This window comes from Amycolatopsis sp. cmx-11-12 (assembly GCF_046269425.1).
Lineage (GTDB): Bacteria > Actinomycetota > Actinomycetes > Mycobacteriales > Pseudonocardiaceae > Amycolatopsis.
On sequence record NZ_JADNQM010000003.1, the window covers coordinates 56,624 to 113,787 of the forward strand.

The 57,164-nt window shown below is 69.1% G+C and carries 51 protein-coding genes (2 of these 51 running past the window's edge); 29 read left to right on the forward strand and 22 right to left on the reverse strand.

Annotated elements, in window-relative coordinates; genetic code table 11:
* Together ACLARN_RS04835 and ACLARN_RS04840 are read left to right on the forward strand one after the other, a co-directional pair.
* A protein-coding gene (locus tag ACLARN_RS04835; protein ID WP_409490067.1) for a toxin glutamine deamidase domain-containing protein crosses the window boundary here: on the forward strand, positions 1-8,354 show its 3' portion. 4,513 nt of this gene lie to the left of the window's left edge; 8,354 of the gene's 12,867 nt are visible here — the last part of the coding sequence; the start codon falls outside the window, past its left edge; it ends in the stop codon at positions 8,352-8,354.
* The gene (locus ACLARN_RS04840) at positions 8,351-10,546 is read left to right on the forward strand and encodes an ADP-ribosylglycohydrolase family protein (protein WP_409490068.1); all 2,196 of its coding nucleotides are present in this window, start codon (positions 8,351-8,353) and stop codon (positions 10,544-10,546) included. The genes ACLARN_RS04835 and ACLARN_RS04840 overlap by 4 nt, the downstream gene beginning before the upstream one ends.
* A gap of 100 nt (positions 10,547-10,646) precedes the next feature.
* Here the strand turns inward: ACLARN_RS04840 and ACLARN_RS04845 are convergent, their stop codons facing one another.
* From ACLARN_RS04845 to ACLARN_RS04860, 4 genes are read right to left on the reverse strand one after another with little or no spacing between them, the layout of a single operon-like run.
* Positions 10,647-11,570, reverse strand: coding sequence for a DUF6177 family protein (locus ACLARN_RS04845; protein WP_409490069.1), 924 nt, complete (start codon positions 11,568-11,570; stop codon positions 10,647-10,649).
* Positions 11,555-11,905, reverse strand: a complete 351-nt coding sequence (locus ACLARN_RS04850) for a hypothetical protein (RefSeq protein ID WP_409490070.1) — start codon at positions 11,903-11,905, stop codon at positions 11,555-11,557. Before ACLARN_RS04850 ends, ACLARN_RS04845 begins: the two co-directional genes overlap by 16 nt.
* 15 nt (positions 11,906-11,920) lie before the next feature.
* The gene (locus ACLARN_RS04855; protein WP_409490071.1) at positions 11,921-13,177 is read right to left on the reverse strand and encodes a sensor histidine kinase; all 1,257 of its coding nucleotides are present in this window, start codon (positions 13,175-13,177) and stop codon (positions 11,921-11,923) included.
* A complete protein-coding gene (locus tag ACLARN_RS04860) occupies positions 13,174-13,839 on the reverse strand; it encodes a response regulator transcription factor (protein ID WP_409490072.1) in 666 nt (221 codons plus the stop codon). The genes ACLARN_RS04855 and ACLARN_RS04860 overlap by 4 nt, the downstream gene beginning before the upstream one ends.
* A gap of 158 nt (positions 13,840-13,997) precedes the next feature.
* Here ACLARN_RS04860 and ACLARN_RS04865 point away from each other — a divergent pair, with 158 nt between their 5' ends.
* From ACLARN_RS04865 to ACLARN_RS04880, 4 genes are all read left to right on the forward strand, one after another.
* Positions 13,998-14,642, forward strand: a complete 645-nt coding sequence (locus tag ACLARN_RS04865) for a LuxR C-terminal-related transcriptional regulator (protein WP_409490073.1) — start codon at positions 13,998-14,000, stop codon at positions 14,640-14,642.
* Complete coding sequence (locus ACLARN_RS04870) at positions 14,642-16,291, forward strand: right-handed parallel beta-helix repeat-containing protein (RefSeq protein WP_409490074.1); 1,650 nt, start codon at positions 14,642-14,644, stop codon at positions 16,289-16,291. Before ACLARN_RS04865 ends, ACLARN_RS04870 begins: the two co-directional genes overlap by 1 nt.
* Positions 16,292-16,300: 9 nt before the next feature.
* Positions 16,301-16,978 carry a winged helix-turn-helix domain-containing protein gene (locus tag ACLARN_RS04875; protein ID WP_409490075.1) on the forward strand — a complete coding sequence of 226 codons (678 nt, stop codon included), beginning with the start codon at positions 16,301-16,303 and terminating at the stop codon, positions 16,976-16,978.
* A gap of 62 nt (positions 16,979-17,040) precedes the next feature.
* Positions 17,041-17,433, forward strand: coding sequence for a hypothetical protein (locus ACLARN_RS04880; protein WP_409490076.1), 393 nt, complete (start codon positions 17,041-17,043; stop codon positions 17,431-17,433).
* Positions 17,434-17,508: 75 nt separating this feature from the next.
* Here the strand turns inward: ACLARN_RS04880 and ACLARN_RS04885 are convergent, their stop codons facing one another.
* On the reverse strand, positions 17,509-18,210 hold the full coding sequence (locus ACLARN_RS04885) for an IclR family transcriptional regulator (protein WP_076162773.1): 702 nt from the start codon (positions 18,208-18,210) through the stop codon (positions 17,509-17,511).
* Between the two features lie 79 nt (positions 18,211-18,289).
* Here ACLARN_RS04885 and leuC point away from each other — a divergent pair, with 79 nt between their 5' ends.
* The 3 genes from leuC (at position 18,290) to ACLARN_RS04900 (ending at position 21,261) form a co-directional block, all read left to right on the forward strand.
* Positions 18,290-19,708 (forward strand): 3-isopropylmalate dehydratase large subunit, encoded by a 1,419-nt coding sequence (gene leuC, locus ACLARN_RS04890; RefSeq protein WP_409490077.1) that lies wholly within the window; start codon positions 18,290-18,292, stop codon positions 19,706-19,708.
* Positions 19,709-19,739: 31 nt separating this feature from the next.
* Positions 19,740-20,342 carry a 3-isopropylmalate dehydratase small subunit gene (leuD, locus tag ACLARN_RS04895; RefSeq protein WP_409490078.1) on the forward strand — a complete coding sequence of 201 codons (603 nt, stop codon included), beginning with the start codon at positions 19,740-19,742 and terminating at the stop codon, positions 20,340-20,342.
* A 253-nt stretch (positions 20,343-20,595) separates the two neighbouring features.
* Positions 20,596-21,261, forward strand: a complete 666-nt coding sequence (locus ACLARN_RS04900; RefSeq protein WP_409490079.1) for an HU family DNA-binding protein — start codon at positions 20,596-20,598, stop codon at positions 21,259-21,261.
* A 1,003-nt stretch (positions 21,262-22,264) separates the two neighbouring features.
* Here the strand turns inward: ACLARN_RS04900 and ACLARN_RS04905 are convergent.
* The 3 genes from ACLARN_RS04905 to cofC form a co-directional block, all read right to left on the reverse strand.
* Positions 22,265-23,200 carry an NUDIX hydrolase gene (locus ACLARN_RS04905; RefSeq protein ID WP_409490080.1) on the reverse strand — a complete coding sequence of 312 codons (936 nt, stop codon included), beginning with the start codon at positions 23,198-23,200 and terminating at the stop codon, positions 22,265-22,267.
* Positions 23,197-25,506: an RNA degradosome polyphosphate kinase gene (locus tag ACLARN_RS04910; protein WP_409490081.1), complete on the reverse strand. Its 2,310-nt coding sequence runs from the start codon at positions 25,504-25,506 to the stop codon at positions 23,197-23,199. Before ACLARN_RS04910 ends, ACLARN_RS04905 begins: the two co-directional genes overlap by 4 nt.
* A 66-nt stretch (positions 25,507-25,572) precedes the next feature.
* Positions 25,573-26,202, reverse strand: coding sequence for a 2-phospho-L-lactate guanylyltransferase (cofC, locus tag ACLARN_RS04915; RefSeq protein ID WP_409490369.1), 630 nt, complete (start codon positions 26,200-26,202; stop codon positions 25,573-25,575).
* 66 nt (positions 26,203-26,268) lie between these two features.
* Between cofC and ACLARN_RS04920 the strand changes: the two genes are divergently transcribed.
* The 3 genes from ACLARN_RS04920 (at position 26,269) to ACLARN_RS04930 (ending at position 28,778) form a co-directional block, all read left to right on the forward strand.
* Complete coding sequence (locus tag ACLARN_RS04920) at positions 26,269-27,012, forward strand: lysophospholipid acyltransferase family protein (RefSeq protein WP_409490082.1); 744 nt, start codon at positions 26,269-26,271, stop codon at positions 27,010-27,012.
* Positions 27,012-28,037, forward strand: coding sequence for an NAD(P)H-dependent glycerol-3-phosphate dehydrogenase (locus ACLARN_RS04925; protein ID WP_409490083.1), 1,026 nt, complete (start codon positions 27,012-27,014; stop codon positions 28,035-28,037). Before ACLARN_RS04920 ends, ACLARN_RS04925 begins: the two co-directional genes overlap by 1 nt.
* Positions 28,038-28,298: 261 nt before the next feature.
* Positions 28,299-28,778, forward strand: coding sequence for a cysteine dioxygenase (locus ACLARN_RS04930; RefSeq protein ID WP_409490084.1), 480 nt, complete (start codon positions 28,299-28,301; stop codon positions 28,776-28,778).
* Positions 28,779-28,859: 81 nt separating this feature from the next.
* On the opposite strand, the gene ACLARN_RS04935 is transcribed toward ACLARN_RS04930, so the two are convergent.
* From ACLARN_RS04935 to ACLARN_RS04960, 6 genes are all read right to left on the reverse strand, one after another.
* Positions 28,860-29,870, reverse strand: coding sequence for an asparaginase (locus ACLARN_RS04935; RefSeq protein WP_409490085.1), 1,011 nt, complete (start codon positions 29,868-29,870; stop codon positions 28,860-28,862).
* 113 nt (positions 29,871-29,983) lie between these two features.
* Positions 29,984-30,808, reverse strand: a complete 825-nt coding sequence (locus tag ACLARN_RS04940; protein ID WP_409490086.1) for a class I SAM-dependent methyltransferase — start codon at positions 30,806-30,808, stop codon at positions 29,984-29,986.
* The gene (locus ACLARN_RS04945; RefSeq protein WP_409490087.1) at positions 30,805-31,185 is read right to left on the reverse strand and encodes a VOC family protein; all 381 of its coding nucleotides are present in this window, start codon (positions 31,183-31,185) and stop codon (positions 30,805-30,807) included. Before ACLARN_RS04945 ends, ACLARN_RS04940 begins: the two co-directional genes overlap by 4 nt.
* A 42-nt stretch (positions 31,186-31,227) precedes the next feature.
* On the reverse strand, positions 31,228-31,908 hold the full coding sequence (locus ACLARN_RS04950; RefSeq protein ID WP_409490088.1) for an FAD:protein FMN transferase: 681 nt from the start codon (positions 31,906-31,908) through the stop codon (positions 31,228-31,230).
* Positions 31,905-32,321 carry an FMN-binding protein gene (locus ACLARN_RS04955; protein ID WP_409490089.1) on the reverse strand — a complete coding sequence of 139 codons (417 nt, stop codon included), beginning with the start codon at positions 32,319-32,321 and terminating at the stop codon, positions 31,905-31,907. The genes ACLARN_RS04950 and ACLARN_RS04955 overlap by 4 nt, the downstream gene beginning before the upstream one ends.
* A 17-nt stretch (positions 32,322-32,338) precedes the next feature.
* The gene (locus ACLARN_RS04960; protein WP_409490370.1) at positions 32,339-33,685 is read right to left on the reverse strand and encodes a ferric reductase-like transmembrane domain-containing protein; all 1,347 of its coding nucleotides are present in this window, start codon (positions 33,683-33,685) and stop codon (positions 32,339-32,341) included.
* 145 nt (positions 33,686-33,830) lie between these two features.
* On the opposite strand from ACLARN_RS04960, the gene ACLARN_RS04965 reads away from it, so the two are divergent.
* Together ACLARN_RS04965 and ACLARN_RS04970 are read left to right on the forward strand one after the other, a co-directional pair.
* The gene (locus tag ACLARN_RS04965) at positions 33,831-34,529 is read left to right on the forward strand and encodes a response regulator transcription factor (RefSeq protein WP_409490090.1); all 699 of its coding nucleotides are present in this window, start codon (positions 33,831-33,833) and stop codon (positions 34,527-34,529) included.
* Positions 34,526-35,965 carry a sensor histidine kinase gene (locus tag ACLARN_RS04970; protein WP_409490091.1) on the forward strand — a complete coding sequence of 480 codons (1,440 nt, stop codon included), beginning with the start codon at positions 34,526-34,528 and terminating at the stop codon, positions 35,963-35,965. Before ACLARN_RS04965 ends, ACLARN_RS04970 begins: the two co-directional genes overlap by 4 nt.
* Before the next feature lie 250 nt (positions 35,966-36,215).
* On the opposite strand, the gene ACLARN_RS04975 is transcribed toward ACLARN_RS04970, so the two are convergent.
* Positions 36,216-36,869 carry a pyridoxamine 5'-phosphate oxidase family protein gene (locus tag ACLARN_RS04975; protein WP_409490092.1) on the reverse strand — a complete coding sequence of 218 codons (654 nt, stop codon included), beginning with the start codon at positions 36,867-36,869 and terminating at the stop codon, positions 36,216-36,218.
* A 91-nt stretch (positions 36,870-36,960) separates the two neighbouring features.
* Between ACLARN_RS04975 and ACLARN_RS04980 the strand changes: the two genes are divergently transcribed.
* Together ACLARN_RS04980 and ACLARN_RS04985 are read left to right on the forward strand one after the other, a co-directional pair.
* On the forward strand, positions 36,961-38,322 hold the full coding sequence (locus ACLARN_RS04980) for a PLP-dependent aminotransferase family protein (RefSeq protein WP_409490093.1): 1,362 nt from the start codon (positions 36,961-36,963) through the stop codon (positions 38,320-38,322).
* Between the two features lie 33 nt (positions 38,323-38,355).
* On the forward strand, positions 38,356-39,306 hold the full coding sequence (locus tag ACLARN_RS04985) for a zinc-binding dehydrogenase (RefSeq protein WP_409490094.1): 951 nt from the start codon (positions 38,356-38,358) through the stop codon (positions 39,304-39,306).
* On the opposite strand, the gene ACLARN_RS04990 is transcribed toward ACLARN_RS04985, so the two are convergent.
* Together ACLARN_RS04990 and ACLARN_RS04995 are read right to left on the reverse strand one after the other, a co-directional pair.
* Positions 39,307-39,849: a DUF3515 domain-containing protein gene (locus ACLARN_RS04990; protein WP_409490095.1), complete on the reverse strand. Its 543-nt coding sequence runs from the start codon at positions 39,847-39,849 to the stop codon at positions 39,307-39,309. It lies immediately after the preceding gene.
* A gap of 19 nt (positions 39,850-39,868) precedes the next feature.
* Positions 39,869-40,102 carry an Lrp/AsnC family transcriptional regulator gene (locus ACLARN_RS04995; protein WP_409490096.1) on the reverse strand — a complete coding sequence of 78 codons (234 nt, stop codon included), beginning with the start codon at positions 40,100-40,102 and terminating at the stop codon, positions 39,869-39,871.
* 133 nt (positions 40,103-40,235) lie between these two features.
* Here ACLARN_RS04995 and ACLARN_RS05000 point away from each other — a divergent pair, with 133 nt between their 5' ends.
* Positions 40,236-41,192 carry a thiamine-phosphate kinase gene (locus tag ACLARN_RS05000; protein ID WP_409490097.1) on the forward strand — a complete coding sequence of 319 codons (957 nt, stop codon included), beginning with the start codon at positions 40,236-40,238 and terminating at the stop codon, positions 41,190-41,192.
* Here ACLARN_RS05000 and ACLARN_RS05005 read toward each other — a convergent pair.
* Entirely contained in the window at positions 41,189-41,926 is a 738-nt protein-coding gene (locus ACLARN_RS05005; RefSeq protein ID WP_409490098.1) for a GNAT family N-acetyltransferase, read from the reverse strand. The genes ACLARN_RS05000 and ACLARN_RS05005 overlap by 4 nt on opposite strands.
* Positions 41,927-42,036: 110 nt before the next feature.
* On the opposite strand from ACLARN_RS05005, the gene ACLARN_RS05010 reads away from it, so the two are divergent.
* On the forward strand, positions 42,037-42,507 hold the full coding sequence (locus tag ACLARN_RS05010) for a GNAT family N-acetyltransferase (protein WP_409490099.1): 471 nt from the start codon (positions 42,037-42,039) through the stop codon (positions 42,505-42,507).
* A 7-nt stretch (positions 42,508-42,514) separates the two neighbouring features.
* A complete protein-coding gene (locus tag ACLARN_RS05015) occupies positions 42,515-43,036 on the forward strand; it encodes a gamma carbonic anhydrase family protein (RefSeq protein WP_409490100.1) in 522 nt (173 codons plus the stop codon).
* Positions 43,037-43,125: 89 nt separating this feature from the next.
* Here ACLARN_RS05015 and ACLARN_RS05020 read toward each other — a convergent pair whose 3' ends face one another.
* Complete coding sequence (locus ACLARN_RS05020; RefSeq protein WP_409490101.1) at positions 43,126-43,347, reverse strand: hypothetical protein; 222 nt, start codon at positions 43,345-43,347, stop codon at positions 43,126-43,128.
* Between the two features lie 309 nt (positions 43,348-43,656).
* On the opposite strand from ACLARN_RS05020, the gene ACLARN_RS05025 reads away from it, so the two are divergent.
* A complete protein-coding gene (locus tag ACLARN_RS05025) occupies positions 43,657-44,334 on the forward strand; it encodes a uracil-DNA glycosylase (protein WP_409490102.1) in 678 nt (225 codons plus the stop codon).
* A 607-nt stretch (positions 44,335-44,941) separates the two neighbouring features.
* On the opposite strand, the gene rpmB is transcribed toward ACLARN_RS05025, so the two are convergent.
* Entirely contained in the window at positions 44,942-45,133 is a 192-nt protein-coding gene (rpmB, locus tag ACLARN_RS05030; RefSeq protein ID WP_007031450.1) for a 50S ribosomal protein L28, read from the reverse strand.
* Between the two features lie 133 nt (positions 45,134-45,266).
* Here rpmB and ACLARN_RS05035 point away from each other — a divergent pair, with 133 nt between their 5' ends.
* From ACLARN_RS05035 to ACLARN_RS05055, 5 genes are all read left to right on the forward strand, one after another.
* Positions 45,267-46,850 (forward strand): DAK2 domain-containing protein, encoded by a 1,584-nt coding sequence (locus tag ACLARN_RS05035; protein WP_409490103.1) that lies wholly within the window; start codon positions 45,267-45,269, stop codon positions 46,848-46,850.
* Positions 46,851-46,854: 4 nt separating this feature from the next.
* Entirely contained in the window at positions 46,855-49,008 is a 2,154-nt protein-coding gene (recG, locus tag ACLARN_RS05040; RefSeq protein WP_409490104.1) for an ATP-dependent DNA helicase RecG, read from the forward strand.
* Positions 49,009-49,106: 98 nt separating this feature from the next.
* A complete protein-coding gene (locus ACLARN_RS05045; RefSeq protein ID WP_409490105.1) occupies positions 49,107-49,487 on the forward strand; it encodes a hypothetical protein in 381 nt (126 codons plus the stop codon).
* Positions 49,484-51,556, forward strand: a complete 2,073-nt coding sequence (locus tag ACLARN_RS05050) for a caspase domain-containing protein (protein ID WP_409490106.1) — start codon at positions 49,484-49,486, stop codon at positions 51,554-51,556. The genes ACLARN_RS05045 and ACLARN_RS05050 overlap by 4 nt, the downstream gene beginning before the upstream one ends.
* A 2-nt stretch (positions 51,557-51,558) precedes the next feature.
* On the forward strand, positions 51,559-52,062 hold the full coding sequence (locus ACLARN_RS05055; protein ID WP_409490107.1) for an N-acetyltransferase family protein: 504 nt from the start codon (positions 51,559-51,561) through the stop codon (positions 52,060-52,062).
* Here ACLARN_RS05055 and ACLARN_RS05060 read toward each other — a convergent pair.
* Positions 52,052-52,459 carry a hypothetical protein gene (locus ACLARN_RS05060; RefSeq protein ID WP_409490108.1) on the reverse strand — a complete coding sequence of 136 codons (408 nt, stop codon included), beginning with the start codon at positions 52,457-52,459 and terminating at the stop codon, positions 52,052-52,054. The genes ACLARN_RS05055 and ACLARN_RS05060 overlap by 11 nt on opposite strands.
* A 194-nt stretch (positions 52,460-52,653) precedes the next feature.
* On the opposite strand from ACLARN_RS05060, the gene ACLARN_RS05065 reads away from it, so the two are divergent.
* Together ACLARN_RS05065 and ACLARN_RS05070 are read left to right on the forward strand one after the other, a co-directional pair.
* Positions 52,654-53,904, forward strand: a complete 1,251-nt coding sequence (locus ACLARN_RS05065; RefSeq protein WP_409490109.1) for a DUF222 domain-containing protein — start codon at positions 52,654-52,656, stop codon at positions 53,902-53,904.
* A 333-nt stretch (positions 53,905-54,237) separates the two neighbouring features.
* Entirely contained in the window at positions 54,238-54,432 is a 195-nt protein-coding gene (locus ACLARN_RS05070) for a hypothetical protein (RefSeq protein WP_409490110.1), read from the forward strand.
* A gap of 208 nt (positions 54,433-54,640) precedes the next feature.
* Here ACLARN_RS05070 and ACLARN_RS05075 read toward each other — a convergent pair whose 3' ends face one another.
* A complete protein-coding gene (locus ACLARN_RS05075; protein ID WP_409490111.1) occupies positions 54,641-55,252 on the reverse strand; it encodes a TetR/AcrR family transcriptional regulator in 612 nt (203 codons plus the stop codon).
* Between the two features lie 31 nt (positions 55,253-55,283).
* On the opposite strand from ACLARN_RS05075, the gene ACLARN_RS05080 reads away from it, so the two are divergent.
* Positions 55,284-56,477 carry an erythromycin esterase family protein gene (locus ACLARN_RS05080; RefSeq protein ID WP_409490112.1) on the forward strand — a complete coding sequence of 398 codons (1,194 nt, stop codon included), beginning with the start codon at positions 55,284-55,286 and terminating at the stop codon, positions 56,475-56,477.
* A gap of 33 nt (positions 56,478-56,510) precedes the next feature.
* Positions 56,511-57,164, forward strand: the 5' portion of a protein-coding gene (locus ACLARN_RS05085; protein ID WP_409490371.1) for a S8 family peptidase. The gene runs 246 nt beyond the window's last position; only the first 654 of its 900 coding nucleotides appear in the window; it begins with the start codon at positions 56,511-56,513; the stop codon falls past the right edge of the window.

Genomic DNA, 57,164 nt, shown 5'->3' on the forward strand with positions numbered 1-57,164 from the left:
TTCCCGAACCGCCGTCCACGAACCCGGTCCGGCCCGAGACCGACCCGGCGACGCCGGGTGCCCCGAAGGAACCGGACCGTCCACCGGAGTGGGCTCCCGAGCGGTCGCCGGAGATCGCCCCGCCCGAAATCGAGGCCCCGGTCCAGCCGCTCACCCCGTTCGGTCCCGCGCGCCCCGGTCCGGAAGATCCGGTGCGGCCGTTGGAGATCCCGCCGTTGCCGGGGTTCGTCGGCGCCCAGCCGGTGAACCCCGGCAGCAGGCCGCAGGCCCCGGTCAGGCCGCTGACGCCGGGCGGGCGCGAGCGTCCGGACCCGGAAATCCCCACCGACATCCCCCTCGAGCTCCGCGATCCCGATATCCCGCTGGAACTGTCCACACCGGACCCGGACGTGAGTGGCCGTCCGCCGTCCGCCGCCCCCGATCCCCGGTGGCCGTTCCCGCTGCCGCCGCGCGCGGCGGCAGACCCGGAACCTCCTGCCGAACCTGCCGATGAGTCGCGGGAAACCCATCTCGACAAGGTGGCCCTAGGGTTGGAGCCCGGCCGGGACCTCACCCCCGAGGAACGCGCGAAGCTGGCGGCGCAGGACGTCCAATCGCCGGAGTTACCCGCGCTTCGCCGCGCGCTCGGCGATCTCCTGGACAAGCTCCGGAACATGTTCCCCGACGACTACCCGGCGGTTTTCGGGGATCTCGCGAACGACAAGCACTCGATGGAGGAACGGGTCCTCCTCGCGGGTAAGTACCTCGACCTCGTGTCGCCGAACAGGCCGGGTTCGCATCCGCCGGACGAGCTTCCGAGGCAGGTCGAAGAGGCCGCCCCGAAGGCGCTCGCCCGGTTGGACCGCGAGCTCGCCGATGGCGTGCTTTCGAGTGAAGAGGTCCAGCGGCGAAAGGAGGCCTGGGCCGATTTCACCCGGCAGGCCGGGGAATTGCGGGACGTGATCGCCGAGGCGGAGCGAAGCCGGGATATCCGGCCGCTGCTGGACAAGCTCCGAGAGTTCGGTGATTCCCTGCGGGAGTACGCCAGGGAGCACGCGGATTCCGCCGTTCCCGCTTGGCCGGAGGTCGTCGCGTTCGATCTTCTCGATCCGCACCGCATGCGGTTCCTGCAGCCGTCGGTGACGGCGGGCGGCCGCTTCGACGTCGTGACCCAGGCGATCGTCCTGCATTGGCTCGAAACGATCTTCGGGAGGCCGGGCGCGGATTTCGTGCATCGCATGCTGGACTCCGTGGTGCCGTGGGACAAGGCGTCGATCGAAAGGCATCCGAAGCGACAGGAGATCCTGGACGCGCTCGCGGAAGCGGGTGTTCTGCAGCGTGACGGCGTGGCCTTACCCGAACTGGGACTCGGCCTGATCCAGCCGCGGATCGGGATGGGCGAGTTCCTCACCACCCTGCTGCACGAGTTCACCGTGCACCTGTTGCAGGAGCCGAAACCCACCGTCCCGTACGGAAACACCGACACGGCGTGGCTCGAAGCCCTGCTCCACGCGTCCCACGAGTTCCAGGGCCGAAGCGGGGAACTCCTGGCCATCGAGGCGTTACGAGCGGCCGCGGGGAACTCCGTCGTACCTCGGGAACTGCGTGGCGAGGTCGTTCCTCGTGGCCTGCGGATTCCGCTGGGCGACTGGAATTCCCACTGGATGAAGCGCCTTGTCGACATCGAGTTCAGTGGCCTTCCCGAAGCGCGCCGGGCGGTTCTTCTCGAGCAGCTGCGGGCGATCGGATTCGATCACGAAGGCGACATCGCGCAGATCCACCGGGCCGTCGCCGAAGACGGGCATCCGCCGATCCTGACTCCGGCGGTCCAGGAGTTCAAGGCCGATCCGGCGGGCTTCGCGGCCAAGTACCCTCCACCGCCGTTCCAACCGCCACGGCCGTATGGCGGCCAGGTGGACGTGATCTGGCCCGACCCCATGATCGATCCGGTCGGCCACGGCCACGGTTTCCCCTTCGAACAGGGCAACCGGCGGCCTCGGCATCCGCAACGGCAGGCACCGCATCCCCAGCGTGGTGGTGTGACTGCCCCTCGACCGGTGGAACCGCCAGGGTTGCCTGCCGAGCTGAAGCCCCTTTGGGAGGCATTGGCGGCGGAGGAACGACGTACGCTCGCGGATCTCACCGCCGAAGTGGGCCCCCGAGCCGGACTTCCCGTGCTGACGAACTTCACCACTTTGCTGGCACGGAAGAACGGCTTTCCCTCGGAAGCAGGAGCCTCCTTGGCCAGGTGGCTGGGACGGATCGCCCCGCCGACCGGTCTGCCCGCCGAATGGACGCTGGTCTGGCACGCGCTTCCGGCCGTCGCCCAGCGGGCCTTCACGGAGTTGATCGCCGCCGTCGGTGCGGCCGCGGCGACGACGGAGCTGGCCGAGCGGGTCGCCGGGCTGACCACGAGCGATGGCGGGATCCTCGAACAGATCGTTGACCTGCAAGGGCATCCGGAACGGTTCGACGTCCTCGGCGAGCAGCTGACCGCGTCGATCGTCCCATTGTCGGCAGGGGTGCCGACCGCGGTTTGGGCGGTGCTGACCGACCCCGAGCGAAGCGCGCTCACCGACATCGGCCGGGTCGACGGCTTGAACGCCCTCGGGACGCTGACGGCGCTGACCGCGGCGGTGGCAGGGGAGACAAAGCCTTCGGCCGTCGGCCAGCTGCCCGCGGTGCTGACGTCTTTCCCCGCCGATCTGCGTCGAGAACTCGCACACCGGTTGACGAACTTCCTCGGCGAGGGCGCGGCCGACCCCCGGCCACTCGAGCAGGCGGCACCGCCCGCCACCGCCGGACCGGTTCCCATCGAAACGGGGAAGCCGGTCACCGGGAAAACCGATCCCGCCGCGGTCGAGCAGGCGTTGTGGCGCGCGTTCCCCGACGCGGTATCCGCCGCCGGAATGACGATCGTCGGCTGGTACACCAGGTCGGCCGTGGTCGCCGATCCGGACGGCCGGACGTTCACCGTCCTCGTCGACGTCGTCGTCGCCGACCTCGGTGACGCGACCGGCCAGTGGTCTGTACCGCGACGTGACTCGATGGTCAAGCAGGCGGACACCGTCAGGATCACGGCGTCGAGCCGGATGCCGCTCGACGAGGCACTCCGGTTGCTCGTACACGGGCTCGCCGCCGGACACGCGAGCCTCAGCGGAGATCGCGCCGCGGACCCCGGCGCGAGGTTCCTGAGCCCGGAAGGGAATCTGGACGCGAAGCCGGCGCCGACCCCCGCCGACCGGGGCTATCTCGCTCAGCTCGTCGTCCTCGAACGCGCGCTCGACGGCGCCAGGTGGAACCTGCCGAAGCGATTCCGCCTCCAGAAGGAAATCCGCGAGGTGCTCGGCAAGCTCGGCCTCGATCCGAATCAGGCGAACCACGGTCACCGCCAGGCCGCCTTGGAGAACGAACCCGTCAGGTGGGTGGTCACGCGTCACCTCCCGCCCACGAAAACGGACGGCTATCCGCTGACGTCGACCCATGTCGCCACCGGCCTCATCACCGGTTTTCTGCCGGCGGGTGGTGCGGCGGCGGTCTTCGCGGCGTCGGGTTCGCCCGCCAGCGGCGTCGCCTGGGGCGTTTTCGGTTTGGTCAACGCCGTCTACAGTGGATTCCTCGCCCGCGACTGGGATATCAAGAAGGACGAGCAGGTCGCCGAAGGGCGGAAGTACGACCTCAAGGCCCGTGAGATCGACGCCGCCGCGGCTCCCGCCACCCGGGCGCGTTCGTTGCTGGAGGTTCTGGGCTGGTCTCCCCAGGACGGTCCCGACGTTCCGGCGGACAAACCGGTGGACGAGCAGACGATGGGGCCCAAGCCCGATCTCGCGCAAAGCCTGCGCAAGCACGTGGACCGGTTCAGCGTCCCGCCGCTGGCCGCGTTGGGGGCGGGGTCCGTGACCGCCGTGTCCTTCGAACTACTGACGGAGACCGGGGTCGGGCTGCCCTCCTGGCTCAGTCTCGGCGTGTACGCGGTCGGGGCCGCGCTCTGGCTGCCCTTCGCCGAACGTGCGCGAACGCGGGTCCAGAAGGGGGCCGAGCTCAAAGCGATCGACAAGCGGGCCAGGGGGCTGGACAAAGCCGAAGCGGACGTCTACGCGGCCATCGGGCAGCGACTCGGTTTGGAGCGGCCGCCCGAACCGAGTGAGGTGCCCGACCCGCGCGATGCCCACCTGTCCGTGCCCGAGCTGAGCGTCGCGGCCAATCTGCCGGATTTCTCCCAGTACCTCAGCGAGATCCTCCGGCGAGGACTGCGGCCGACCGCGGCGGGCACGATCGACAACACCGCGCTGCTGGCCCAGCACCTGACGCTGTTCCAGGGGCTGGCCGCCTATGGGGCCGGGAAGAGCCTGCTCATGCTGCCGATCGCGATCTGGCAGCTGAACAAACTGGATCAGAGCGAGCTCGGGTACACAGTGGACAGAAGGTCCTTCGACGAGCGGGATATCCGCCGTCTGATGCGGCCGGACGTCCTGGCGGAGCGCATGGCGCTGCTCGACCGGGTCGAGAAGATGGTCAACCCCGCCAAGCCCGGTCCGCTGCGGCGCTTGCTCGCGGCGCTTCCCTTCGTCGGACGGCCGAAACCGAAGCCGGAACCGGTGCGCCCGGTGGTACCGAGTGAGCCGTCGACGGAGACACGGCCGGGTTTCGCGCCGCGCGCCGAGTTCATGAAGACCTACACGCGGCTTTCGCTCGGTAGCTCCGGAGTGACCGTCGTCTTCGTGGAGGTGTTCGGCGCCAGCGAATCGTTGGCGATGGCCGCGCTGGTGGCCGGCCTGTTCGGGCCGGTGATCGGCTGGCGCAAGTGGTGGCACCGGCGACACGAGCTGGAACTCGGGGACAAGGACATCGCCGAGACCAACCAGGGGAAGGCGGCCGAGCGCGCCGCGGTGCTGACGGCCGCGTCGGCTTTCGTGGACACCCAGGTGATGCTCTCCGCCGCGACGGTGGCGGCCGAGCTGGAGCGGGCCGATCGATCGCAAGCGCGTCAGGTCGCGTCGACAACGGCGGCCGTCCCCGAGTTCACCGCGATCAAGATCAACGTGCACGAGTATCCGTACGGGAACTGGGCGAGCCTTTATCAGGACGCGCTCCGGGAGCTGCGGCGCTCTCTCGACGCGGAGGCGGCCCGGTTGAACCCGGATCAGCCCCGACGGGACTGGGGTGACTACCGGACGCTCGGTGAGCGACGGGTGGCGATCGAGGAACTCCTCGTCCTCGCCAAGCGGGCGGCGACGTACCTCGACGACCACCACCGGACCGGGAACGGCCTGCCCGTCTGGGAAGCGAACGCCGATCTGAGCAACGCCATCGACGAATACCGCTGGCTGAACTCGCCGGAGTGGCCGAAGGCGCTGGACCCCGCACCCGACGCGCCCCGTCGCCCTGGCGACGATCCCGAGGTCAAGCAGGCCGAGGAAGCCGCCGTCAGGCATCTCCAGTACCGGGACCCGCCGGTACGGAGGAACTGGATCGACCACCGGGGCGGGTGGCAGGGTTCGTCCGAGCGGCCAGGCGGCCGTCCTGGCGACGCCGACCTGCCGTTCGGTCACGGAAGCGACGGCTACCTCGCCCGGCTGATCGGAACCACGGAACTGAACCACCTGCCGTCGATCCACGCCGGTATCCCGAGCGCGGGCAGGTACGGCATCGCGCGGTACATCCGGGAGCATCACCCCGAACTGCCCCGCACCAACCCGAAGTACCACTCGCCCAACGCGCGCCAGGACGGCTACCAGACCAACTGCACGCGCGACGTCGTCTATTACGTGCGACGGCTGCGCGGCGAGGACGTGACGGCTCCGCCCCTCCGGCCCGCGGACTCGGAGGTGCTGGGCAACCTGGCCTACATCTCGGACCGGCTCGGCGGGATCTGGGACGAGAGCCACGGCACGAGTTACGACAGTGTCATCGCCGCGATGATGGACCGGCCCTCCGGCGCGATGGCCGTGCTGGCCATGGAATACCGCGTGGCGGACGGGAGGATCAAACGGCACGTCGCGCTGGTGGCCAACGACAACGGCAGGATCGTGTTCCTCGACCCGCAGGACGGCTGGTTGCTGAGCCTGCCGGAGAGCCCGGTAAAGCTCGACCTGTTGCCTTTCACCGATGTGGACCTGCCGCCCGCCGTCACGCCGAAGGGTGTCCAGCCGCCGAGAGGAGATCTCCACCTGCCGGAGCCGGAACTCCGGCCACAGGATCGGGTCGTGGTGGTCTCGCCGGAGGGGCATGCCCAGTACCGTTCGTTCCTCGAACTGGGGCGGGAACAGGGATACAACGGCAAGGATGACGGCGTCCGGCTCGGCTCGGCCGAAGTGGAAGCCATCAGCGCCAGGGAAACGGGCCACGCCGCCTACCGGGAGAACGGGAATCCGGCGGTTTCCGGGCCACACGAAGTCTCCGCGTTGTTCCGGACGACGCGGCGCAACGCGCTGCCCGCGATGCACGCGAAGACCGTGGTCGGCCGTTGGGCGACCGCCGTTTCCTACCTCCTCGCGAACCACCGCCAGCTTCCCGCGACCAATCCGGACTACTACTCGCCGAACGCCCTCGACGACGGGTATCTGACCAACTGCACCCGTTCCGTCGTCTATTACGTGCGGCGCCTGCGCGGCGAGGACGTGACGGCACCGCCGGTACCGCTGGACCGGCTGCAGGAGATGTCCAGCCTGGAGTACATCTCGGATCGGCTCGGCGGGACCTGGGACCATGGTCACGGCACGAGTTACGACAGTGTCATCGCCGCGATGACGGACCGGCCGGTCGGGGCGCTGGCCGTCATCCACGTGACCTCCACCGAGCGCGGCGGATCGGTCCGGGACCATGTGGCGCTGGTGAGCCGGGACGCGAACGGCGTCGTTTTCCTGGAGCCGCACAACGGCTGGCTGATGCGGTTGCCGAGGCGGGTGACCGGGATCGGGCTGCTGACCTTCACCGACGCGGAGCTGCCACCGCGCGGACACGCCGCGATCTTCACGGCGGCGACCGCCGAAGTCGCGCGGCGCGGAGCCGAGGAGATCCTGCACGAGAGCGTGCTGGCGTCTCCTCCCGGTCCGATCGACTTGACCGATGCGCAGTGGGCGGCCGTCCGGGCCGTGCGCGAGCGTATCGACGGCATCCCGGACAGTCTCCCCGCCGCTGAGTTCCGGCCGGAGGACCTGGAGCGGGTGAACGAGCTCGCCGATTGGCTGGCGGAAGCCGCCGGAGGCACGTCGGGGCACGGTGACGCTGAGACAACCGCCGCGTTCGTCGTGTTCGACAAGGTGTCTTGGGCTTATCAGGCATTGGACGTCGTGCGGGAACATCTCGGCACCGATCCCATGGAGATCGTGGGCCTCGAAGACCGGTTCGTCCGGCCTCGGCACGACGGCTACCGCGATCTCCGGCTGGTCCTGCGGCTGCCGAATGGGCACCTCGCCGAACTCCAGTTGCGGCTCAAGGCCATCGAGGAGGTCGTGGAGACCGCGCGGGCGCTCGACGAAACCGTCGGCACGCTCATCGGCAAGGCCGAAGAACGGACGCGGCCGCTGTCGCGCGGCGAGGAGGCGCTCGAAGTGGCGATCCTGCGACGGCGGGCCGAGTTGTTCGACGAGGCGACGAAACGCGGCCTGCCCTCGCCTCCGCCGCCGGGGCCGGAAACGTTCGGGGACGAGGCGGAGACCGCCATGACCGCGGCCGAGCCGCTCGGCTGTGTCGAGTTCGGCGATGGGCGCCAGAGTGCCAACGCCACCTATCACCTGACCTACGCCGACCACCCGCGGACGATCTACAAACCGGCTTCGGGGGAGACTCGCGCGCTGGGGTCGCATCTTCCCTTGGCGGGACAGGGATATCGTGAGAACGCCATGTACCGGCTCGCGCGAGCCGTCGGCTCGGACGCCGTCCCGCCGACCGCGTACCTCGACGGCCCGCTGGGACCCGGTTCCAGCCAGGTGTGGAGAGGGGACGCCGGTCCCGCACTGGAGGTGTCGGCCTATCCGCGCGAACAGCAACAGCTGATCGCCTTCCTGGACTACGTCGCGGCCAGTTTGGACAGAAGCTCGAACGACTGCCTGACCGGTCCGGACGGGGAGGCGATCGTGATCGACAACGGCCAGTCCTTCCCGGACTACGCCGACCCGCTGATCGGGATCAGGTCAGGCTTCGTGGCCGCCTGGTTCGATGAACCGTTCGACGCGGAGGTGCTCGCGGCGATCCGGGCGATCGATCCGGCCTGGCTGGTGCGGATGCTCGTCGCGACCGGGATCGGGGACGAGGCGGCGGACGGGGCGCGTGACCGGCTGGAAGAGATCCAGCGGCTGGGCAGGATCGCCGGGCAGCGGTGGCCTGCCCGTATCTGGGACCACGAGTGGAAACTGGTGAGGGAGTTCAAGTGAGCGGGACGGGAGGACTGATCGTGCAGGCTTCCGAAGCGATCGCCAAGGTCGAACAATGGTTGCGAGCAGGCAATCCGGTCGACCTGACCAGTGGGGAGCACGCGGTGCGGGTCGACCACGAGAACCTGCTGCGGATCCCGGAAGGGTGGTTCGTGCCCTACGACGCGGTTCGCGCGCTGGACGGCGGCGAACGGCTCGCGGCGCTCGTGCCCAAACCCGCTTTGATCGTGCGCGAGGACGGGAGCCTGCGCCATCCGGATCCCGGCCCCGACGGCACCGGGCCGAGCGTCGCGGTGGCCGTCGCCGGTCAGGAAGACTGGCAGGAGATCCTGGAACCCGAGTTCGCGCGGAGCGGGGTGGCTCACCTCGGCGTCCCGGCCGTCGCCGTCATGGCCTGGCGCAAACGAGGCCCCCGAGGCGGGGAGATCCGGGTCAACCCGGACTACCGGCTCGGACCCGAACGACTCGGTCATCCGCCCATGGACACCACCTTGGAGCAGCTGCTCGGCTGCCTGGAGACGGGGCGGCTCGACCGGCCGCGGTATCTCGCGGGTTTGCTGGCGGCGGAGCTCTACTATCCCGTCGACCACCGGACCGAGCAGCCTGTTTCCACACTGTGGCAGCAGAACCCTCGCACGATGACGGTGTTCAGTTCCCGCAGGCGGCTGCCGCCCGGCACCGCGAAATGGGTGCGAGCGGACGCGCTGTCGTTCGCCTCGGAGTTCCCCGGAACCGGGCTGTCGATCAATCCGGGCTCGTTCCCGTCGGACGTGGTCACCGCTGCCGAACTCGCGCGAACCCGGGAGCAGTGGCCGAACTTCCGGGCGACCGTCCGGAGCGTGGAGGTTTCGCCCGAATATTCCCAGGAGGTCGCGAAGGCGGCGGAGGAGATCCGATCGGAACTAGGGCTCCCCGAGCCCGTCTCCGGGCTCCCGGAAGCGGCGGGCAAAGCCAGGGCCGCCGGGTTCGAATTGTCCCTTGAGGACTGCGAGCGGTTCGTTCTCGGCCGGGCGTGGGAACAGCGCAACGGGGTGACGACCGCCGGTGTCGACTCGCCGGACGACGATGTCTCCGGTCAGCGGTGGCCGTCCGACCTGCGGGCCAATGGCCTTACCGCGGGATACGACGCGGCAGGGCGGATCCGGCCGCACGCGGCGACCTCCGGCAAGTTCTTCCGCCAGGACGCCGACGGCACGGGTTTCGCCTGGCACCGAGTCGCCGGCGCGTTCGCCGGGTTCGCGCTCGGGGAGTCGCTGGGCTCGGCCGTGGACACGATGAGCCTGCCCGAGATCAGGGCGCGGTTCGGCGAGGACGGCGTCCTCGAACCCACCGGGGCGATCGGTCCGCTGACCCGGCAGTTGCTGTTCCACACCGAGGGGTTGCTGCGAGGCCTGCCCGCCCGGTTCAGTGGCGCGGCTCCCGGCGGGCTGATGGCGCTGGGCGCCCTGTCCCTGCAGCGCTGGCAAGACGCCCAACGGGGCGAGCGCGACGGCTGGCTCTCCCATGTCCCGGAGCTGTGCGCACCAGGAGGGACCCCGCCGTCTTCCGGAGACGACGTCGCCTTTCTCGTGCCGGGAATGGTCGCGGCACTCTGTGGCGGCGGCCCGGAGTCCGATGTGGACACGGCGGCGCAGGTAGGGCGCCTGCTGGCGACGGGCGGTGGTGCCGATGGCCCCACCGCCGAGGCAGCAGGGGTGGTGGCCGCGCTGTTCGGCCAGTTGTTCCGGCGCGGGGAACCGCTGCCGCCGCACACTCTTCTCCAGCAGATCATCCAGCGCGGTCCCGCGCGCAGGCCGGTGACGGACGTGCTGGCCAACGCGGTGCGCGCGCGAGTGGAACTGGTCCGCACCGATCCCGAAGAGCTGGACGGCGTGGGTGGCGGGGGCACCGCCGTCGACGCCCTGGGCCGGGCCATGATCGCGGTGACGCGACGGTTCTTCGACCCCCGGTGGGCGATGCAGGCCGCGGTCGACCATTCCGGCCGCAGCGCGATCACCGGGGCGATCGCCGGTGCGGTGGTCGGCTCGCGGGTCGGGATCCCCGGCCTGCCGACCGGGTGGCTCGATCGGATCGAACTGGCCGACCTGATCGAAACCGTCGCGGGGGACGCCTTTTGGCACTTCTCGGCGCGGTCCCCGTCGGCGGACGAGCGTTACGCCACGGAATGGGCACGGCGGTATCCGCGCACCTAACGTCGCGGTGGTCGCGTGAAGCGGGGGCTGAAGGGGACTTTCCCCGCATGTGATGCGGGGAAAGCGCCCTTCACCGCGTGAGACGAGGGGAAAGTCCCCTTCAGCTCTCTTCGCCGAAGTGGCGGAGGACGCCGTCGAGTTCTTCGAAGGGGGATCGGCGGCCGGAGTCGAGCCGGAACCAGGCGGCCTTGTGCCCTTCGGCGCCGAGCAGTTTCACCTCGGCGTCCGGAAGGGACCCCTTCCCGCCGACGGTTTCGTGCCCGATGAGGACGCCGTAAGGCACGGCGGGCAGGGTCGGCGTGCTGGAGCGCAGGCCGTCCTGCCTGCCGGGGTGGGCGGCGACCAGCATCAGCCTGGCGATCCCGGCGAGCGCCGCGGCCAGTGCCTCGATGGCCTCCTGCCGCACCGCTCCGGCGGCCGGACCGCTGAGTTCGATCTCCTCGAGCAAGCCGGTATCCACTGTGGACACGCGCAGCCTTCCGGTCAGGCCGGGGCCGACGACGACCAGTCCGCTCGCTTCGGGAGAGCGGTCCCGGCAGAACGCGGTGAGATCGGCCGCCGACCAGGGTTCGGTCGCGGGCTCGGCGACACCCCAGCCGGTCGGCGCACCGCCGGTGAGCACCGCCACGGCGGCCTCGATGATCTCGCCGAGCCGGAGCGGCTCTCCGGTCGGGTGCAGGGCGGTGATCCGCACCTCCAGATCGCCCGAACGCCGTGCGGTGTCGACCGCGATCGTCGGCGAGGCGCCAGGAGCACGCTCGAACCGGCCGCCGTTCCAGTCCAGCGGGATTCCGCTGGTCCCCTCGCGATGCCGCCCCTGGTCGTCCCGCACCACCCACTCGCCCTGAACCTCCGCGAGCAGCTTTTCGAGTGGGTAGGTGATCCTGCTGTGTCCGGCGGTGACCACCTGGAGTGTCCGCCCGGTACCGACGGCCGCCCAAGCGGCGTCGATCAACCTGGGTGAGGCGGGGACCACGGTGCGGAACTGCTCGAAGACCAACGCTTCCTTCACCGGTTCGACCACGACAGGCCTCCGGTCCCGGTGACCAGCGCCGTGGTGAACGCCCTGGCGACCGTCTCCGCTTCGGGATCATCGCCGGGCGCCCAGATTTCGACCCACCACACCGGATGCGGCACATCGGCGCCGACGCCGAGCAGCCGCCGCACCTCATCGGGGACCCGCACCAGCCGGACATCTTCGACGGTGGTCATGAGCCTGCCGTCGGGATGGAGAAGCCGGATGAGCGGCTGCTCGTCCTGGATGTCCGCCAGCAGCTCCTGGCCCGCCGCCGCCAACGCCGGGAGGACGGTCGCGGGGCCGGGTTCGTCGCGGCACAGGCCGATGATGTCGAAGGTCACCTTCTTCGCCTTCTCTCAGTTCGTGATGACCGGGAACCGCAGTTCGAAGATCGCGCCGCCCTCGTCGGCGTTGTACACCGCGAGCGTGCCGCCGTGCGCCTGCGCGACCCACCGCACGATGGACAGCCCGAGCCCGGAAGACCCGCCTGTGCTGGCGAACCGGTCGAAGGCGTCGCCCGCCATCGTGGTGTCGATGCCAGGGCCGTGGTCCGCGACGGTCACGGTGCCACCGGCGACGGTCAGGTGCACGAACGCCTTCGCCGCGCCCGGCTGGCGGCCGTAGCGGACGGCGTTGTCGAGGAGGTTGCCGATCGCCCGTTGCAGCAGCGCGGGATCGGCGTTGACCTTCGTCGGCGCGGCGGTGACGGTGACTTCGGCGCCTTCGGTCGCGGTGTCCTCGACCACGCCCACCACCAGCTGGTCGAGCCAGATCGGCTGGATGCTCAGCTGTTCCACACCCGCGGCGAGCCGGGCGCGCACGAGTAGGTCGTCGATGATCCCGCCCATTCTCGCGGCGAGGCGGACGGTGCGCGGCAGGAGTTCCGCCGACTGGGCGGGGTTGGCCATCGCGGTTTCGGCGAGCGCGCGCAGGGCGGCGACCGGGGTGCGGAGGTCGTGCGCGGTTTCGGCCAGCAGAACTTCCTGCTGCTGCAAGGCCGCGGCCGCGGGCCGGATCGAGCGGCCGGACAGCAGGTGGCCCGCGAAACCCATGATCGCGATCAGCAGCACGCCGCCGCCGATCACCAACAGCGTGAACTGGGTGTGCGCGTCGGCTTCGGCCTTGGTGGACTTCACCGCGACGACGGCCGCGAACGCCTTGCCGTCGGTGTCGCGCAACGGTTCGGCGCGGACCTTGACCACTTGGCCGTCAGTCGCCTTTTGATGGCCCTGGACCAGTTTGCCGGTCCGCACCGCTTCGGTGGCGAGGCCGTTCAACAATTGCGCGCTCATCGGGACGCACTCGGCCCGCGAAAGGTGCGCCTGGAACGCGGCTGCGCCGCCGGGCAGGATCGCGAACTGCGGGCAGCGGTCGTTCAGCACGTCGGTGTTGACGAAGCCGAAGTCGATGGTGCCGTCGAAGGCGACCAGCCTGCTGACCGACGACGTGACCTGGTTCAGCTCGGCGTCGATCCGCTGCTCTCCCTGTTCCCCGTCCTCGCCGATGAGCAGCCACGCGAAGACGACCAGCCCGAGTGTGTTCATCACGGTGAACAACGCGGTCAGCGTCCAGCGCAGCCTGCGCAGCCGGTCGGCCGAGGAATGGGTGTTCATCGGCTGCCCAGCCGGTAGCCGAGGCCTCGGACGGCGTGGATCAGTTCGGGCTCCTTCAACTTGCGGCGCAACCGCTTCACCACCACATCGACCACATTGGACATCGGATCGGCCTGCTCGTCCCAGCAGTGCTCGATCAGATCGGCCCGCCGCACCGGCAGTCCCGCCCTGGTCAGCAGGTATTCGAGCACGGCGTACTCCTTGTTGGTCAAGGTGAGCAGCACGCCCGCCCGGCGCACCTCGCGCCGCGCGCAGTCCATCACCAGGTCTTCGTGGTGCAGCACCGAGGGCCGGTCGAACGCGGACCGGCGGCACAGGTTGCTCACCCGCTCGGTCAGTTCGGCCATCACGAACGGCTTCACGAGGTAGTCGTCGCCGCCGTGCTCGAACCCGGCCACCCGGTCGGCGAGCGCGTCACGGGCGGTGAGGAACAGCACCGGCGCCCGCCAGCCCAGCTGCCGTCGCATGTGGACGTACTCGATGGCGTCGCCGTCCGGCAGCATCCGGTCCAGCACCACGCAGTCGTGGTGCGTTCCGCGCAGCAGCCGGTCCGCTGTCGCGATGTCGCCGGCTTCGTCGACGACGAAGCCGGCCGAACGCAGCTGCGTGACCAGCGCGAGCCGCAGATTCTCGTCGTCTTCGACGACCATCACCCGTGTCATCAAAACCTCATGTTCGGACAGCGAAAGTAGACGCATGCAGTTCGCGGTGCCCCTGAACGCTAACGCGTCGGGAGCCCGGGCCCGCCCGGGCGGGAGGAACTGGCATGAACAGGACGTCGTCGGCGGCACCGCGCCGGGGGAAGAGGGAGGTACCTGCGATGACCGTGCAGACCGGACAGCTCAGCCTGGTCATGGGAGCCCGTGACCGGACGGGGCTCGGCGAACTGCTGGCGGAAGCGACCGGCGAGGTGCTCGTGATGAGCACGGGGACGGACTCGACGTTCCAGCGGATCGCGCTCGCGAACGTGCGTCCCGGGGTACGTCACAAGGTGCTCTTCCCCGACTCCGCGCGGATGTCCGGTGCGCTCAACCGCATGTCGCGGGCCGGTGCCGAAGTACGGACCGACGCCGAGATCCCGATGGACGCGCTGGTGATCGACCGGACGTCGGTCGTCCTGCCCGCGGAAGGCAGGCAGGCCGGTTCCGCGGTGTTCCGGCTGCCCGGCGTGGTCACCGCCACGGTCGGCCTGTTCGAGCGGATCTGGCAGGCCGCCGCGCCGCTCGTCCCGCTGGATCTCCCGGAGCCCGAGGACGCTTCGATCCTGACCTGCCGCGAACAGGAACTACTGACGCTGCTCTTCTCGGGCACGACCGACGAATCCGCCGCCGCGCGGCTCGGTATCTCGGTGCGCACGGTGCGCCGGATGGTCGCCGACATCATGAACCGGCTCGGTGCCCGCAGCCGGTTCCAGGCGGGCGCCAAGGCCGTCGACCGCGGCTGGCTGATGGCCAAGGCGGGCTGATGACGACCTCGACCCCCGGCCGTGTCCTGCTGGTGGCGCGACGGCCCGGCGCGTATCCGACCATCGGCGACGCCTTGGCGGAAGCGTCCGACGGCGCCGTCATCACCATCACGGGCGGTGAATACGCGGAGACCGTCGAGCTGACCGGCCTGCGGGTGACCCTTGCCGCGGCGGACGGCGCCACCGTCGTCGTCGACGGCCGCGGCGCCGACCGGCCCGTTTTCCGCTCCACCGGCGGAGCGCTCGTCCTGAAAGGGATCGAACTCCTGGCTGGTGACGCGTCCGCGATACAGGCCGACGACACGGAATTGAGCGTCCAGCGCTGCACCGTCTCCGGCGGGCGCGGCCCGGCGATCGCGATCCGCGGCAGGACGGCGTTCACCGTGACCGGTTGCGTGATTTCGAGGGCGGAGCAGGGGATCCTCGTCGACGGCGCGCCCGGCGGGATCGAGGACACGACTGTCGAAGACGTGACGGGAGACGGGATCGTCCTCGGGCAGGGCGCCGATCCGGTCGTCCGAGGCTGCACGGTGACCGGCTGCGGGCTGCGCGGCATCTACGTCTATCAGTACGCCCGGCCGGTCATCGAAGGCTGCGTGGTCTCGCACACCGGTTACGAGGGCATCGCTGTGGCGCACCACGGGGTACCGGTGCTCAAGCGGTGCACGGTCACCGACACGCGAGGCGCGGGGATCGCGTTCGCGTCCGGCTGCGGCGGTGAGATCTCCGCTTGCCGGGTCAGCAACACTGCGGAACCGGGGATTTCGATCGCCGAGGGGGCGACCCCGACGCTCAACGAGACCGCGGATCCCGGCATCGTCGCCGACAACGCCTTGGACGAGATGCTCGCCGAACTCGACGGGATGATCGGCCTCCCCGGGGTGAAGGAAGAGGTCCGCGCGCTGGTCGACGAGTTGCAGGTCAACGAATGGCGACGCCGGGCCGGGCTGCCGATCGGCGCCACCGGCCACCACCTGATCTTCGCGGGCGCGCCCGGCACAGGGAAGACGACGGTCGCCCGGATCTACGGCAAACTGCTGAAGGCGCTGGGAGTCCTGCCGCACGGCCAGTTCCGCGAGGTGTCCCGCCGGGATCTCGTCGGGCAGTACATCGGGCACACCGCCGAGAAGACCGCGACCGTGTTCGAGGAGGCCAAAGGTGGCGTTCTGTTCATCGACGAGGCGTACACGCTTTCGCGGCTCGCCGGTTCCGGCGGCGACTTCGGCCAGGAGGCGATCGACACCCTGGTCCCGCTGATGGAGGAACATCGCGACGAGGTCGCGGTGATCGTGGCCGGCTACACCGGCGAGATGGTCGACTTCCTCGCCGCCAACCCCGGTCTCGCGTCCCGCTTCGGCAAGACGATCGAATTCGAGAACTACAGTCCCGGCGAACTGCTCGCCATCTTCGGGCGCATGGCGTCGGCGGGGGACTACGAACTCGATCCCGACGCCGCCCCGGTGCTGACCGACCACTTCCGGCTCATCTCCGGCGACGCCAACTTCGGCAACGCGCGGGACGCGCGCCGGTTGTTCGAGAAGGTGCGCAAGGCGCAGTCGCAACGATTACGGCTGCTGGGCCGGATGCCCGCCGTCGAGGAACTGCGCGGGCTGCACGTGGCCGACGTGGAGCTCGCCACCGCACGCTAACGTGCGAGTGTGCGGGTGCTGGTGACCGAGGACGACGAGAATCTACGGGTGGCGCTGGAATTCGCCCTGCGCGGCGACGGGTTCGCGGTGGACACCGCCGCCGACCTGCCCGGCGCCGACGAGGCGCTGATGGTGAACGCCTACGACTGCGCGGTGTTCGACCGGATGCTGCCCTCGGGTGACGCCCTGGCCTACGTGCGTAACCGGCGCAGCGCCGGATGGCCGATGCCGGTGCTGTTCCTGACCGCGCGCGACAGCGTCGCCGACCGGATCGACGGGCTGCGCGTCGGCGGCGGCGACTACCTGGTCAAGCCATTCGCCATGCCGGAACTGATCGCACGGGTGCGCAGCCTGTGCCGTCGTGACATGGCCGGGCAGGCGGTGGTGCTGCGCTGCGCCGACGTCGAACTCGACACCGGCAGGCACCAGATCTCGCGGGCGGGCGTCCTGCTCACCGTGACCCGCAAGGAGTATCTCGTCATGGAACGCCTGATGGCCGCGTCCGGGCGGCCGGTCTCGCGACCGGAACTGATCCGGTACGCGTGGGACGAGATGGCGGATCCGGCGTCGAACGTGCTGGACGTCGTGATCGCGCGGCTGCGGCGGAAGCTGAAAGATCCGCCGCTGATCCACACGGTGCGGGGCTCGGGATACCGCATGGCGCCTTCAGCCCCGCCCGCGGGCTGAACCCGCCCCTGATGTGCCATGCTCGACAGCGCACGAGGCGGCGAAACCGAGAGGTGACGAGGGTGTCCATCTGGGCAGGCGTGATCAATTTCGTCCGGGCACGGTACGAAGTGCTCGAAGAACGGGGCGACTGGCTCCGGTTCCGGGTCGACACCGAAGACGGCCGCGGCCAGCAGGTCACCCTGCACCATCTGCCGGACCACGACGGGCTGGAGTGGGTCGAGCTCTCGTCCCCGGTCGGCTGGGCGGACAAGATCGACCTGCGGCGCCTGCTCGAACTGGCCGGCGGCGACTCGGTCGGCGGCGCGGCGATCGTGGACGGCGTCGCCCTGCTCAAGCACACGATCCCGCTGGCCGACCTGAACCTCCAGAACGAGTTCGGGCATCCGCTGACGTCCCTCGTCACCCGCGCGGACGCCTTCGAACACGAACTCACCCGAGCCGACGAGTTCTGATAGGACGGTAGTACGTGAAGGGCCCCTTGCTCGCGACGGCGTGAGCAAGGGGCCCTTCACGTATTTCGAGAGAGATCAGAGGCGTTCCTGGAGCGCGTCCGCGGCGGCGAGCAGGTCCGCGGCCCAGCGGGCCCCCGGCTTACGCCCTATGCGTTCGATGGGCCCGGAAACCGACACCGCGGCGACCACGGTGCCCGTCGAATCCCGTACCGGCGCCGAGACACTCGCCACACCCGGCTCCCGTTCCGCCACGCTCTGGGCCCAGCCGCGACGGCGGACTTCGAGCAGTGTGCGCTCCCCGTACACCGCCTCGGAAAGGATCGTCCGCTGCGTATGCGGATCCGACCACGCGGCGAGCACCTTCGCGCCGGAGCCCGCGGTCATCGGCAGCCGTGAACCGATCGGCACCGTGTCACGGAGACCGCTGGGCGGTTCCGCGGTCGAAACGCAGACGCGCTGGACGCCGTCGCGACGGTAGAGCTGAACGCTTTCCCCGGTGATGTCGCGTAATTTCGGCAGCACCGAACCCGCCGCGTCGAGCAGCGGGTCGGTCGAACCGCCCGCCAGTTCCGCGAGCGCGGTGCCCGGCCGCCAGCGTCCGTCCGGGCCGCGGCGCAACAGGCGATGCACCTCGAGACCGACCGCGAGCCGGTGCGCCGTCGCGCGCGGCAAACCGGTCCGCGTGCACAGTTCCGCCAGGCCACAAGGATCTTCGGCCACGGCCTGAAGCACGGCCACGGCCTTGTCGAGTACTCCGATACCGCTATGCTGTCCCACAAGCCGATACTATCTTCCCGAAGTTTGAGATGTCCAGATGGTGGGAAGTACCGATTTCACCGCATGTGAGGAGCCGGAAATGCCCCGGACACTGGCCGAGAAAGTGTGGGAGTCGCACCTGGTGCGGCGCGGCGAGGGGGCCGAGCCCGACCTGCTCTACATCGACCTGCATCTGCTGCACGAGGTCACCAGCCCGCAGGCGTTCGACGGACTCCGCCTGGCGGGCCGGAAACTGCGCCGCCCCGACCTCACCATCGCCACCGAGGACCACAACGTCCCGACGATCGACATCGAGCTGCCGATCGCGGATCCCGTGTCCCGCACCCAGGTCGACACCCTTCGCAACAACTGCAAGGAGTTCGGTGTCCGGCTGCACCCGATGGGCGACGCCGAGCAGGGCATCGTGCACGTCATCGGCCCGCAGCTGGGCCTGACGCAGCCCGGGATGACCGTGGTGTGCGGCGACAGTCACACCTCGACACACGGCGCTTTCGGCGCGATGGCCTTCGGGATCGGCACCTCCGAGGTCGAACACGTGATGGCCACCCAGACCCTGCCGCTCCGTCCATTCAAGACGATGGCGATCACGGTCGACGGCGAACTCCGTCCCGGCGTCACGGCGAAGGACGTCATCCTCGCCGTGATCGCGAAGATCGGCACCGGCGGCGGACAGGGCTACGTCCTCGAATACCGCGGCGAAGCCATCGAAAAGCTGTCGATGGAAGCCCGGATGACGGTGTGCAACATGTCCATCGAAGCCGGCGCGCGCGCCGGGCTCATCGCTCCGGACGAGACGACGTTCGCGTATCTGAAGGGCCGTCCGCACGCGCCGCGGGGCGCGGACTGGGACGCCGCCGTCGAGAACTGGCGCGAACTCCGCACGGACGACGACGCCGTCTTCGACGCCGAGGTGCACCTGAACGCCGATGAGCTCACGCCTTTCGTGACCTGGGGCACGAACCCGGGCCAGGGACTCCCGCTGAGCGCCGAGGTGCCCGATCCCGAGCGGATCGGCGACGAGAACGAGCGCATCGCCGCTGAGAAGGCCCTGTCCTATATGGACCTGAAGCCGGGCACCCCGCTGCGTGAGATCGCGGTGGACACCGTCTTCCTCGGCTCGTGCACGAATGGCCGTATCGAGGATCTGAGGGCCGCCGCGGACGTCCTGCGCGGCCACAAGGTCGCCGGGTCGGTCCGGATGCTCGTCGTCCCCGGCTCGATGCGGGTCCGCCAGGCGGCCGAAGCCGAAGGGCTGGACCAGGTCTTCACCGAAGCGGGCGCGGAATGGCGTCAGGCGGGCTGCTCGATGTGCCTCGGCATGAACCCGGACCAGCTCAAGCCGGGCGAGCGCAGCGCGTCGACCTCGAACCGCAACTTCGAAGGCAGGCAGGGCAAGGGCGGCCGGACGCACCTGGTCTCCCCGCTCGTGGCGGCCGCGACGGCCGTGCGGGGAACCCTGTCCAGCCCCGAAGACCTGCAACCGGCCACCGTCCGCTGACATCGCTGACATCCGCGAAGGAGTTCCCAACATGGACGCGTTCACCCACCACACCGGCATCGGGGTCCCGCTGCGCAGGTCCAACGTGGACACTGACCAGATCATCCCGGCGGTCTACCTCAAGCGCGTGAGCCGCACCGGCTTCGAGGACGGGCTCTTCGCCGCCTGGCGCTCCGACGAGTCGTTCATCCTCAACGAAGAGCCGTTCAAAAGCGGGTCGGTCCTGGTCGCGGGCCCGGACTTCGGCACCGGTTCCTCCCGTGAGCACGCGGTCTGGGCACTGATGGACTACGGCTTCCGTGCCGTGATCTCGTCCCGGTTCGCGGACATCTTCCGCGGTAACTCCGGCAAGCAGGGTCTGGTCGCCGCTCAGGTCGAGCAGGCCGACGTCGAACTGCTGTGGAAGCTGCTCGAAAACGAGCCCGGCACGGAGGTCACGGTGGACCTCGAGTCGAAGACGGTACGAGCCAAGGACTTCACCGCGCCCTTCCAGATCGACGACTACACCCGCTGGCGGCTCCTCGAAGGGCTCGACGACATCGCCCTGACACTCCGCCACGCGGATGAGATCGACACTTTCGAGATTCAGCGCCCCTCCTGGAAGCCGGTGACCCTCCCGGCGGCCTTCTCCTAGCACCGGTCAAAGGGGGCGGATTCCCTTGCTGAGCAGGGAATCCGCCCCCCGGCCGAGGGCCTCCACGACAGCCCCGAAACCACACCGAACGGCACCTTGAGAGGCCCCGGAGGGGTCCCTCAAGAGGCGGAACCGCCCCCGAGGCAAGGGAAATTTCCGCGCGTCGTTTGGAATTTGTGCTGCATTGGTAATACCGTGTGCGCTAAGTCGGCCGACGGGGCCGTGTACAACAAGTTCTTCTTGGAGGACTGGAATGGCCAACAAGGCCCAGCTGATCGAGGCGCTGTCGGAGCGCCTGGGCGACAAGAAGGTCGCGTCGGAGGCCGTTGATGGCCTTGTCGACATCATCATCCGGACGGTCAACAAGGGCGAGAAGGTGAACATCACCGGCTTCGGTGTGTTCGAGAAGCGCGCCCGCGCCGCCCGCACCGCGCGGAACCCGCGCACCGGTGAGACCGTTCGCGTCAAGAAGACCAACGTGCCCGCTTTCCGCGCCGGCACGACCTTCAAGGACGTCATCAGCGGTTCGAAGAAGCTGCCGAAGGCCACCGCTGTGAAGCGCGCGACCGCCGGCACCACCACTCGGGCCGCCGCCACCCGCGCGACGACGACCCGGACGGCCGCCAGCCGCCCGGCCGCGACGCGTACCACCACCACGCGGACCCGCGCCGCCGCCGCCACGACGCGTACGGCTGCGAAGCCGGCCGCCAAGGCGACCGCGACCAAGGCCGCCGCGAAGACGACCGCCACCAAGGCGGCGCCGAAGACCGCGGCCAAGGCCACGACTCGCGCCACCACGGCCAAGAAGGCGACCGCCACCAAGGCCGCCGCGAAGCCGGCCGCCAAGGCGACTGCCGCCAAGGCTCCCGCGAAGAAGGCTCCGGCCAAGCGCACTTCGGCGGCCGCGAAGAAGAAGTAAGCTCCCTCTTCCAGAGCGAGCCAACGGCAGGGCCCCGCGTTATCGCGCGGGGCCCTGCCGCATTTTTGGGAGCGGGCCCAGTCGGGGTCAGTGCGCTGCGACCGTCTCCTTGCCCCTCAACGCCCTTGAGAGCGGGCGTCCGGGGAAAAGGGACCCGGAACGGATCAGCGGCGGTCTGTGGACGAATGTGCCGCGCCTAGGGCGGTCGCTTCGGAACGGAACCACTCTTCGTAGAACCGCGCGGGCGCCCCGATCACCCCGATGGCGCATCGTCCCGTTCGCCGAACCGCCCTCCACAGTGGAGCGACGATCGTCCGCACTGGGCTGTTGCCGCTGGACAACGCCCCGCGAGACCGAACCCCGGCGCGGTGGCGGAACTCACTTCGCGGCGGATCCGCCTACTCGCAAGCACTTCGGACCCGGCGGGCTTTGCTTCGCTTTGGACACGGGCGGAGTAGAGGTACGTCACCCACGTGGGGGAGTCGCTTTCCGAACCGCGGCCACTCGGTACCGGCCCGTTGCCGTCTGAAGTACATGAAGGCCCCCTTGCGCCTAGCGCCAGGGTCCCGGCAAAGTCGTATACCGGCCGATCAGGTGGGGCATCAGGGACTTACGGCTTCGCCCGAAAATCGTGCATATTGCCACGATGCTCGTGTCGCGAAAGCCACTTTCGGGACACCAGACGTCCCGAAAGTGGCTTTCGCGACACGCCACGTTCGCCCGGCAATGCCCGGTCCCGATGCCAAAACGACGCCAGCCAGCAGCTCTGCGACTTTGCCGGGACCCTGGCGCCTAGCGCAAGGAAGGGGGCCTTCATGTACTTGGGGGCCCGACCCAGCCGCCAACACTCTTGGCCCTGACCCTGATCGCCACTCGCGACCCCCGGGGCAGCAGTCTGTCCGTGTTCCCAATGCCTCATTGGAGACACTCAGCGTCTCCAATGAGGCATTGGGAACATCACGCCACCCCGACTCGCGGGAAGGGGGCCTTCACGGACAAAACGTCAGGGATGCGCGGGAGCGGGCGTGGGCAAAGGCGACGCGAAATAGTCCGCCGCCACCAGCACCGGCCCATCCTCTTCGGTCGGCGCCCGGAACGACAGCACCCAGAAAGAACCCTTCTTCGACGGCACCACACCACCGCGCGCGGCGGGCAGTTCGACACCGTCGCGATCGGCCAGCGCGCTGATGACGTCCGGGATCACGCCGCCCTGGCTGGAGATCACCGGTGTCCCGCCGTCGCCGGCGATGGCCAGCAACCGTGCGACACCGAGCACCGGGTCCGGCCAGTAGCCCTCTTCCGACAGCAGCGGCTCGTGCCGGATCTCGACTTCGAGATCTTCGGCGAGCCCGTTCACCGTCTGGACGCAACGAAGCCGCGGCGCCGAAAGCACCCTGTCCGGCGCGTAGTGCCGCAACAACGAACGCAGTGCCTCGGCCTGACGCTGGCCCGCGTCCGAAAGCGGCCGCAGGTCGTCGTCGCCGTTCCACTCGTCACGTTTACCGGCTTTGGCGTGCCGCACCAGGATCACCGTGGTGAGTTCGGGCGGCAGCGCGGAGAACTCGCGCAGCACCCGCACGTCCCCCGGCCGTGTCAGCAGTTTCTCCGCGGTCTCCGCGTCGAGCCAGCGCAGTTCGTCGACTTCTTCGTTCGGCGCGAACGCGCCGGAAGCCGCGTGCGCGGAGAAGTAGTCGACGGTTTTCGGCGCTCCCGCCACGGTGTACTCGGTACGGAACAGATACCGGCCGAGCACCGCCTCGAACCCGGTCTCCTCCTCGATCTCCCGGACCGCGGCCCGCGCGATGGTCTCGCCCGGATCCAGCTTTCCCTTCGGCAGCGACCAATCGTCGTAGCGCGGCCGGTGGACCAGCGCGACCTCGACCCGGTCCCCGTCCCGGCGCCAGAGGACGGCTCCCGCCGCCCGCACGACCCCACTCATCCGGCGGCTCCGTGCCGTTTCGCCAGTTCGACCTGGTGGTCGCGGACGTCGTCACCGCTGGCCGGGAACGGGGTCCACTCGCCGGTCGAGTTCAGCACCCAGCACCGGGTCGCCGGATGCAGCGCGGATTCGAAGATGTAGTCCAGTTGCGTCGTCAGCTTCGGATCCTTGACCCGGACCAAGGCCTCGATCCGGCGGTCGAGGTTGCGGTGCATCATGTCCGCGCTGCCGATCCAGTGCGTGTCGCCCGCGCGGAAGTTGAAGATGCGCGAGTGTTCCAGGAAACGGCCGAGGATCGAGCGCACGTGGATGTTCTCGCTCAGCCCTTCCACACCCGGCTTCAGCGCGCAGATGCCGCGCACGACGATGTCGACCGGCACTCCGGCCTGCGAAGCGTGGTACAGCGCGTCGATGATCTGCTCGTCGACGAGCGAGTTGCACTTGATCCGAATGCCGGCGGTCTGGCCGGCGCGGGCGAGTTCGATCTCCTCGCCGATCGCGCGCACGATGCCGCGGCGGATCCCGTGCGGCGACGTGAGGATGTTGCGGTAGGTGTCCTGGCGGGAGTACCCGGTGAGCACGTTGAACAGATCCGTCAGGTCCGCGCCGATCGTCGGGTCGGCGGTCAGGATGCCGAGATCCTCGTAGAGGCGCGCGGTCTTCGGGTTGTAGTTGCCGGTGCCGATGTGGCAGTAGCGGCGGATGGTCGAACCCTCCTGGCGCACCACCATCGACACCTTGCAGTGCGTCTTCAGCCCGACGAGCCCGTAGACCACGTGCACGCCCGCGCGTTCCAGCGTGCGGGCCCAGGTGATGTTGGCCTGCTCGTCGAACCGTGCCTTGATCTCGACCAGCGCGACGACCTGCTTGCCTGCCTCGGCGGCGTCGATCAGCGCGTCGACGATCGGGGAGTCGCCGGAGGTGCGGTACAGCGTCTGCTTGATCGCCAGCACCTTGTCGTCCGCGGCGGCCTGTTCGATGAACCGCTGGACGCTGGTGGAGAACGAGTCGTACGGGTGGTGCACGAGGACGTCGCCTTCGCGCAGCGTCGCGAACACCGACTTCGGCGTCTCGCGTTCACCGAACGCGGGATGCGTCGCGGGCACGAACGGCCGGTCCTTGAGTTCCTTCCGGTCGACACCGGAAAGCTGGTGCAGACAGGTCAGGTCCAGCAGACCGGGGACCTCGACGACGTCGCGCGGGTCGACCTCCAGTTCGCGCAGCAGCAGTTCGAGCATGTGCTCGCTCATGTCCTGCGCGACTTCGAGCCGCACCGGCGGGCCGAACCGGCGCTGGGCCAGTTCCCGTTCCAGTGCCTGGAGCAGGTCTTCGTCCCGGTCCTCTTCGACCTCGAAGTCCGCGTTGCGGGTGACCCGGAACACGTGGTGTTCGGTGACCTCCATCCCGGTGAACAGCTCGCCGAGATGAGCGGAGATCAGTTCCTCCAGCGGAAGGAACGTTCCGGTGCGGCTTTCCCTCGGCTGCTGCTCGATCCGCATCAGGCGCGGCACGTTGCTCGGCACCTTGACGCGCGCGAACCGTTCGGTGCCGCCCTCCGGATCGCGGACGGTGACCGCGAGGTTGAGCGAAAGGCCCGAGATGTAGGGGAACGGGTGCGCGGGATCCACGGCCAGCGGTGTGAGCACCGGGAAGATCTGCTCGCTGAAGTAGTTGGACAGCCGGAGCTGGTCGGCGCCGGTGAGGTCGTTCCAGCCGACGATGTGGATGTCTTCGTCGGCCAGTTGCGGCCGCAGGTGCAGCTCGAAGGCGTTCGTGTGCCGCTCGACCAGATCCTGGTTGCGCTTGGCGATGTACGCCAGTTGCTCGCGCGGGGTGAGCCCGTCCGCGCTGCGGACCGGGAGGCCCGTCTCGTCGCGGCGCTTCAGCCCGGCGACCCGCACCATGTAGAACTCGTCCAAATTGGACGCGAAGATCGCCAGGAACTTGCCGCGTTCGAGCAGCGGCTGCGATTCGTCCTCGGCCAGCGCGAGCACGCGCGCGTTGAAGTCCTGCCATGACAGCTCACGGTTGAAATACCGGTCGTCGGGCAGTGTCTCGACGGCGGTGGGCGCGGACGTCACCGCGGGAGGCGCGGCGGGCAGCGCGCGGAACTCCTGCGCGGGACGGCTCGCCGCCCCGCCGCGGGTCGCGCGGGGAGTGCGGTGAGTGCTGCCGTTGCTCTTCGGCGCGGGACTGGTCTTTCTCGCCCGCACGGGCTTGGTCGCGCCGTTGTCGGGTTCCGGTTTCGCGGCGGAGGTCTTCCGCTTCCTTGCCGAGTTCGGGGTGCCGCCGTCATTTGTGCTCACGGGCTCATTGTTCACCACTCGGCCCGATTATGTGCACCGCGCGCGGGTCGCCGGGGTGAACTCTCGTCACATCACCACGCAGGGTGTCTCCAACAGCGTTGAAGTGCGCTTTCCGACACCCAGGGTGCGGACGTGAGCGAGATCATCCGCGGTGTCCACGTCGGCGCGGAGCGATCCCGCCGCGAGCGTGAGCGGGGTCGCACCGGACGCGGTGTGCGCCCGCGCGGAACCCCCGCCGAACCGGGGTTCCAGTGGACGGCCCGCGCCCGAGAGCAACAGCGTGGTGCCCGTTCCCTGCCGGTCGGCGACGAATGCCCGATCTCCGGCGGCTTCGGCGAGCGCGGCGGTGAGGTCTTCGGTCCGCAGCGCGGGCAGGTCGGCCTGCAAGGCACCGACGAGACCGGACGGCGTGTCCCGGCGCAGTAACTCCGCGCCGTGCCGCAGCGCCGCGTTCAACCCGCCTCGCGACGGCTCGGCGACGATCTCGACGCCCAGTTCGGTGAGATCCGCCACCGACGCCGGGTCGGCGGCGATCACCAGTACGCGGCGGACCCCGTCCGCCGAGGTCGCCGCGGACAGCGTGTCGTAGGCCAGCGCCAGTACCAGTTCGGCGTGCCGCTCGGGCACGACCGCGCCGCGAAGCCGCGACTTGCCCTCCGCCGGGCGTTTCATCGGCACGATCAGGTCGATGCCCACACTGTCCACATCTCTCTTCTTACCCGACCCTCCCTGGACCGCGCTCGCGTGCGCGCGGCAGGATCAGTGGCCTGGGACGACACGTGTGACTTCGAGGAGGACGAATTGGCCCGGCGTGAGAAGGGCGGCATCTGGGTTGGCATCGCCGCCGCACTGTTCTACCCGGCGACGGCCATCGGCAAGCGGGTCTACCGCAACGCCGAGCGGATCCCCCGCGAAGGCGGCGCGCTGCTGTTGCTCAACCACGTGTCCCATATGGACCCGGCGGTGGACGCGGTGTTCGTGCACCGCCAGAAGCGGGTGCCGCGTTTCCTCGGCAAGGAGGCCCTGACCAGGACGCCGGTCTTCGGCAAGATCTTCGTCGGCGCGGGCCAGATCCCGGTCTCGCGTGGTTCGGCCGCCGCGGGCGACAGCCTCAAGGCCGCCCACCAGGCGCTGCGGGACGGCAAGATCGTCGTGATCTATCCCGAGGGGACGATCAGCAAGGACCCCGACGGCTGGCCCAAGAAGCCGTTCACCGGTGCCGCGCGGCTCGCGCTGGAGACCGACGTGCCGGTGATCCCGATCGCCCGCTGGGGCACGAACCACATCTTCAACGGCTACACGAAGAAGTTCACACCGTTCCCGCGCAAGAAGATCACGCATCTGGTCGGGGAGCCGATGGACCTGTCGGCCTTCAAGGACGGGTCGACGCGCAGCGCGTCCAAACTGCGTGAGGTCACCGACCTGATGATGACCGAGATCACCGCCCTGCTCGCGGAGATCCGCCAGGAGGAACCGCCCGCGAAGAAGCCGGAGGACGACGCCTGATGGCCGGAACCGCCGCCGAGGTCCAGCGCCTGACCGTGCTCGGCGCGGGGTCGTGGGGGACGGCGTTCGCCAAGGTTCTCGGCGATGCAGGCCGTGACGTGACCATGTGGGCCCGACGGCCCGAGGTCGCGGAAGAGATCCGGGACCGGCATCGCAATTCATCCTATTTGCCCGATATCGAGCTGCCGGAGCGGATCACCGCGACGGCGGATCCGGCCGAGGCGCTCGACGGCGCGCAGGCCGTGGTCCTCGCGGTGCCGAGCCAGACCCTGCGGACCAATCTGTCGGAGTGGTCCGGTCTGCTGCCGTCCGGGACGATCCTGGTGAGCCTCGCGAAGGGCGTCGAACTGGGCACGCTCAAGCGGATGAGCGAGGTCATCGCCGAGATCGCGCGGGTCGACGACGGCCAGATCGTGGTCGTTTCCGGGCCGAACCTGGCGAAGGAGATCGCGCTGGGGCAGCCGTCGGGCGCGGTGCTCGCGTGCACGGACCACGACAACGCCAAGGCGATCCAGCAGGCGAGTTTCAACCAGTACTTCCGGCCGTACACCAACACCGACGTCGTCGGCTGCGAACTGGGCGGCGCGTGCAAGAACGTCATCGCGCTGAGCTGCGGGATGGCGGCCGGGATGGGACTCGGCACCAACACCATGGCGACGCTGATCACCCGCGGGCTGGCCGAGATGGCGCGGCTCGGCGCGAAACTCGGGGCCGACCCGCTGACCTTCGCCGGGCTCGCCGGCGTCGGCGACCTGGTGGCGACGTGTTCGTCGCCGTTGTCGCGCAACCGGACCTTCGGTGAGCGGCTGGGCCGTGGCGAGACCTTGCAGCAGGCGCTGGACGCCGGGGGCGGGCAGGTCGCCGAGGGCGTCAAATCGTGCACGTCGATCCGGGAACTCGCGCTGAGCCTCGGCGTCGACATGCCCATCACCGACGCGATGCACCGCGTGTGCCACGAAGGGGTCGACCCGCGGCGTGCCGGAGCCGAGCTGCTCGGCCGGTCGCAGAAGCACGAGTGGTCCTGAGCAAGACCGCAGGATCGCGACAGACCGGGTCCGATTCGTGCTGCCAGCATGGTCGGTAGGTGCAGAACTCACGGTCCACGGTGTGAGATCGGTTGACCGCCGGGCTCCGCACTGGTTCGCTGAGGGCATGTTCGCACGTGGGATGACTGTGTCGCGGGGCCTCTCGGGTCTTGGCGCTGTCGCGTGTGCGTCGTGTCCCTGTTGTCGGTGAACCCGCCCCGGCCCAGCTAGACACCATCTTCCTTCTGCGAGGACTCCTTCATGTTCGCCGTCCCGGACAACACGCTCGTCATTCCCGAAAACCCCGCCCTGCGTCACCCGGTGCGCGTCGCGATCGAGTTCGCGGCGGACCGTGACCGCTGGCGGCACCTGCTGCGTTACGACCCCGAGGAGCGGTTCTCCGCACTCGTCGACAGCGACGAACTGCAAGAGGTCTGGCTGATGAGCTGGCTGCCCGGCCAGCACACCGACCTGCACGACCACGAATTCGCCGCGGGTGCGTTCACCGTCGTCAGCGGGCAGTTGAGCGAGACCGTCGCCCGGCGCGCGTCCGACGGGCGGGCGGTGACGGAACTGCATTCGCTGTCGGCGGGCCAGTCACGCGTCTTCGGTCCCGGCTACATCCACGAAGTGCGCAACGAGGGCCCGGATCCCGCCGTCAGCGTGCACGTCTACCGGCACCAGCCCCGCGCCATGCGCCCGTACCACCTGGACCCCATCTCGGGCCCGATCCGGGACTAACCCCCTCCGCAATTCGGCACCTACTTGCGGTAGTTGTGTGTGCAAGGACCGCAAGTAGGTGCCGAATTGCGGCAGATGAGGCTAGGTGAGGTCGCCGCGCAGGCGGAATTCGGCTTCGACGCGGTCTCGCGAGGCACCGGTGGCGAGCAGGGTGTGCAGCAGGAGCCGGGATTTTCGTGGGTCCAGCCAGCCCGCCATGGTCGCGCCCATCGCGATCAGGTCCGACTCCGAACCGCGGAAGCCATAGGTACCGCGGAATGTCGGCCCGGCGCCGGTGCGCCCGGCGACCACGATCGGCACCTCCGGCAACACCCGCTCGATCACGTCGGCGGATCCGGCCGAAACGTGCCCGGCGCCGTTCGCGGCGAGCACCACACCCTTGACCCCGGCCTTGACCAGTGTCTCCAGCAGTTCGCCGGTGTCCTCGACGCCGCTCTCGACGATCGGCACCAGCCCGGAGAAATCCGCGTTCTCGAGCGACAACGCCGGCGGGCGGTCCGCGACCGGGTGGAAGTAGTGCACCGCGCCCTCGGCGAGCAGTCCGAGCGGCCCGGCGGGGTTAGAGGAGAACGCCTCGACGTGGCTCGAATGCGCCTTCCGGACCCAGCGGGCCAGGTGGACGTCGTCGTTGAAGGCGACCAGCGAACCGCGGCCCCGGCTGCGGGGCTCGGCGGCGACGGTCAGCGCCGCGAGCAGGTTCCCCGCGCCGTCGGCGCTGGGCAGACTGGGGTTGCGCATCGCGCCGGTGATCACGATCGGCGCCTCGGAAGCCCACGTCAGCTCGAAGAAGTACGCGGTCTCTTCGAGCGTGTCCGTGCCCTGGACCACGACGACGCCTTTCGCGCCTTCGTCGACGGCTCGCGCGGCCCAGTCGTGGGTCTTGATCAGCGTCGCGAAGTCCATCGACGCACTGGAAATCCCCGCGAGCGTCTCCGCGCGGACGTCCATCGCCAGGTTTTCGCCAAGGTCGCCGAGCAGATCGGCCGCGGTGAGCCGGGGGACCGCGTGGTCTTCGCCGTCGCCGGGGACCATGGAAATGGTGCCGCCCAGTGCGGCGACGGCGACAAGGGGCCGTCGGGGATCGCTCGACATTCCGTCATTCTTCAAAGTGGGCCAATCTCGCCGCAAGTAGTCACCTACTTGCGATCTTCACGAGCCTGGGGTCCGGCGCATTCAGGTGACCAATTGCGCCGGACGCCCGGGACTCAGGGGCGTTTGAACGCTTCGATGGTGAAGCTCGCGGCCAGCCGCTGCGGATCCTTCGCCAGCCGCCATTCCTCCGTCGCGGCGTCCAGGCTCATGAAGCCGGGCAGCGCGTTCCACGGCACACTGTCGTGCTCCACCAGCTTCGTCAGCGTCAGCCCCGCGTCGAGCAGCGCCGTGACGATCTCGCCCAGCCCGTGGTTCCACTCGTGCGTCCGGTTCTGCTCGAACGACACGTCAGTGTCCACATAGGTCCCCGGCTCGTCGAACACCAGCGGCTCGGCCTGCTCGAAGTACGGGTAGTGCGGCGTGATCAGTGGCTGCGTCTCGTCGAGGGTCCCCAGCATCGGGTGCATGTCGCGGATGAACAGCCGCCCACCCGGCTTCAGCAACGAGCCGACGACCTGTCCCCAGCGGGCGATGTCGGGAAGCCAGCAGATCGCGCCGATTCCGGTGTAGACGAGGTCGAATTCCCCGGCGCCCAGCACGTCGGCGGCACCGTACACATCGGACTCGTGGTAGTCGATCCCCGCGCCCGTCTCGGCGGCCAGCCGTCGCGCGATCTCCAGCGCCGGTGCGGAAAAGTCGAGTCCGGTCATCCGCGCGCCGAGGCGGGACAGGGAAAGCGTGTCCGTGCCGATGTGACATTGCAGGTGGACGCCGCGCGCACCGGAGACGTCGCCGAGCAGCGGCCGGTCGAAGGTGACCACACCGCTGAGATGCGCGGGGTCGTTCACGAACCGTTCGTAGCCGTAGTCCGCCGACGCCGCGTGCGCCGGAGCGCGTTCGTCCCAGTTCGCGCGATTGAGGGTGAGGTACTCGTTCACGCCGTCGCGGCTTTTTCGGCGGCGCTGCGCAGCACACAGAATTCGTTGCCTTCGGGGTCGCCGAGGACGGCCCAGCCGGTGCCGTCCGGCTTGCGCCGGTCGTGCTGCATGGTCGCGCCCAGCGCCAGCAGGCGTTCCACCTCCTCGTCGCGCGGGATGTCGGGCTCCAGGCAGAGGTGGATCCGGTTCTTCACCGTCTTGGGTTCGGGAACCTGTCCGAAGAACAGGGTCACGCCGTTGTCCATCTCGATGATCGCTTCGGGGTCGCCGGGCACGTCGTCGTCGGCCATCGGCTTGCCGACGACGCCACTCCAGAACCGGCCGAGTTCGTAGGCGTCGGCGCAGTCGAAGAAGAAATTCTGTACGACACAGGTCATGACGTCGCAGTCTGCCCGAACCCTCGAATCCCGGCCAGCGGTTTAGGCCAGCCGCAGCCCCGGCGACCGGTGCACCTGCCGTTCCGCGTCGATGATCAGCACCTGGCAACCCGGCTGCGAAGCGACCCAGGCGATCCCTTCGGTTCCCATCGCGAAAGTGGCCGTGGCCAGCGAATCCGCCGTGACGAGGTCGTCGGCGGCGACCGTGACGCTCAGCAGCCCGGTCGCCGGTCGCCCGGTCCGCCCGTCCAGGATATGCGCGCCGCGTTCGTATTCCGCCGACGTCGCGACGGCGCCGCCGGACGATTCCACCACGGCGCAGATCGCGTCGGGCCGTTCGGGATGCCGGATGCCGACCCGCCAGGCGCGGCCGGGTTCCGGTTCGCCGGAGGTGACCACGTCCCCACCCGCGTTGACACAGAAGATGTCAAGGCCCTCGGCCCGCAATAGTCCCGCCGCCCGCTGCACCGCCCAGCCCTTGACCACCGCGTTCGGGTCGAGCCGCCGTCCGGGAATCCGGGCGGTGAACGCCCCACCGGACAGCCGTTCGTAGTGATCGCACAGCGAAAGCACCTCGAGCAGGTCGTCGCTCAGTTCCGACGGCGCGAGGTCGCCGCGGTCGTAACGGCAGACCTCACTGTCGGCCCGGAATGGGCTGAACCGGGCGTCGACCTCCCGCAGCCAGCCGAAAACGCCGTCGATCGCGTGCTCGACCCGGTTCATCTGGCGTCCAGCGCCGCCTGTAGCGAGTCGACGTACGACTCGCTGGTCGAAGTCGCCCCGGAGACGGTGTCGATGTCGGCGCTCTGCGCGGTCAGCGTCTCCTGCTGAAGCACGGGGATCGCGTCCACACCGCGCCCGCTGGTCGGCCGCTTCAGCAGCCGGACCTCGGAGATCTTGTCCTCGGCCGAGATCACCAGCTGTACCTGCACCGTGCCGTAGCGGTTGCTTTCGACCGAGCCGTCGATGGTGCGTTCGGATCCTTCGGACGCGCCACCGTCCGAAGTAGACGATGACGGGGCGGGTGCGGCGACGGCCACGGTCTCCGAACCGAGCGGACCCGGTTCGTACAGCCACACACCGAGGAAGCCGGCGGCCGAAAGGGCGACCGTGGCGGCGACGATGGTCTTCTTCATGATCGGGACTCCCTGACTCAGGCGGCGAGGCTGAAACGTTCGGCGTGGACCTGGTGGTTCGGCACGCCCAGTTCGCGCAGGCTGCGCAGCGTCGCCGAGGTCATCCCGGGTGGGCCGCAGACGAAGACGTCCCGGTCCCGGACGTCCGGGACCATCTGCCGCAAGTTGTGCGCGCCGAGCAGCGGGCCGTGCGGACCGGCCTGATCGGACGGTCCACTGAGGACGTGGACGACGGCGCCGCGCGCCTGTGCCAGTCCCCGCAGCTCCGGCAGCAGGACGGCGTCAAGTTGGGTACGGACGCGGTAGAGCACCACGACGTGTCCGGAGATCTCCTCCAGCAGCGCGCGGATCGGTGTGATCCCGACGCCGCCCGCGACCAGCAGCGCGTCCGGTTTCCGTTGGTGCAGCGTGGTGAACGCGCCGTACGGCCCTTCGGCGAACACCCGTGTGCCGACCTTCAGCGACCGCAACGACGCGCTGCCGTCACCGGCGGCCTTCGCGGTCAGCCGCAGGGTCCGGCCGTCCGGCGCGGCCGAAAGCGAGAACGGATTGGCCTGCCACCAGCGATCCCTGGTCATGAAGCGCCAGAGGAAGAACTGGCCCGCCCTCGCGGGCATCCTGTCGAGGTGCTTGCCGGTCATGTACACCGAGACGACGTCATGGGATTCGGGGACGACGGCGACGACCTTCAACTGGTGACGCAGGTTCCGCGCCAGCGGCAGCACCACGCGGCCGGCGGCCACCGAGCCGAGTGCGACACCCCACACCGCCCACCAGTAGGCCTGCGCTCCCGGCGACGACGCGAACGATCCGCCCAGCGCGATCTGATGGCTGAACGCCAGTACGACCGCGGCATAGGTGTAGAGGTGGAGAAAATGCCAGGTCTCGTACGCCAGCCGGCGCCGGGCGAAACGCGCGGAAACGGCGCCGACGAGCAGGATCAGCGCGAGCGCGACGACCGCGCGCAGGATTCCCTCCAGTTTGGTCACCATCGTGACGAATTCGTCCACGACGCCGTTGTCCTCGACCTGCGCGTAACCGAAGACGATGAAGACGAAGTGCGCGAGCAGCGTCCACAGCAGGCTGAACCCGGTCCAGCGGTGCCAGACGGTGAGCCGGTCCATGCCGAGACGGCGGTCGAGCCACGGCAGCCTGGCGACCAGCAGCAGCTGGAACGCCATCGTCAGCGCCCCGTACAGCCCGGCGAGCCTGCCGATGCTGATGAGGACGTTGTCCGACGGCCCAGCGGCGAAGAAGAGCATGGTCACGGCGGCCACGTTGGCCCCGATGAAGGTGAAGAGCCCGGCGCGTGCGGCGATCCTGGGACGGATCGCCGGGCGCGGTCTCACGGCGGTCTGCGTCATGGTTGTCACACGTGGTTCCTTCCGATCCGGTTCAGTGCCGAGCCTCCTGTGCCAACCTGTGACCTTTCTTGGCGCAAGCTGTCGGCTTCCTGTCGTATGCGCTCCCGCCTCGCCCTCGCGCGCGCGGTCACGGAGGATGGACGTCGTGCACACCGAGAACCCCGTCCGCCTGCTCGTGGTGGACGACGAGCCGCATATCGCCGACTTGGTGGCCACCGTCGCCCGGTACGAGGGCTGGCAGGCCGTCACCGCCGGATCGGGGGAGGCCGCGCTCGCCAGGGCCGCCGAGTTCGGGCCCGACATCGTCGTGCTCGACCTGATGCTGCCCGGGATCGACGGGTTCACCGTGCTGGACAGGCTCCGCGAGTCCGGGACGGCGGTGCCCGTCGTCTTCCTCACCGCGAAGGACGCGACCGCCGACCGCGTCGCTGGTCTCACCCGCGGCGGTGACGACTACCTCGTCAAGCCGTTCTCCGTCGAGGAACTGATGGCGCGGCTGCGCGCCGTCCTTCGGCGCAGCAGCACTCAGGCCAAGCCCGCCGCGCTGCTGCGGGTCGGTGATCTGACCATGAACGAGGACACCCGCGAGGTCGCCCGCGACGGCCACGTCGCCGAGCTGACGCCGACCGAGTACGAACTGCTGCGTTACCTCATGCGGCGTTCGCCGTCGGTGCTGACCAAGGCGCAGATCCTCGACCACGTCTGGGAATACGACTTCGGCGGCCGGTCCAATGTGGTCGAACTCGTCATCTCGCACCTGCGCCGCAAACTCGACGCCGGCCACGAGCCGCTGATCCACACCGTGCGCGGCGTCGGCTACGTCGTCCGGCAGGCGGCGAGATGAAAATAGTGCGCCGGTGGTACGACGCCTGGCGCCGGTCGAGGCTCGGCACCCGGCTGGCGCTCGGGCTCGGCGTGCTGGCGCTGGTCGTGTTCGCCGTCGTCGGCACCGTGATGGTCGGCATCATGAAGGGCTACCTGAACGACCGGCTCGACGAGCAGCTCGCCAAGACCCAGATCAGCCAGGTGCCGTCGCTGCGCACCACGCACGGCGGGAAACCGCAGCAGGCCTACGGCTGGTTCTCGGCGGTCTTCTCGGTGCAGAACGGCGACGCGCTGCCGCAGTCGGGCGGCTCCCTGCCGCCGGACACGAAGGCGCTCGAAAAGGTCGCCGAAGACGCTACGCGGACCGAAGTTCTGCGCACCGTGTACATCGAGGACAAGGGCACCTACCGCGTCCGGGCGTGCCCGATCGAGCCGAGCCAGAACATCGTGCTGGTCAGCGCCGCGCCGCAGGCGGACCTGGACCGGACGGTGAGCCAGTTGGTGATGGTCGAGGTCGTCGCGTTCCTGCTGGCGCTGGCGGTGCTGGTGATCGCGGGACGGCTGGTGCTGCGGCGCGGGCTGCGGCCGCTGAGCGACATGGCCGGGACGGCGCACGACATCGCGTCGCACGACCTGACCACGAACGCCGATCTCCCGGTACGCGCGCGGGCCAACGGCGACGGCGCCGAGGTCGAGGAACTGCGGACGGCGTTCAACCTGATGCTGGCGCACCTCGATTCCTCACTGGTCGCGCGCCGGGAAGCGAATGAGCGGCTGCGCCGGTTCATCGCCGACGCCTCCCACGAACTGCGCACCCCGCTGACGTCGATCCGGGGCTACGCCGAGCTTTTCCGTTACGCGGCGGCGAACGAACCCGCCGAACGCGAGGCGCATCTGTCGAAGATCCGTGAAGAGACCCAACGGATGAGCGTGCTCGTCGACGACCTCCTGCTCCTCGCGCGCCTCGACGCACCGGAGACCGAAGCGCCGCTGCGACTGGTCGACGTCGACCTCGCCGAACTGATCACCGACGCGGGGGAGGCCTTCGCCGCCGGTCGCCCGGAGCATCCCCTGACCATCGGACCGCTACCGGAAGGTGTTGTCCTGCAAGCGGATCCGGTGCGCCTGCGGCAGGTGCTGGACAACCTGCTCGCCAACGCCGCGGTGCACACGCCGCCCGGTACGGCGGTCACGCTTTCGGCTTCGGTCTCGGGTTCGGATGTCCTCTTGCGGGTGAGTGACGCCGGACCGGGGATCCCGCCGGAGGCGCGTGAGCAGATCTTCGACCGGTTCTACCGGGTCGACACCGCCCGCACACGCGGCAACGGCGGGACCGGGCTCGGGCTTTCGGTGGTGCTGTCGCTGGTCTCCGCGCACGGCGGCACGATCGAGGTCGCGAGCGTGCCGGGGGTGACGACTTTCACCGTGCGGCTTCCGCTGCGACCCCCTTCGTAAGCCCTCGCGGCGTGCAATGAAGGACGCTTTCATTGCAAATTTTGCTATGAAAGCGTCCTTCATTGCACCTTTCGTCCTGGGTGGGGGCTGAAGGGGACTTTCCCCGCATGCCATGCGGGGAAGGCGCCCTTCGCGTGGCGAGGTCGCGGGAGTTCCGCCCCACACCTGGTCAGCGACGTAGCGAAGGCCTCCTTGCCTACTCTGAAGGTAGGGAAGGAGGCCTTCACGGCCCAGCATCCACGCGACCGCCCTACCCGACCCGCCCCTTCACGTGGTCCGGCACGACCCACTCCGAAACCAGGTCCACCGAAGGCTCCGGCTCCCCGAACACGGTCCGCACCGGCAGCACCCCCGCCCACGAGACATCGGCCGCGACCTCGTCCTCGGGATCGTCGGGCCCCTCGCCGCGCATCTTCACCGACGCCTCGGTGAGGTCCAGCTCCAGCACCGAAACCGACGCGAACTCCTTCGCGTTGACATCGCGCGCGTGCTCCCACGAGCCGGGCGCGAGGTGGTCGGTCAGCACGCGCAGGCCGTGCATCTTCTGGTCACGGTCGGTGACCATGGCCGCCTTGCCCAGGATCACCGCGCTGCGGTAGTTCATCGAGTGGTTGTTGATCGAGCGCGCGTAGACGATGCCGTCGAGCAGGGTCACCGTGACGCAGACCTCGACGCCGTCGGAGTCGCGAATACTCTTCGCACCGGTGGATCCGTGCAGGTAGAGCGTGTTTCCGTCGCGGCCGTAGCCGGTCGGGATGACGAGCGGGAAGCCGTCGCGCACGACGCCGAGATGGCAGATCAGGCCTTCGTCGAGCACCGCGTACAGCGCCGAGCGGTCGGTGCGCGCGCGGTTCTTCTTGCGGCCGAGAGTGGTCCGGTCGGTGGGAGAGAGCGGGGTGGACATGCGAGCAGTCTCACCCACGAGAGTGGCCTGTAATAATGGCCAATTCTCCTATACTTGAGAAGTCCACTTTCCCGGAAGCGCGGAGCACAGCATGTCCGACACCGCTCTGCCGGTCAGTCTCGACCGCGATTCGCTGGTCCCGCTCGCGGTCCAGCTGGCCGACGCGTTGCGCGCCGCCGCCGGTGACGGGCATCTGCGCGGCGGCGACAGGTTGCCCTCGACCAGGGCGCTCGCGAACCGGCTCGGCGTCAGCCGCACGGTGACGTCGGCGGCGTACGAGCAGCTCCACGCGGAGGGCTGGATCGCGGGCCGCCACGGCTCCGGCACCTACGTCACCACGACACCGCCCGCGGACAGGCCGTCGAAAGGACTCGCGCCGGGCGTGGCCGCCGCGCCGCCCACGCTGGTCGACCTCACCCCTGGCGTGCCGTGGGCCGACGGCATCGAGAAGTCGGCCTGGCGCCGGGCTTGGCGGGCCGCCGCCGATCCGCGTCCGACCTATCGCGAGGACAGGGCCGGGCTGCCCGCCTATCGGGACGCCGTTTCCGAGCATCTGCTGCGCCACCGCGGCCTCGCCGCCGGGACCGTGCTGGCCACCGGCGGGACGACGGCGGCGGTGATCGAACTCGCGGGCGCGGTGCTCTCGCGCGGCGACCGGGTCGCGATCGAGGAGCCGGGCTACCAGCGCGCGGTGCAGGCGTTCCGGCGGGCGGGGATGGCGGTCGTCGCGGTCGGAGTCGACGAGGAGGGCTTGCGCCCGGACGCCGTTCCCGCCGACGTGCGCGCCGTGTACTGCTCGCCCGCGCACCAGTACCCGCTCGGCAGCCGGATGAGCGCGTCCCGCCGGGTCGAACTGGTCGAACTCGCCCGCGCCGAGGGCATGCTGGTGATCGAGGACGACTACGACGGCGAGCTGCGGTTCGACGTCGCGCCGCTGCCGCTGCTGGCCGCGCTCGCTCCCGACGTCGTCGCGCATCTCGGGACCACGAGCAAGATCCTCACCCCGGCGCTGGGCGCGGGGTGGATGGTCGCGCCGCCCCAGATCGCGGCCGCGGTGCTGGAGTACCGCGAAGGGACCGGAACGCGTCCGTCGCCAGCCGGTCAGCGGGTGCTCGCGGAATTGGCGCGGCACGGCGATCTGGGACGGCACCTGCGGAAGCTCCGGCGAGAACTGTCGGAGCGGCGGTCGCTGGTTTCGGCCGCGCTGACGTCGGCGGGGATCCCGGTACTCGGCGACGACGCGGGCGCGCATCTGGTCGTCCCTTGTGGATCGGCTCCCGAGGAAGCGGCGCGGATGGCGGCGGCGGAACGCGCCGGGATCCGGCTCGACGGGCTGGCCCGGCACTTCGCCGGGACGCCGACGGTGTTCGGGAATCTCATCGGCTACGCGGGTTGCTCGCGAGAAGCGCTCCACTCCTCGCTCAAACCGTTGCTCGCCGTCCTCGGTGGTTGACCTCCACCTTGCTGGAGGTCATACCTTGCGATCATGAAGGTCATCAGAGTGTCCCGGTTCGGCGATCCCGGCGTTCTCGAACAGGTCGAACTGCCCACCCCCGAACCCGCCGAGGGTGAGCTGCGCATCGCGGTGGCGGCGGCCGGTGTCGGCTGGCTCGACGCCCTCATCCGGCGGGGCGAGGGGCCCACCGTTTTCGGGATCGAACCGCCGTACGTGCCGGGTAGCGCGGTGGCGGGCACCGTCGAGGCGGTGGGCGCGGGAGTCGACGAGACCTGGCTCGGCAAGCCGGTCGTCTCCAGCGCGTCCGGCGGCTACGGCGGGGGATACGCGGACACGGTCATCGCGCTGCCGGAAGGCGTCTTCCCGATCCCGGCGGGTCTCGATCCCCAGCAGGCGGTCGCGCTGCTCGACGACGGCAGCACCGCACTGGCGCTGCTGGAGAAGACCCCGGTCCAGGCCGGGGAGCGGATCCTGGTGGCGCCGGGCGTCGGCGGTCTCGGCAGTCTGCTGGTGCAACTCGCGCACGCGGCGGGCGCCACCGTCGTCGCGGCGGTCCGAGGTGAGGAAAAGGTGGCCATCGCGAGGAAACTCGGCGCCGAGCCCCTCGACTATTCGGTGGGCGAACGGCTCACCGGAGAGGGCACGTTCGACGTCGTGTTCGACGGTGTCGGCGGAACCCTCGGCGCGTCGGCCGTCGCGCTGCTCGCCGACGGCGGCCGGTTCTCCGGCTACGGCATGTCCAGCGGCGCGGAGACCGTGATCGGCGCCGAAGACCGGAACCGGCTGACCATTGTGGACATGGCGCAGCTCCCGGAGTTCTGGCCCGAGACGCCCCGGCGCGTGCGGGAGGTGCTGCGGCTGGCCGCCGGCGGGACGCTGACGCCGATCATCGGCCGGACGTATCCGCTGGCGGAGGCGTCCGCCGCGCACTCGGACATCGAGGCACGACGGTATGTCGGGAAGACTCTTCTCGTCCCGTGATCAGAAGCGCAGCGGCACCGCGGGGAGGTTGGCGGCGAGAACGTCCGAAATGGTCTGGAGCGGCCCCGTCCCCGCGGAGTTCGGCACGGTGAGCGCCGTGTAGACGGGCCGGTCCACCACGAACCACGTCGCGGTGCCCTCGCCCTCGACCTGCAACCACTGGACGCCGTTGATCGTCCGCAGCTGCGAGGTCCGGGTCAGCTCCGGCGGCTTGCCGAGCCCGCATCGCAGGACCACCGGGTCGCCGGTGCCCCAGCCGACCGTCGCCTCGGGGGCGGGGTCGGCCAGTTTCCGCCGGACCAGGGTGTTCCCGGACGACGTGAGCTCGTGCGGGAGCGCGCCGACGAGTTTCGCGCATTCTGGGGATCCCGACTGCGGCGCCGGGACCGGGACGAGCGGGAGGGGGCCGTCGGCGGCCGGGGCGATGGAGTCCGCGCCGCGGGTCAGCCCGAAGACGGCCACGCCCGCGACGAGCAGGACCGCCAGGCAGGCGGCCGCGATCAGCAGTGGTCTCGGGGGAGCGCCGGTGTCCGTGTCAGCCACCGGACCACTACACCATCTCTTACAGATTCACGACCGGGCAGGTCAGCGTACGAGTGATGCCCTCCACGTTCTGCACCTTGGCGACCACGAGCTGGCCGAGCTGATCGACGGTGTCGGCCGCGGCCTTGACGATGACGTCGTAAGGGCCGGTGACATCCTCCGAACTGGTGACACCGTCGATGGTGGAGATCTCCGCGGCGACCGCGGCGGCTTTGCCGACCTCGGTCTGGATGAGGATGTATGCGTGAACCACGGCGCGCCCCTTCGTAAAAGTCGGCTCAAGGTAGGAACGTTGTAGCAACGTATCGCCAGCCCCGGGAAAAACCTAGGGCTTCCGACTATCGGTGATCGACATTTGTCCGGACAAGGGAAAGTGGAGGTGACGGGTGTCACCGAATGACGGCACGGTCGCCGGGACCGGTGAATTCCGGCTGATCGAAGCGGTGACGTCCGGCCGGAAGCAGCCGGAGACGACACTGCTCGGACCAGGGGACGACGCGGCCGTCGTGGCCACCCCGGACGGCCGGACGGTGGTCTCCACCGACGTCCTCGTGCAGGGCGTTCACTTCCGCCTCGACTGGTCCAGCGCCGAACAGGTGGGGCGCAAGGCGGTCGCGGTGAACCTGACCGACATCGCCGCGATGGGTGCGCGTCCGACGTCCGTCCTCATGGGATTCGCCTGCCCGCCGGACACCGAGACGTCGCTCGTCACCGAACTCACGCAGGGCATGTGGGCCGAAGCCGACCGGGCAGGCGTCGGGATCGTCGGTGGCGACATGGTGCGCGCCGATCAGATCGTGATCAGTGTCACCGCCTTGGGTGACCTCGGCGGCCGTGAACCGGTGAAGCGCTCCGGCGCTCGCCCCGGCGACGTCGTCGCGGTCTGCGGGCGGCTCGGCTGGGCTGCAGCCGGGCTCGCCGTGCTGGGCCGGGGTTTCCGCTCACCGGTCAGCGTGGTCAACGCGCAGCGTTGTCCCGAACCGGACTACGAGGCGGGCGTCCGCGCGGCCGACGGCGGCGCGACGTCGATGATCGACGTGTCCGACGGGCTCCTGTCCGACCTCGGCCACATCGCTTCGGCTTCCGGCGTGGGGATCGACGTGCGGACGGCGGATCTCGACGTGTCGAGCAGGCTGACCGAAGTCGGCACCGCGCTCGGCGCCGACCCGCTGAAGTGGGTGCTCACCGGCGGCGAGGACCACGCGTTCGCGGCCACTTTCCCCGCCTTCGCCGACCTGCCGGAGGGCTGGTCCGAGATCGGCGTCGTGACCATGCCGGATTCGGGGGTGACGGTGGACGGGAAGCAGTACGGACACAACGGTGGCTGGGAGCACTGGCGCTAGGAGCGAGAGGCCCACCATGTCGAGGGTGCGGCGACGGTGAAACCGAGGGATTCGTAGAGCGGTCTGCCGAGGCGGGACCCGGTGAGGGTGAACGGCAGATCCCCCAGCGGGGCGAGGGAAGCGAGCATCACCGCCCGTCCGACGCCGCGAGAGCGGAAGGCTTCCGGTGTGCCGACCCAGTAGTGGCTGCCGAAGCCGTTCTCGACGGCCGTGACGCACGCCCCGGCGACTTCGCCGTCGAGTCGCGCGACGAACACGTCGATCCCTGGCTGTCCGAGCAGCGCCATGGGGAACATCTCACCCGCGCGGTAGGGCTCGAACCGGGTGAGTTCGAAGCCCGCGATCACCGCGCGTTCGGCCGCCCGCAGGTCCGTCTCCGTGTGTACCCGGATCACCTCCATCGCGGGTTCGGCGACGGGGGCGGGCGGGCGCAGCATGACGGGCATTTGCCAGCTGCGCATATCCCCGAGATGGTGCAGATCGGTGACGCTGAAGGGATCCTCGGCGTCCACCGGTCCCGCCGCCCGTGCGGCCAGCTCGGTGATCTCCGCCAGCTCTTCGGTGGTGAGCTCGGGTTCCTGGATCAGGACACGCAGTCCCGCGCGCTCGTCACCGGCGACGGCGAGAAAGCCTCGACGGCGGATCACTTCGTGGCCGCGGGACCGGGCGGTCGCGGCCCAGAACGCGGCGGAGTTGCGGGCCTGGCGCAGTGGCGCCTCGGCTTCGATCGACATGACCGGAACCTAAGGTGAGGAACGGCTTCGGTGACAGTGCCGATCACGTCACATCCGCTTGGGCCAATTCTGCTTTCCCCGCTGCCTGGCCGCTCGCTAATCTCGCGCTCATGGACCTTCGTGTGCTGCCCTACGACCACCCCGACGCGGTGAAGCTGCTGGCCGAGGCCCAGCTCGAACTGGCCGCCCGGTACGGCGGCGAAGACGAGACGCCGATGGACGCGGCACAGTTCGCCGCGCCGAAAGGGGTGTTCCTGGCCGCGTACCTCGATGACGTCCCGGTCGCGTGTGGCGCTTGGCGATCGCATGAGGGCCCCGAGCCGTTGCTGCCCGGCGATGCCGAGATCAAGCGCATGTTCGTGATGGCCTCGGCGCGGGGGCGAGGGATCGCGCGGGCGATCCTCGCCGGCCTGGAGCGGACGGCCACCGAGGCCGGGCGGCTGCGCATGGTGCTCGAGACCGGCGACAAACAGCCGGAGGCCATCGCGCTGTACGGATCGGCGGGTTACCGGGAGATGCCGGGTTTCGGGTACTACAAGGACGAGCCGGAAAGCATCTGCTTCGGCAAGGCGCTGGTTTAGGAGACACATGCCGATCTACGCACTGGGCGACCTCGAACCCTCGATCCACCCGGACGCCTACGTCCATCCCGACGCGACGGTGATCGGCGACGTCCGCATCGCGGCGTACGCGTCGGTGTGGCCGCAGACGGTGTTGCGGGGCGACCACGGCTACATCGAGATCGGCGAGCGGTCCAACGTCCAGGACGGCTGCGTGGTGCACTGCACGCGTAAGGAGCCGACGGTGATCGGGAAGTCCTCAGCCGTCGGGCATTCCGTGCACATCGAGGGCGCGCGCATCGGCGAGGGCTGCCTGATCGCGTCGGGATCGGTGGTGCTGAACGGAACCGTCGTCGAGGACGGCGGGATGGTCGGCGCGGGCGCGGTTCTCTCCTACGGGTCCCATGTGGACAGTGGGCACATCGCGCTCGGCGTCCCGGCGAAGACGCGGCCGAACACGTCGTTCGGGCCGGACCTGATCAAACTCGTCGTCGACGGGTATGTCGAGCGGGCGGCCCGGTTCCGGGTCGAACTCCGGCGGCTGGACTAGCGAGATCGCCGTCTAATCACGCGAGTTCTCCGTCCAGTCACGCGAGATCGCCGTCCAATCACGCGTGTTCGCCATCCAGTCACGCGACCCTAGGCGTCGGGCTTCTCCGGTGGTTCCGGCTCGTCCGGCTGTCCCGATTCGACGTGATAGAAGGGCAGCCTGATCTTGAACGGGGCACCCTTGCCGTTGTGCAACTGCTGACGCTGGGTCAGCCAGCCCGCGAGGAAGACCAGCAGGAGGATGCCCGCCGTCACCAGCAGTGCGGGAACGGACATCCCGAGCAGACGGACGAAGAAGCTCTCGAACGGCACAGCCCAGCCCTCACCTGCCGACGAGTCCCGAGGCGTCCCCACCAGCCGGTCAGGGTTGGTGTGCGGGTGGTGCGTGGTGATGCCTGGGCGTTCCGGCCCCGGGTGACCCGGTCGCAGACAGGTCAGGCGGAACACCGCATGTCGCAAACCTGCTAGACCGGGCAGGCGTCCGACGGGAGTTCGCGACGTTCCTTGCCCGAACATCGTTCTCCGCTACGACCAGAATACGACAAGCCGCACACGCCGGTGACCGGCGTCTCAGCCCACCGGAAAAACAGGCCTCGACCGGCCTGAGTAAGCTCGCTCGCCGTGACCGCACGACCGCTGCAGGACATCGTCGAAGCAGGCTGGGCGCAAGCCCTCGAACCGGTGGCGCCGCAGGTCGCCGCGATGGGGGAGTTCCTCCGCGCGGAGATCGGCGCGGGCCGGACCTACCTCCCGGCCGGGGAACATGTGCTGCGGGCCTTCCAGCAGCCGTTCCACGACGTACGGGTGCTGATCGTCGGCCAGGACCCGTACCCGACGCCCGGGCACGCCGTCGGGCTGAGCTTCTCGGTGGCGCCGGACGTCCGGCCGATCCCGAAGAGCCTGATCAACATCTACAAGGAGTACTGCGAGGACCTCGGGCACCCGTTGCCGTCGAACGGCGACCTGACGCCGTGGGCCGACCAGGGTGTCCTGCTGCTCAACAGGGCGCTGACGGTCCAGCCCGGCAAGTCGAACTCGCACCAGGGCAAGGGCTGGGAAGACGTCACCGAGCAGGCCATCAAGGCCCTCGCGGCGCGGGACGAGCCGATGGTGGCGATCCTGTGGGGCCGCAACGCGCGGAACCTGAAGCCGATGCTGGGGAAGGTGCCGTGCATCGAGTCGGCCCACCCGAGCCCGCTTTCGGCGCATTCCGGGTTCTTCGGTTCGCGTCCCTTCAGCCGGGCGAACCAGCTGCTCGCCGACCAGGGTGCCGGCCCCGTGGACTGGAAGCTTCCCTGACCCTCCGCCGCAAGTAGTCCTCTGGTTGCGAAAGGTCTCTCGCGCGCTGCCACGTGACTGCCGGGACGGTCGTGGTAACTGTGACGGCTGAGGTAACCCCCAAGTACGTGAAGGACTCCTTCCTGTACCTAGGCGCAAGGGTCCCGGCAAAGTCGCAGGGCTGCTGGTCAGCGGTGCTCTTGGTAATCCGGGCTTGGCATCGCTGATGCCCGCAAGGGTCGAGCGGGGAGGATTCCGGACGTCCAACGTCCGGAATCCTCCCCGCTCAAGGGGGCTCCGCAACCGGTGTGCCCGCTGACGATGAAGGAATTGGGACACTCAACGTCCCAATTCCTTCACCGTCAGCCTCACACAGGCGACGAACAGCCGCCTGACCTGCAAGACCTCGACTTTGCCGGGACCCTGTACCTATGCGCAAGGAAGGGGACCTTCATGTCTTCATGGGAGCGAAGGGCGCTTCTCGCGCGCCACGAGACCCCAACCTCGCCGCAAGTAGTCCTCTGGTTGCGGTAGTTGCACGCGCAACTACCGCAACCAGAGGACGAAACGCGCGCATAAAAAATGGCGGGTGCTCCGAAGAGCACCCGCCATTCCCCAAAAACCTTGCTCAGCCGCGAACGACCTTGCCCGCCTTGATGCACGAGGTGCAGGCGTTCAGGCGCTTGCGCTGGGACAGACCGATCTTGGCGTGAACAGTCTGGATGTTCGGGTTCCACCGGCGGTTGGTACGCCGGTGGGAGTGCGAGACCGACTTGCCAAAGCCCGGTCCCTTGCCACAGACGTCGCACACGGCAGCCACGTCGAACTCCTCTGGATCTGGGACAAAGAATGATGCGCCCAGCATGCTGGGCAACTCGACCATAGTAACCAGTGGCTCAGAGCCCTCCGGCACCGGGTCGATACCCTCGCTGGAACAGCTAGGAGGTTACGGCGTGCGGGTGCTGGACGTGGCGGCGGTGTCGGCTTGGTCGGCGGCCTGTGTGCGCAGCCTGTCGGTGCTGCGGCCGGTGATCGACGGCATCAATGTCTACCCGGTCGCCGACTCCGACACCGGCTCCAACCTGCTGTTCACCATGACCGCGGCCCGCGACGCGCTCGCGGAGGCCGAGCCCGTGACCACCGCCGAGGCGCTGTCGGCCTTCGCCAAGGGCGCGGTCGCCGCGGCCAAGGGCAACTCCGGCGTGATCATGTCGCAGGTCGTGCGCGGGATCGCCGAGTCGGCGGCGGCAAGGGAGCTCGACGGACCCGGGCTCGCGGAGGCGCTCGGGTGCGCGGACAGGGCCGCTACGGGCGCGGTGAGCCGTCCGGTCGCCGGGACCATCCTGACCGTCCTCCACACCGTCGCCGCGACCGTCCGCGACGCGACCGGGTCACTCGAAGAGGTGGCCGTGCTCGCCGCCCGGGTCGCCGCCGAGGCCCTGGAGGAGACCCCCAAGCAGCTGCCCGTCCTGGCCGTGGCCGGAGTGGTCGACGCGGGTGCCCGCGGCCTGGTCGCGGTCCTCGACGCCCTGTCCGGCGTGATCTCCGGCGGAGTCACCGAGCCGGAACACCCGCTCGAGGCGCATCACCACCACACGATCGAGGCACCGACGGCCTGGGAGGTGATGTACCTGCTCGACGGCGTCGAAGAGAAAAGCCTCCCCGCGCTGCGCAAGACCCTCAGCGGCCTCGGCGACAGCGTCACCGTGGCGGGTGACGGTGCGGGCAGCTTCGCCGTCCACGTGCACTGCGCGGACATCGGCGCGGCGCTGGAGGCCGGGATCGAGCTGGGCCGTCCCCGGAAAGTCCGGGTCGAGCCGCTGATCACGCCCACCCCGGTCGAGGTCGGCGGCGGTATCGACCGCTCGGTGGTCGCCGTGGTCCACGGCGGGCCGCTGGCCGAACTGCTGCGGGCCGAGGGCGTCGCGGTGCTGTCCGTGCCGCCGGGGGCCTCGCCGACGGTCGAAGAGATGCTGGGCCTGATCAACGAGGCCGCCGGGCACCACGTCACCGTCCTCCCCGGCGGCCAGCGGCTGACCGCGGCCGCCGACGCGGCGGCGAGCCACGCGATGGCAGCGGACCGCGACGTCGTCGTCATCCCGTGCGTGTCCCCCGTTCAGGTGCTCGCGGCGCTGGCCGTGCACGACAAGGACCGCCGTACCAACGACGACGTCGTCGCGATGGCGGAAGCGGCCGCCGCCACCAGGCGTGGCGAGCTGCGGATCGCGCAGGAGGAGTCGCTAACCTGGGTGGGCAGGGCGCAGGCAGGCGACGTCGTCGGCCTCGTGGACGGCGAGGTCGTGCTGATCGAGCCCGCGCCCGCCTCGGAGACGAACCTGGTCGCGGCCGCGGTCAGCGTGCTGAACCGGATGCTGGCCCTCGGCGGCGAGCTGGTCACCGTGCTGACCGGTGTCGACGTGCCGGTCCGGCTGCCCGGCGAAGTCGCCGATCAGCTCCGCCTGGAACATCCCGAGATCGAGTTGACGAGTTACGCCGGCGGCCAGCCCGACGCCGTGCTGCTGATGGGGGTGGAGTGACCGCATGACGAACCTGCGCGCGGACCTCAAGCTGGTCGTGGGCGCGGCGACGGCCAAGGCGCTCGCCAAGGGCCTCAAGATCGAGACGGTCAGCGACCTGCTGCGCCACTATCCCCGCCGCTACGCCGAACGCGGCCAGCTCACCGACATCGCCGGACTCGAACTCGGTGAGCACGCGACCGTGATGGCGCGTATCGAGCGGGTCAACAAGCGCCGCATGAAAGCCCGCAACGGCACACTGCTCGAAATGGTGATCACCGACGGCAAACGCCGTTTGCAGTGCACCTTCTTCAACCAGGCCTGGCGCGAAAAGGACCTGCTTCCCGGCAAGAACGGGCTCTTCGCGGGCAAGGTCACCGCCTTCCGCGACGTCCTGCAGCTGGCGAACCCCGAGTACGAGCTGTTCGAAGCCGACCGGGAAGCGGAGGCGATGGACGACTTCCTCGCCGAGATCATCCCGGTCTACCCGGCGGCGCAGGGGATCCCGACCTGGGTGATCGCCAAGGCCGTACGGCAGGTGCTGGACGTGCTGGAGGTCGACGAGGACCCGATGCCGATGGAGCTGCTGGCGCGGTACGGCCTGCCCGACCTGGAAAGCGCCCTGCGCGGCATCCACCGTCCGTCGAGCTGGCAGGCGCTGAACTCCGCGCGCGACAGGCTCAAATGGGACGAGGCCATGGCGGTGCAGCTGATTTTCGCGCAGCGACGGCATTCGCTGGTCTCCCGGCCCGCGAAAGCCTGTCCGCACACCGAGGGCGGCATCCTCGATGCCTTCGACAAGCGGCTCCCGTTCGCGCTGACGTCGGGCCAGCAGGAGATCGGCGAGGAGATCGCCAGGGATCTGTCCACCGAGCATCCGATGAACCGGCTGCTCCAGGGCGAGGTCGGTTCCGGCAAGACTGTGGTGGCGCTGCGCGCGATGTTGCAGGTCGTCGATTCCGGGCGGCAGGCGGCGATGCTGGCGCCGACCGAGGTTCTCGCCGCGCAGCACGCGAGGTCGTTGCGCGAGATGCTCGGCGACCTCGGACAGGCCGGTGAACTCGGTGGCGCGGAGAAGGCGACCCGGGTGACCCTGCTGACCGGTTCGATGGGCGCCAAGGAACGCAAGAAGGCGTTGCTGGAGACGGTCAGCGGCGAAGCCGGGATCGTCGTCGGCACCCACGCGCTGATCCAGGACACGGTGTCCTTCGCCGACCTCGGCCTGGCCGTGGTCGACGAACAGCACCGTTTCGGGGTGGAACAGCGGGACGCGCTGCGCTCCCGCGGCTCCGACGAGACCAGTCCGCACGTGCTCGTCATGACGGCGACGCCCATCCCGCGCACGGTCGCGATGACCGTCTACGGCGATCTGGAGATCTCCGCGCTGCGCGAGATGCCGGTCGGCCGGTCGCCGATCGCGACCTCGGTCGTGCCGGTCGCGGAGCGGCCCGCGTGGCTGGACAGGGCGTGGCAGCGGGTCCGCGAGGAATGCGGCAAGGGACACCAGGCCTACATCGTCTGCCCGCGCATCGGCGACGAACCGGCGTCGGACAAGGGCGACAAGCGGCCCGCGCTCGCGGTCCTCGACGTGGCCCCCGAGCTGGCCGAAGGACAGTTGAAGGGGCTGAAGATCGGCGTCCTGCACGGCCGGATGCCCAGTGACGACAAGGACGCCGTGATGCAGGCGTTCTCCAGGGGCGATCTGGACGTGCTCGTCGCCACCACCGTGATCGAGGTCGGCGTGAACGTGCCGAACGCGACCGCGATGGTGATCATGGACGCCGACCGGTTCGGCATCAGCCAGCTGCACCAGCTGCGCGGCCGGGTCGGCCGGGGCAGCGTGCCGGGGCTTTGCCTGCTGGTCACCGAAACCCTGGACGGGACGACGACCCGCGAGCGGCTGGCCGCCGTCGAGTCCACAACGGACGGTTTCGAACTGTCCAGAATGGACTTGGAACTGCGCCGAGAGGGCGACATCCTCGGTGCCGCGCAGTCGGGGAAGAAGTCGACCCTGAAACTGCTGTCGCTGCTGCGCGACGAGGACGTCATCGCCGAAGCGAGGGCCCGCGCGTTGGAAATCGTCGAGAAGGACCCGGCTCTGGGGAATTACTTGGGGCTGGCGCATATGATCGCCGACGTCGTCGACGAAGATCGCGTGGAGTATCTGGAAAAAAGCTGACATGAACATCTCTGCCCGATCGGACCTTGTCGCCGGGCGGGCCGAGGGGTTCCCTTGTTCTGCACAGCCTCGTTCTGTGCGGGCGAGGGAGGCCGGGGATGACGTCAGCGGTTCGTGTCCAGCTCGGTGAGGACGGGGCCGACGCCGAGCGCGTCGACCAGCTCACCGGGTACCTCCGAAGTGAACTGATCGATCGCGGGGTGGCCGACGTCAAGGCGCTTCCCGCCGGTCCGGCGCCGCCCGGCTCGCGCACGTTCGACGTCGCGACGGTGGGCGGACTGCTGGTCACGCTGGGACAGTCCGCCGACGGCCTGCGCTCGGTCGTCGCGGCCGTGCGGGAGTGGCTTTCGCGCGGCGGGCGGGTGAAGCGCACGGTACGGCTGGAGATCGACGGCGACGTGCTGGAGCTGTCCGAAGCGAGCGTCACCGATCAGGACAAGCTCGTCGATCTCTTCGTGAGCAGGCATTCGGCGTCATGACCGGCGAGCGCCGTGCCTTGATCATCGCGAACGGGGAGTACGACAACCCCGGGCTGAGCGCGTTGCGGTCCCCGGCGGCCGACGCCGAGGCGCTCGCCGAAGTCCTCGCCGACCGCAACATCAGCGAGTTTGACGTCCAGGTGGTCCGCGACGAGACCGCGCACGTGATCGCGAGCCGGGTCGAGGATCTGTTCGCCGACAGCGCGGCGGACGACGTCCTGCTCGTGCATTTCTCTTGCCATGGCTTGAAAAGCGAGTCGGGCGAGCTGTTCTTCGCCGCCCGCAACACCCGGCCGGAACGGCTGGCGTCGAGTGCCGTTCCCGCCGATTTCGTGCAGCGCTGCATGCGGATGAGCCGGTCGCGGAGCATCGTTCTCCTGCTGGATTGCTGCTACGGCGGCGCTTTCAGCCAGGGGGTCGCGGTGCGCGCCTCCGGTGAGGCCAACGTGCTCGACGCGTTCCCCGGCGGTGGTTTCGGCGGCCGTGGCCGTGCGGTGATCACCGCGTCGAACTCCATCGAGTACGCCTTCGAGGGTGATCATCTCGCCGACGACCACGTCCGGCCGTCGGTGTTCACTTCGGCGCTGGTCGACGGTCTCCGGACGGGCGACGCGGACCGCGACGAAGACGGCTGGATCGCGCTCAGCGAGCTTTACGACTACCTGTTCGACAGTGTCCGCGAGCGAAACCCGAACCAGACGCCCAGCCGCGACATCGAGATGCAGGGCGAGCTGTACCTGGCGCGGAGCAGGCGCCGCCGGATCAAACCGGCACCGGTCCCGGCCGATCTGCGCGCGGCGAGCGAGGATCCGAACATGTTCACCCGCCTCGGCGCGGTGACGGAACTCCAGCGGCGGCTGACGAGTGAGAACCTCTCCGTCGCCATCGGCGCCCACGAAGTCCTCACCACGATGGCGCAGACCGACATCCAGCATCTCGCTGAGGCCGCCGATCTGGCCCGCCGTGAGGCGCGAGTGCGCGCCGAGTCCGATGTGGTGCGTTTCGGCGAGGTCGTCCGAGGATCGCGTCCGGTGGCGAGGATCCGGCTGGAGGGGCCGCCGATCGCGCGGGCCTGCCGCTTCGCGTCGTCGCATACCTGGCTGCTGGTGACCGAAGTCGCCGACGGGGCCGAGATTTCCCTCGACCTGATGGAGATCGGGGCGTTCGACGGGCGGATCACCGTGACCGGGCCGACCGGGGAACTGGTGGTACGGGTCGAGGGGCAGATCGTCCAGGAACCGGAGACGCGTCCGGCACCCGAGCCCTCGCCGGAACCTGCGCCTGCGCCTTCGTCGGAACCCGAGCCGGTTCTCGTTCTTCCACCGGTGCCCGCACCCACGGTTTCGCGGGCCAAGGTCGATCCGTTCACCCGCGTGGCTGGCGGGTTCGCGATCGCGGCCGCGATTTACCTGGTGGTCATCGCGTCCACGCTCAGCAGCAGCGTGGAAGATTTCTTCGAGGACGGCGGCTGGACCGCGATCCCGCTCATCGCGCTCGCTCTCGGTGGGGTGGTCGCGATGTTCGCTCCGATGACGCGCCGGATGATCGGTCCAGGGTGGCTGTGCGGGCTGGCGCTGCTCATGACGATCCCGTTCGGTTCGGCTGTCTTCGTACTCGCCGACGGGTGCCTGCTCATCGCGGCCGTCTGCGCCTTGGTGGCGGTGCGGCGTGATCGGAGTTTCCGGCTCGGACTGGGTAAACCCCGTGACCGGTTCGCCGTGGTGGCCCTCGTTCTCGCTCTCGTTGCCATGACCGGGCTGGCGATCGAAGCGGGCGAATTGATCGACTACTCGTCGAGTCGCGCCGATGAGGCCGCGAGCTATCTCATGGTCTCGGTGATTCTCCTGATCGGGACGGTGCTCGGCGCGCTTCTGCGGCCGGCGGCGTTCGGGATCGCGTTCCTCGGCGGCGTGGCCGGGGGCGGCATCGTCATGGTGTGCGTGCTGTTCTACGGGATGCCGAGCAGTTCGTCCGTGACCGGCGTGGGCTGGGGGATCGCACTGGGGGCGGTACTCGCGCTCGCCGCCGTCACCGGTTTCGCGGCGTTCAGGAAGCAGGCAAAGGCCTGACGATGGCCACGATCCGCACCGCGACCGTCGACGACGCCTGGCCCATCGCCGAGGTGAACGTCCGGTCGTGGCAGTCGGCGTACCAGGGCCTGCTGCCCGAGATCTACCTGCGTGATCTGTCGGTCGAGGGCAGAGCCGCCCGGTGGCAGCGGATCCTCACCGATCCCGCCAACCAGGGCGACATTCTGGTCCTCCTCGAAGACGGCACGGTCCACGGCTTCACCGCCGTCGACCGGATCCGCGGCGAACTGCGCGCGATCTACCTCGCGCCCGAGCGCTGGGGCAGCGGTCTTGGCAGGCTGTTGCTCGACACCGCCGTCGCCGCGCTGCGGGATTCGGGACACCGCGAGGCGACGCTCTGGGTACTCGATTCCAACGTGCGCGCCCAGCGCTTCTATTCGGCCGCGGGATGGGTGCCGGACGGGGCGACGAAATCCGACACCATGCCCGGCGAGGACGTCCTGCTTTCCGAAGTGCGCTACCGGATCGACCTCGTCAGCGGGTGAACCAGGCGCGTTCCTCGGGCTTGTTGAGCGTGACGATGATGGCGACGGCGATGGCCATCCCGATCAGCTGAGTGACCGCCCCGCCGCTGACCAGGCTGATCACCCCCATGACCACGGACAGCCCTTCCACGGCGATGACCGTCGGCCGCACCCAGGGCGAACCACGGGAAATCCGCACCGCGCACGCGACCAGCACGACGGCGACCACGAAACCGAGCACCGCCAACGCCAGGGAAAGCCCGGCTTCCTCGTTGCCGTGGTCGAGTTCGTTGATCGCGAGAGACGTCACGAGCGCGCTGACGAGCAGGTTGAGGACCGCCTGTATCCAGAGGAAGACGCGGACGAACTTGAGCTGGCGAGGCATTTCCAGCGTCCGGTTCCGGACTTCTTCGGTCATGACGGGCTCCCTCTCTCGACACGAAGAGGCCAGTCTGGTCCTGGAAGTCGTTGGCGTTGACGGTAAAACTGTCCTCAACCACGCGGCGGTAGCGGCCTTTCGGTGTCAAATCACCCTTCAGTGGTAAATGTGCCGGTTCGCGGTAACGTAAAATTACGAACACATGTTCGACAGAAATGCGGTATTGTGGGGGTGTGTCCGAGACGATCCTTCCCGAGTTGCCGCAGGAGTTGTGGCGCGCTGGCAAGCTGGAGCTTGCCCATGGCGTGCAGCAGTTCTTGCAGGTGATGCGGGTTGCGTCCGCCGGGCTGGGGCAGTATTTGGCGGAGGTCGAGTCTCGTGGCGTGAAAGACTTGTACGGTTATGGGACGACGGTTTCGTGGTTCGCCGATATCGCCGGGTTGTCTGTTGGTGAGGCGCGGCCGTATGTGAATCGTGCGATTGATTTGAATCCGACGCGTGCTTTGGATGGCACGGAGATCCCGGCGTTCGCGCCCGCGACTGCTGCTGCGGCGGCGGAGGGTGCGATCGGCGAGGAACGGATCAAACAGATCCTGGAGATCTTGCGGCAGATCCCCGCCGAAGTGCCGGTGGAGAATCGGGAGCATGCGGAGAAGACACTCGCCGACTTGGCCCGGAAGGCGGGTCCTCGGCAGGTGTCGGAACTCGGAGAGCAACTGCTGGGATGGCTCGACCCGGACGGCAAGGAACCGAAGGACCCCGAACCTGCCCAGCCGCGCCGCGAACTGACCCTGCAACGCCGCAAAGACGGCTTCTGGAATCTGAAGGGCCTGCTCGATGACGAGTCCGGGGCTCGGACCGCGGCGGCATTGGAGGCTTATGCGAAGCCTCGCCCGGTCGATGAGTTCGGTCAGGCCGACCTACGCACCAAAGCCGAACGGCAGGGAGACGCCTGGGTCGACCTCGTGGACCTCGCGGTCGCCTGCCCCGATCAGCCCGGCACCAACGGCTACCGGACCCTCGTGCACGTCACCATCGGCCTCGACGAACTCAAAACCGGCCTCGGAACGGCCTGCCTCGACTTCGTCGGCACGATGACCGCCCGCGACGCACGGATGGCGGCCTGCGATTGTCTGATGCTGCCGGTGGTCCTCAACGCTGCCGGGGAGCCCTTAGATGTGGGGCGGCTGAGGCGGTTCGTCACCCCAGGCCAACGGAGAGCGTTGAACATCCGCGATCGGGGGTGCGCGTTCCCCGGCTGCCACCGACGGCCCAAGAACTGTCACGCCCACCATATTCATCATTGGGCAGATGGCGGACCGACCGATCTGCGGAATCTAGTGCTGGCCTGTTCTTTCCATCACCGGCTGATTCATCATGGTGATTGGGAAGTCCGCATAGCCCCTGACGGGTTGCCGGAGTTCATTCCGCCCCAATATCTGGATCCGTTGCGAAGATCCCGGCGCAACACCCTCCCTGCCTGACTCTGATCCGAGGAGCCCGCCAGCCACACCGGCGACGGGCCCCTCGGCATGCCCGGACCCCAGACGTGCCCACCAGCACCGAGTCTTGCCGGTCTCAGACCTTGATCAACGGAGAATGGGGGACGTTCAACGTTCTATTGCGGGGTAAGGCAAAGGTGATGCCGGATGGGGTGTGTGGAAATAGGGACGTTGAGCCTGGATCCACCGGTGTGGTTGGGGTGTGTCCGGGTACGCAAATGCCCTCTGGCTTGGGATGATTGTTCTTGCGACGGAACAAAAACCACCTAGCGAGAGGGCATCTGCTGGATGCGATCATCTCATACCCCCTCGGCAGTGTCGGTGAGGTTCGATGATGCGGGGCTCGTGTCGTGCGCAGGGCTGGTGCCGGTGCTGCGGCTGGTCGAGGACATCGGTCTCGGCCAGTTGATCGAAGGCCGGGTTGACCTGGGGATTCCGGTCGGCGCGAAGGCGTTGTCGGTGGTGGCGGGCATGGTCGCCGAGGCGGATTCGATCGAGGACCTGGATTGAGTGTCCCTATTTCCACACATCCCTTCTGAATCTGGTGGTCACCGGGACTGTCGTGCGGGACTGTGAGGGACCCGGCCTGGCAGCGGGGACGGCCACTGGCACCCCGCCAGAACCCGAAACGCCACTCGCGATCACCCTGGTCGACTCGCCGCCTCGACTCACGCAAGTAGTCGACTGCTCGCGGCCGATCACCTCCGCAAGTAGTCGACTAAATGCGCGCATCCCGCACAAAAGCGCCTTCCCGCGCCGCGACAGCCACCGCCCGGGCTGTCACTCGCGCGTCCGCCACCGTGACCCCCTCCCGCGACAAGAACAGCCGGTAGAACATCGGCCCGCACACCGCGCGCACCATCTCGTCGCCATCCGTGCCGGGAGGAACCTCGCCCCGCGCGACGGCCCGCTCCGTGATCGGCGCCATCCGCACATGCCGGTCCTGATAGAACTCGTGGAGTGCCTCGGCCGCCGGTGGCGACTGGAAGGCCGCCAGTACCGACGCCGTCGGCAGTTCCTTCAGTGCCGGTTCGGTGAAGTACCGCACCACCTCGGCGGCCACCTCGTACAGGTCGTCCTCGAGAGATCCGGTGTCGGGCGCCTTCCAGTCGTCCTCCGCACCCATTTGCAGCGCGGCGGCGACGAGGCCGTCCGCTGACGACCACCGCCGGTACACCGTCGTCTTGTGCACGCCGGACCGCTCGGCGACCGCGTCCACGGTCAGTTCGCTGAAGCCGCGTTCGGCCAGCAGGTCGAGGGTGGCGTGCAGGACGGCCAGGCGGGTGCGTTCGGTCCGCCCGCCGGGGCGCTGGGTACCGGAGGTTGCCAATTGCTACTCCTGTTGCGTTAGTCTGCTCAGTATGTCAGACCCAGCGAAGATCGCCGAACTCATCGGGGACGCCAAGATTGTCGCCATCGGTGAGAACAACCACCACATCCACCAGTTCGGTGACCTGCGCAATCGTTTGCTCCGCCACCTCGTCGAACACCACGGCTTCCGCGTGGTCGGTTTCGAGTCCGGTTTCGCCGAGGGGAAGCTCGTCGACGACTGGCTGAACGGCGCTCCCGGCGACGTCGCCGACGTCGGCCGCGACGGCTTCACCTTCTCGCTCGGAGAGTCGCCCGAGGCGCACGAAATGCTGACTTGGCTTCGCGAACGCGGCGACGTCCGGTACTTCGGCCTCGACGTGCCGAGTTCCGCGGGCTCGCCCGTTCGGTCGCTGGAAGCCGTCCGCGCCTATCTGTCCACTGTGGACGGGTCGGCGAAACGACTGGTGGACGAGGCGATCGAGGCGACCGCGGGGTACGCGTCGGTCAGCAGCGCGGAATCCCCGGCCAAGTACGCCGCCCTCGACACGGCCGCCAGGGACAGGGCCACCGCCGCGCTCACCAGGCTCAAGACACATCTCACCTCGTTGCGCCCGGTGTACGGCAACACGGCCGTCGCGGAGCACCACGCCAAAGGAGCGCTGCGTCTCGACACCTATCTCGCCGAGGTGGCCGCGATGATGTCCGGCGACGCTCCGGCCTTGCAGAGCGGTTCGCGCGACCTGTATCTGGCCGAAACCGTGCGGCTGATCAGGCGGCTGCACGGCGACGACACGAAGATCGTCGTGATGCTCCACAACGGACACTTGCAGCGTGTGCCGTTCTCGCCGTTCCCCGGGCTCACCTCGCCCTCGGCCGGAACACATCTCGCGGCCGAGTTCGGTGACGACTACTTCGCGCTGGCGCTCACCGCGGTCGAGGGCGAGACCACCGGCCTCAAGCCGGATCCCGCCGCGCGGCTCGGGTTCACCGTGTACCGCCAAGAACTCGACGCACCGGCGGACGGCAGCGTCGAAGCCGAGGGGCCCGGGCTGGTGAACCTCCGCACGCGACGCGGAACCGAGGGGCCCCAGACCATCCGTCACGCGCACATGTTCAACGCTGTCGACGTCGTCAACGCCTTCGACGCGCTGGTCTGCTTCCCGGAATCGACGGTCAGCGGACACCTCCGACAGGACCCAGCCGATCGAGTGGTTGAGGTTGCCGCCCGCGGGTTACAGGCGTAGGCCCAAGGCATGTTCATTCGACTGGTACGGATCATGGCCGCGCTGCCCCTCTTGGTGCTTCTGGCGCAACCAGCCTCCGCGACGGAAGTCCAGCAGAACCCGCCGAACTGGGGACTGGACCGGATCGACCAGCGAACGGGCCTCGATCAGCTCTATCACTACAAGACCGACGCCAAGGACGTCACGGTCTACGTGATCGACAGCGGCGTCGACGCGGCGCATCCGGATTTCGACGGCAGGGTGAAGCCGGGCAAGGACTTCCTCAACGGCGGCACGGACACCTCCGACACCAACGGCCACGGCACCTACCTGGCCGGGGTCGCCGCGTCGAGGACGTACGGCGTCGCGAAGGCCGCGCAGATCGTCCCGGTCCGGGTGATCGACGCGCAGGGCGGCGGGTCGACGGACAAGATCATCGCGGGTATCGACTGGGTGACGCAGAACGCACAGCAGCCCGCGGTCGCCGTCCTCGGTATCGGCGGTAAGGCCAACGACCAGCTCGACACCGCCGTCCGCGCGCTCGCGGCGGTCGTCCCGGTCGCCCTTCCGGCGGGCGGCGAGGCCACCGACGCGGGGCAGTTCTCACCCGGCAGGGTGACCGAAGCGCTCACCGTCGGCTCGACCGACGCCAGCGACCAGGTCGGTTCCACCTCGAACTACGGCGAGGTCGTCGACCTGTTCGCTCCC

What these genes read in the sequence shown, in the direction of transcription:
- ACLARN_RS04955 (WP_409490089.1), bottom strand. Translation starts at nt 32,321, where the DNA reads ATGAAGAAGACCATCGTCGCCGCCACGGTCGCCCTTTCGGCCGCCGGC.
- ACLARN_RS04930 (WP_409490084.1), top strand. Translation starts at nt 28,299, where the DNA reads ATGTTCGCCGTCCCGGACAACACGCTCGTCATTCCCGAAAACCCCGCC.
- ACLARN_RS04860 (WP_409490072.1), bottom strand. Translation starts at nt 13,839, where the DNA reads ATGACACGGGTGATGGTCGTCGAAGACGACGAGAATCTGCGGCTCGCG.
- ACLARN_RS04935 (WP_409490085.1), bottom strand. Translation starts at nt 29,870, where the DNA reads ATGTCGAGCGATCCCCGACGGCCCCTTGTCGCCGTCGCCGCACTGGGC.
- leuC (WP_409490077.1), top strand. Translation starts at nt 18,290, where the DNA reads ATGCCCCGGACACTGGCCGAGAAAGTGTGGGAGTCGCACCTGGTGCGG.
- ACLARN_RS04960 (WP_409490370.1), bottom strand. Translation starts at nt 33,685, where the DNA reads ATGACGCAGACCGCCGTGAGACCGCGCCCGGCGATCCGTCCCAGGATC.
- ACLARN_RS04985 (WP_409490094.1), top strand. Translation starts at nt 38,356, where the DNA reads ATGAAGGTCATCAGAGTGTCCCGGTTCGGCGATCCCGGCGTTCTCGAA.
- ACLARN_RS05080 (WP_409490112.1), top strand. Translation starts at nt 55,284, where the DNA reads ATGTCAGACCCAGCGAAGATCGCCGAACTCATCGGGGACGCCAAGATT.
- ACLARN_RS05050 (WP_409490106.1), top strand. Translation starts at nt 49,484, where the DNA reads ATGACCGGCGAGCGCCGTGCCTTGATCATCGCGAACGGGGAGTACGAC.
- ACLARN_RS04950 (WP_409490088.1), bottom strand. Translation starts at nt 31,908, where the DNA reads ATGAACCGGGTCGAGCACGCGATCGACGGCGTTTTCGGCTGGCTGCGG.
- ACLARN_RS04865 (WP_409490073.1), top strand. Translation starts at nt 13,998, where the DNA reads ATGACCGTGCAGACCGGACAGCTCAGCCTGGTCATGGGAGCCCGTGAC.
- ACLARN_RS04870 (WP_409490074.1), top strand. Translation starts at nt 14,642, where the DNA reads ATGACGACCTCGACCCCCGGCCGTGTCCTGCTGGTGGCGCGACGGCCC.
- ACLARN_RS05015 (WP_409490100.1), top strand. Translation starts at nt 42,515, where the DNA reads ATGCCGATCTACGCACTGGGCGACCTCGAACCCTCGATCCACCCGGAC.
- ACLARN_RS04905 (WP_409490080.1), bottom strand. Translation starts at nt 23,200, where the DNA reads ATGAGTGGGGTCGTGCGGGCGGCGGGAGCCGTCCTCTGGCGCCGGGAC.
- ACLARN_RS04980 (WP_409490093.1), top strand. Translation starts at nt 36,961, where the DNA reads ATGTCCGACACCGCTCTGCCGGTCAGTCTCGACCGCGATTCGCTGGTC.
- ACLARN_RS05045 (WP_409490105.1), top strand. Translation starts at nt 49,107, where the DNA reads ATGACGTCAGCGGTTCGTGTCCAGCTCGGTGAGGACGGGGCCGACGCC.
- ACLARN_RS05060 (WP_409490108.1), bottom strand. Translation starts at nt 52,459, where the DNA reads ATGACCGAAGAAGTCCGGAACCGGACGCTGGAAATGCCTCGCCAGCTC.
- ACLARN_RS05010 (WP_409490099.1), top strand. Translation starts at nt 42,037, where the DNA reads ATGGACCTTCGTGTGCTGCCCTACGACCACCCCGACGCGGTGAAGCTG.
- leuD (WP_409490078.1), top strand. Translation starts at nt 19,740, where the DNA reads ATGGACGCGTTCACCCACCACACCGGCATCGGGGTCCCGCTGCGCAGG.
- recG (WP_409490104.1), top strand. Translation starts at nt 46,855, where the DNA reads ATGACGAACCTGCGCGCGGACCTCAAGCTGGTCGTGGGCGCGGCGACG.
- ACLARN_RS04975 (WP_409490092.1), bottom strand. Translation starts at nt 36,869, where the DNA reads ATGTCCACCCCGCTCTCTCCCACCGACCGGACCACTCTCGGCCGCAAG.
- ACLARN_RS04970 (WP_409490091.1), top strand. Translation starts at nt 34,526, where the DNA reads ATGAAAATAGTGCGCCGGTGGTACGACGCCTGGCGCCGGTCGAGGCTC.
- ACLARN_RS04925 (WP_409490083.1), top strand. Translation starts at nt 27,012, where the DNA reads ATGGCCGGAACCGCCGCCGAGGTCCAGCGCCTGACCGTGCTCGGCGCG.
- ACLARN_RS04855 (WP_409490071.1), bottom strand. Translation starts at nt 13,177, where the DNA reads ATGAACACCCATTCCTCGGCCGACCGGCTGCGCAGGCTGCGCTGGACG.
- ACLARN_RS05055 (WP_409490107.1), top strand. Translation starts at nt 51,559, where the DNA reads ATGGCCACGATCCGCACCGCGACCGTCGACGACGCCTGGCCCATCGCC.
- ACLARN_RS04900 (WP_409490079.1), top strand. Translation starts at nt 20,596, where the DNA reads ATGGCCAACAAGGCCCAGCTGATCGAGGCGCTGTCGGAGCGCCTGGGC.
- ACLARN_RS05005 (WP_409490098.1), bottom strand. Translation starts at nt 41,926, where the DNA reads ATGTCGATCGAAGCCGAGGCGCCACTGCGCCAGGCCCGCAACTCCGCC.
- ACLARN_RS04945 (WP_409490087.1), bottom strand. Translation starts at nt 31,185, where the DNA reads ATGACCTGTGTCGTACAGAATTTCTTCTTCGACTGCGCCGACGCCTAC.